Raw genomic sequence first — 55,385 nt, 5'->3', positions numbered from 1 at the left:
CCTCCGCACGCACCACCAGCTTCCGCACATCATCCAACGACACCCCCACCGCACGCTCCACCAGCACCCGCTCACCCTCCACGGTCCGCTCCGGCCCTGCCGCCACCCGACACCGGTCCAACACCGCAATGATCAGGCCCGCGGCTGCGACCCCGAGTACTCCGGAGGCCAGCGCGTCACGCACCGCCGGGTATCTCGCCGGTACCGGCGCCCCGACCAGATCCGTGCGCGGTGCGGTCGCCTCCCCCACCGCCACCAGACGAGCAGCATCACCCGCGGAACCTCCCGTCGTCGCGGCGATCAACGTCGCCGGATTCCGGAACCCCTGCTGCTTCGCAAGACTCCCCGCCCCGAGCTCCGGCCGCGACTCGCGAGCGATCCCAGCCGCAACAGCAACTTGCACCGCATCCACACGCCGCTGCAACACACCGATCGCCGCATTCACCGCGATCAACTGACCCCGGGACAACTCGGTCGCATCGTCGGCATCCGCCCACGCCGCATCGAGGCGAGCCACCGCCTCATGCACCCCGACCAGCTTCCCCATAGCCCCATTTTATCCCGACCACCACCGAGTTTCGAAGCTATGTTCGAATCATATTCCGGCATACCGGCATACCGGCATCCTGCAGATCGCAGACGAAAGACATGCCGGTTCACCGCGCGGACAGGGAATCCTGCGAGCATCCGACACGTTCCCTCCTTCGGACCCTCTCGAAAGGACCCGAATGCCCCCGTCACCCCGCCGCTCGGCGTGGCCTCCCCTGCTGCTCGCGATCGCGCTCGAGGTGATGGCGACGCTGTCTCTGCGCGCCGCCGAGGGCTTCACGTACCCGCTGTGGCTCATCCCCGTCGCGATCGGGTACACGTCGTCGCTCTTGCTGCTGTCGATCGTGCTGGACAGAGGGATGCCGGTGGGCGTCGCCTACGGCATCTGGTCCGCCATCGGCGTGGTGCTCACCGCGGTGCTCGGCACCGTGCTGTTCGGCGAACTGCTCGGACCCGTGCAGATCGTCGGCGTCGGCGTCATCGTCGTCGGCGTACTGCTGGTCGAGTTGGGCTCGCACGCGCGAGACACAACAGCACCGGCGGAGGTCGCCTCGTGACCTGGCTGCTGCTCGCGCTCGCGATCGCGAGCGAGGTCACCGCGACGCTCAGCCTCCGCGCATCAGAGGGACTGCGCCGCCGGCGCTGGATCCCCGTGATCGTCGTCGGCTACCTCGCTGCCTTCGTCCTACTCGGCACGATCCTCGCGATGGGAATGCCGGTGGGCGTCGCCTACGGCATCTGGGCCGCCGCCGGGGTCGCCGTGACCGCCGTCCTCGGCCGCGTCATCTTCAAAGACCACTTCTCACTGCTGATGGGCATCGGCGTCGCCCTCATCGCGGTCGGCGTCGCGCTCATCGAGTTCGGGCACTGACCCCGCCGCACGGAGCCGGCGATCACCAGCACCGCCCCCCTCAGAACTGCGCCGAGAACGCCCCATCGCTCTTGAGCAGCTGGCCCGAGATCCAGCGCCCCTCGTCCGAGACGAGGAACTCGACCACTGCGGCGACGTCGGCCGGGCGACCGAGGCGTCGGAGCGGAGTCATCGCGCCGAGCTCGGCGCGCGTCTCGTCGTCCATCCAGCCGGTGTCGACCGGACCGGGGTTCAACACGTTGGCGGAGATGCCCTTGGGTCCGAGTTCGCGCGCCGCCGAGATGACGAGCCGGTCGAGCGCGCCCTTCGAGGCGCCGTACGGGAGGTTGCCGGTCACGTGATCGCTCGTGAGCGCGAGGATCACGCCGCCGTCGTCACCGATCTGGCGCGCGAAGGCGGCGATCAGCAGCAGGCTCGCTCTGGCGTTCACGGCCACGTGCAGGTCGAAGCTCGCGGCGGTCGTGTCGAGGATGCCGGATTCCACATCGTGCGCGTGGCTCAGGATCAGCGCCGAGATCGGGCCGTGCTCGCGCGTCACGTCGGCGATCAGCTGCTCAGGACCGTCGTGGGTGGAGAGGTCTGCAGGATGGTCGGCGTCGTGGAGGTCGCTGGTGACGACCGTCCAGCCGGCCGAACGAAGGCGGGGGACGATGCCGGCTGCGATGCTGTTCGCGCGTGCGGCACCGGTGATCAGGGCGAGGGGCATCCGGCCACGCTACCGGAGCCCCCGCGTCAGTGCGCCGCCCACATGGCGATCACACCGACGGTCATCGACCACGATTCGACCGCGAGGAGCCGTGACCCGACGCCGCGCACGTGCGGACGGATCCGGTCGGCGATCGTCCACGCCACGAGCAGCGCCACCCCCACGGTCGCGAGCCCGCCAACGGCATCCGACGCGAGATGCGCCCCATGCCCCGGCTCGATGATCATGCCGCCGTGCGTGATGCTCGCGAACGCGCAGAGCGCCATGACGAGCGATCCGAGCGCCCGGTGGCAGCAGGCGCGCACGGTCGGCCGCCCCCGCAGCCCCGCGGTGCCGAGCATCGCCGAGACGAGCAGGGTGAGCCCGGCGAGCAGCAGCACGCGAGCGTCACCGGCCGCCGCGACCATGCCGATCATCGCCGCGGCCATCACGATCACCGACTGCCGCCCCTGCCATGGCACCGTGCGCCTCGCGCCGAGGCAGCACGCGACAGCGACGATCGCGCTCGCGATCATCAGCGCCATCGCTGCGGGTGCACCCATGGATCGGATTATATTGATCAATCGCTCAAAATAGCCAGACCTCGATCGGATGCGACAAGATGGGCTCATGCCCCGCATCGTCGACCATGATGAGCGCCGCCGCCAGATCGCCGAGGCGCTGCTGACGGTCGCCGCTCGCGACGGTCACGAGCGCGTGTCATCCCGCGCCGTCGCGACCGAGCTCGGCGTCGCCACCGGAGCACTCTGGCACTACTTCGACGGATTCGACGACGTCGTGCGCGCCGCAGCCGCCGAGGTCACCCGTCGCACCGACGAGCGCATCGCCGCCGCGACGAACGGCCTCCGCGGACTCCCCCGCCTGCACGCCCTCATGCGCGAAGTCCTCCCGGTCGACGATCTGACCCGCTCCGAAGCCCGCGTCGTGGTCGGCTTCTGGGGACGCGTCGCAACCCTCGCCGAGACGCCCGACGCCGGGGCACCGACCCTCGCGACCTGGCAGGACAGCATCCGCTCCGCCCTCGAGGAGGCCGTCGCCGACGGCGAACTGCATCGGGACACCCCGCAGGATGCCGTGATGGCGCTGCTGCGATCGGTCACCTACGGGCAGCAGGTCGTCGAGGTCACGGAGCCGCAGCCGTCGAGCGCCCACCTCGCGGTGCTCGACAGCATCCTGGCCCCCTGGCGCGCCTGAGCCTCGCGCGCACGATCCGGGTCTTGTGACCCGGGGCGTTCCGTCGTACCATCGTGCCAACCCGTTTATTGAGCGTTCGCTCGAAATCAGTGAGGTCGACGATGTCCCACCACTCCCCGCAGCCGATCACCCTCGAGAAGCGTGCGACTCCGCATCCGCACGACCCGCTCACCGCAGCCGAGATCGCCGCCGCCCGCGTCGTGCTCGACACGGCAGGGCTGCTCACCGACACCGTGCGTGTGCCGATGCTGCTCCCGGACGAGCCGACCAGAGACGAGCTCGCTGCCTGGACACCGGGTGCGCCGATCGACCGCCGCATCGATGCGACACTCCTCGACACCGCGACCGGCATCGCTACCGAGGTCGTCGTCTCGATCACCCGTGGCGAGGTGATCCGCAGTGCGCGCGTGCCCAACGACGCCCCGCCCTACGGACAGCCGCAGTACCTGTTCGAGGAGTACGAGCGCGCCGAGGCGATCGCGAAGGCCTCCCCCGAATGGCAGGAGGCGATGCACCGCCGAGGACTCGAGGACCACATGGCCCTGGCGTTCTGCGGCCCCCTCGCCCCCGGCTACACGGGGCGTGCCGATGAGGTCGGGCGCCGCGTCATCCGATCGCTCACCTTCCTGAAGTACGACGAGGACGACTCACCGTGGGCGCACCCGGTCGAGGGGCTGATCGTGCACATCGACCTCACCTCGAACAGCGTGATCCGCGTCGAGGACCACGGCGACGTCCCGGTCCCGGCCGGCCACGGCAACTACTCCCCGGAGGTGCAGGGCGAGGCCAGGACGTCGCTCAAGCCGATCGAGATCACGCAGCCGGAGGGTCCGAGCTTCGCGATCACCGGATCGCTCGTGGAGTGGGAGGGCTGGTCGATGCGGGTGGACTTCAACGCGCGCGAGGGCCTGGTGCTGCACGACGTGGCGTTCCAGGGGCGCTCGGTCCTGAGCCGGGCCAGCGTGCCCGAGATGGTGGTGCCCTACGGCGACACCGCGCCCGGTCGATTCTGGATCAGCTACTTCGACGCCGGGGAATACCTGCTCGGCAAGAACGCCAACCACCTCGAGCTCGGCTGCGACTGTCTCGGCGTCATCCACTACCTCGACGGCTACGTCGCGGACGACCACGGCAACCCAGTGCGCATCCCGAACGTGATCTGCATGCACGAGGAGGACGACGGCATCCTCTGGAAGCACACCGATCTCGCAGGCCGCGCCGCGGTGCGCCGCTCCCGCCGCTTCGTGGTGTCGTACTTCTCGACGATCGGCAACTACGACTACGGCTTCTACTGGTACTTCTCGCTCGACGGATCGATCGAGGTCGTCGCGAAGGCCACCGGCATCGTGTTCGCTGCGGCCGGAGTCCCAGGCGTGCGGCAGAAGCACGCCACCGAGCTCGCCCCTGGTGTCTTCGCCCCGGTGCACCAGCACCTGTTCTGCGCTCGGCTCGACGTGGCGATCGACGGCGACGACAACCGTCTCGTCGAGGTCGACGCGCAACGCGTGCCGATGGGACCGGAGAACCCCTTCGGGAATGCGTTCACCTGGTCGGAGACGACGCTGGCGACCGAGTCGGCGGCGCAGCGCGAGGCCGACGCCTCCGTGGCCCGCGTCTGGGAGGTGCAGAGCGCCTCGCGCACCAACCGCGTGGGCCGACCGACCGCGTATCACCTGGTGCCGGAGCCGACCGCGCTGCTGATGGCAGACCCCGCGTCGTCGGTCGCGGCACGAGCGGCGTTCGCCACGAAGCACCTCTGGGCCACGAAGTACGAGCACGGACAGATCTGGCCGGCCGGCCGCTACCCCAACGCGCATCAGGGTGGCGCCGGTCTGCCGGAGTACACCGCCGGCGACCGCTCGATCGACGGCGAGGACATCGTGCTGTGGCACACCTTCGGCCTCACGCACTTCCCTCGCCCGGAGGACTGGCCGATCATGCCGGTCGACACCGCCGGATTCCGCTTCAGGCCGAACGGCTTCCTCGACGAGAACCCGGCGATGGATGTGCCCGAGTCGTCGCAGGCGCACGGCGGCGCCTCGTCGGCCGGGTCATGCTGCGGCGGAGGCGATGCCTGCACCTGCGGCCGCTGACCGGTCTCAGGACAGCGCGGCGATCGCGTCGCGCAGGATGCCGTCGGCGTCGGCGAGAGCGGATGCCGCGGCATCCGGGGTCGCGCCGGTCGTGACCGTGAGCAGCGCGAGCTTCACGGATCCAGACGCCCCCTCGAGCGCGGCAGCGGCTTCTTCGACCCCGACCCCGGCCAACTGCGACACCGTGCGGATCGAGCGAGCGTGCAGCTTCTCGTTCGTGGCGAGCAGGTCGACCATCACGCCGCGGTAGGTCTTGCCGAGCTTGATCATCGAGAGCGTCGTGAGCATGTTCACCACGAGCTTCTGCGCGGTGCCCGACTTGAGCCTGGTGGAGCCGGAGATGAACTCCGGACCGGTCACGATCTCGATCGCGATCTCGGCGACCGCACCGATCGCCGACGCCGTGTTGGATGCGATCGCGACGGTGAACGCACCGATGCCGCCGGCGTACTCGAGGCCGCCGACCACATAGGGCGTGCGGCCGGAGGCCGAGATGCCGACGACCGTGTCGTCGGCGGTGAGTGCGAGCCCTCGGAGCTCGGCCGCCGCGGCCTGATCGTCGTCCTCGGCGTTCTCGACCGCGGAGCGGATGGCGGTCTCGCCACCCGCGATCAGACCGACGACCATCGACGGATCGGTGCCGAAGGTGGGCGGGCATTCGCTCGCATCGAGCACGCCGATGCGGCCGGCCGTGCCTGCGCCGATGTAGATGAGGCGGCCGCCGCGGCGGAAGCGCTCGGTGATGCCGTCGACCGCAGCCGCGATCTCGGCGGCCCGCTCGGCGACCGCGACCGGCACCCTGGCGTCTTCCGCGTTCATGCGGCGCACGAGCTCGGCGGTGTCGAGCAGGTCGAGGTCGCCGCGCTCGGTGGTCGACGCCTCGGTGTCGAGACTCGCGAGCACGGTGAGCAGATCGTTCAGTCGAGTGTCATTCGGCACGGTGCACGAACCTTTCATGGGGAAGATCGGGGCGGCCGGCGAGCAGCAGTGCGCCGTCGAGCGCGGTCCCTGCCGCCGGGATGCCGGTGCGTCCGGCTGCCTGCAGCGATGAGACGAGGGCGGCGCGGAACCAGTCATGGTCGGTGAGCCCACCATGGATCACGACATCGAGGCTGCGTGACGAGGCGGCGGCAGCGGATGCCGTCAGGAGCCGGACCGCCTCGGCAGCGATCTCAGCGGCGATGCGGTCACCGGCCGCTGCGGCGTCGAGCACGAGGGGTGCGAGCGTCGCGAGTCGGCGAGCGAGGGGCTCGGGTCGGGCGAGCCATGCGGCGATGTCGGATGCTGCGCCGATGCGCTCTCGGATCCCGGTGGTGAGCGTCGTGTCCGGCGACAGATCGACGGAGCCGCGCAGCACAGCCCGCAGCGCCTCCCGTCCGAGCCAGGATCCGCTGCCGAAGTCGCCGAGCTCAGGGCCCCAGCCGTCGACGAGTCGCACGCCGTCGGCGTCGACGCCGAGAGCCGCGGCTCCGGTACCGGCGATCAGCAGCACACCTTCGCCGCCGCCGAGCGCGCCCGCGTGCGCTGTCACGACATCGGATGCCACGGCGACCCGCGCTCCGGTCTCGGCGGCGAGGGCTTCGGCGAGCTGTCGTGCAGCATCGGGGGCCGCCCAGGCGCCAGCCGCGCCGACGCCGAGGAGGTCGATCGGCGGATCGTCGCGCGGCAGCAGCGGCAGGATCGACGCCAGCGCCGCCGCCACACCGTCACGCGCGGCGAGCCCGGGGGCCCCGACGCCGTCGCTCGCGACGTCGGCTGCGACCACGCGGCATCGGGACTTGCCGAGGTCGACGGCGACGGCACGAGCGGGGGAAGACATGAAAATAGTCTACGCATTCATAGAGACCCATGAAACAATTGTTCACGCGCGTCCGTCGATCCGATGCGCCGCGTGGACGAGGGAGAGTCATGAGCATCCAGACGACGATCGCGACGGCTGCCGAGACGCTCCCGCCGTCGCTCGCCCGCATCGCGCGCGTGATCAGCGAGAACCCGAACACCGCCGTGGAGAGCACGATCTCGGAGCTCGCCGCCCTCTGCGAGACCTCCGTCGCCTCCGTCGTGCGGTTCTGCCGCGTGATCGGCCTGCGCGGCTACGCCGCCCTCCGCATGTCGCTGGCCGCTGAGCTCGGCCGCGAGTCCGTGCAGTTCAGCGCTCCGACCGGCTTCGGTTCGGAGATCGCCGTCGGCGACTCCCTGCGCGACGCCGCAGGCAAGATCGCGGCACTCGAGTTGCTGGCGATCGAGGAGACGGTCGGCAACCTCGACTACGACGTGCTCGCCGACGCCGTCGAGGCGATCGACCAGGCGCACCGCATCCTGCTCTTCGGCGTCGGGGCGAGCCGCCTCGTCGCCGACGATCTCGGCCACAAACTCCTGCGCATCGGCCGCACCGCGATCGTGCTCTCCGACGCCCACGAGGCAAGTGCCGCCGCCGCGCTCAGCGCACCGAAGGCCGTCGCGATCGGGTTCTCGAACTCCGGCACGACCGCCGAGACGGTCCGGTTCCTGCAGACCGCCAGAGCTGCGGGAAGCGCCACGATCGGCGTCACGAGCGCAGCGGACTCCCCCCTCGCCGAGACCGCGGACCACGCCCTGTTCACGCACGCCAGGGAATCACGGTTCCGCGCCGGCGCGATGGTCAGCCGCATCGCGCAGCTGGCGCTCGTCGACTGCATCTTCGTCGGCGTCGCCCAGCGTCGCCATGCGCACACCGTGCACGCGCTGCAGCGTACGGCGGATGCAGCCCAGGCGCTCCGCGGCGACTGAGCGCCGCCGCTTCAGACGGCTCGGCGCTCAGTCCGCGACCGACGCTGCCGGCTGCGCTCCAGCCGAGGGCTGTCCTGCGACCGATCCGGCGGTGCGGAGGAACACGATGATCCAGCTGAAGATCAGCACCGCCGCGATCAGCTCGACGGCCGTCAGGTTGTAGTACCCCACGGCGAAGAACGCGGCGAGCAGCACGATCACCAGCACGTACGCCCAGCCGAACACCACGAACACGCGCGGGATCGTGCGCAGGAACCACGGCAGCCCCACGACGACGACTGCGAACACCACTGCCATCCCCGTGGCGACGGTGTTGTGCACGATGAAGAACTCGTCGACGGGGAAGATGCCGACGCAGGCGAGGAAGATCCCCATCAGGATCAGCCCGCCGCGCACGATGAAGCGTCCCCGCCGGTCGATCGGATCCGCGGCAGGCAGACCGGCGGTCGCATATCGCGAGATCGTGGTGATCATGATCCCGGCGATGATGAGGGTCACGTTGAACGCGAGCGATGCGCTGTTCGAACTCATGCCGAGCGCCGAGAGGTTGTCGCGCCACCAATGCGGGTCGCTCGACGCGAGCATGCTCGCGAAGGCGCCGACCACGAGGAACACGGCGAGCACCAGCGACAGCACCATGGGCGTGAGCGCGACGCTGCTCAGGAACGACACGTACGCGGTGAGCGCGAAGGCCACGGCGACGAGCACCGCGCCGGGGAACGGGAACACCGGAGCATCCGTGAAACTGCGCTCCAGCAGCTTGGCGACCCCGAGCCAGCCGAGCGCGGCGATGGCCGCATGGGCGAAGGCGATCGCCAGGAGGTCGTACCAGCGGAGGCGATCCCCCGGCACGCTGAAGCCGTCGCGCACGGCGTCGGGGGCGAGTTCTTCGAGGCGGACGGCGAGACGCCCGAGCATGAACGCGATGGCCGCGGTCAGTGCGCCGCCGTATGCCGCGAACGCGCCGATCGACCCGGGACCGCTGATCGACAGCTGGCGGCCCCAGAAGACCGGGAGGCCGATCGTGAAGCCGATCACGAGGAAGAGCGCCCCGACGATCAGGGCGGTCGCCTCGAACACGGCATCCGAGGTCTGCGGCCCGCGCAGCTGCCGAAGCACCCGCATGACCCGGTCGGCGAAAGCTCTCATGGGTGCACCCTTCCGATCCACATCCGAGAAGTCGTGCCGGTTCCGCGCCGCCGGTGATAGCATCGCCCCACGGATCGTATACAACGTCGTCGTTCCACCATCCCGAGGTGATCATTCATGAACGGTGCACCCGCTGCCCCTGCCGAATCGGTGTCCACGCTCATCGCGCGCAACATCAGCGAGTTCCGAGCTGCCGTCAGCGAGTCCTTCGTGCCGCTGCAGGTGTCCAGCGGCGGGCCCGACCACTTCCGCGGTGTGATCCGCGGCGCCTCGGTCGACGAGGTGCACGTGACCGAGGTCAGGGCCACCTCGCACGTCGTCGAACGCACCCCCGAGCTCATCGCCCGCAGCGACCGCTCGTACTTCAAGGTCAGTCTGATGCTCGCCGGCACCGGCCTGCTGATCCAGGACGACCGCGAGGCGGTGCTGCAGGCCGGCGACCTCGCCGTGTACGACACCGACCGCCCGTACTCGCTCGTGTTCGACCAGGACTTCCGCACCATGGTCGTGATGTTCCCGAAGCACCTCATCAGCCTGCCCTCCGACATGATCGGACAGCTCACCGCCGTCCGCATCTCCGGCCAGGAGGGGCTCGGTGGCATGGTCGTCCCCTACCTGACGCAGCTGGCGGGCAACCTCGACCAGCTCGCCGGCACCACCGGCGCACGGCTTGCACACAGCGCCCTCGATCTCGTCACGACCGTCTTCACGCGCGAGCTCGGGCTCGACGAGGTCTCGGCCGATCCACATCGCGCACTCGTGCAGCGCATCCGCTCGTACATCGATCGCAATCTCGCCTCGACCGACCTCGGTCCGGCGACGATCGCCTCGGCGCACTTCATCTCGACCAGGCACCTGCACGGCCTGTTCCAGGAGCAGGGCGTGACCGTCTCGACCTGGATCCGCACCCGCCGCCTCGAGCAGTGCCGCCGTGATCTGCTCGACCCGATGCTCGCTGACCGGCCGGTCGCGGCGATCGCCGCGCGCTGGGGCTTCGTCGACGCGGCGCACTTCAGCCGCGCGTTCAAGTCGGCCTTCGGGGTCTCCCCCAGCGAGTACCGCGCGGCGCGCTGACCGCCCGGATCAGGGGACGTATACGGGCGGCTCGAACATCGAGCCTCCGCTGAGCACCTGCACCACGACGAAGCCAGGCAGCGACGCGGCCACGAGGATGCCCAGCGCGATGAGGAGGCTGAGACCGACGCCGCGCCGACCACCGCGGATCGCCAGGAACAGGCCGATCAGCACCAGTGCGTGCAGGACCAGTACGGGGATCAGGCCGAACTGCAGCCCCCACCCCGCCATCGTCGTGCCGGCCGCCTGCGCCTTGCCCTCCTCCGAGAACTCCTCCTCGAAACCCAGCCAGCACCACGCCCAGGCGACGGCGAACAGGATGACGGACAGCAGCAGAGCGAGCGTCCAGGCTGCAACGCGAAGCGCGATCGGACGGGCAGGACGGGATTCGGTGCGCACGCCTCATCCTGGCATCGGCACACGCACCTGGGCGGGATGCCGAGCGCACTCACAGCCTCGCTCTTGCCCGGGAGGGCACGCCGGTTGACTCTCGGCGCGCGATGGACGCCGCGACCTTGAGGGGATGACCGGCCCGGATCCAGCATGAGGCAAGCGCACCGCGACGACGCGATGCCCGGAGCGAGGATGCTCCGCCGAGTGCGACGTCTGGACCTCCATGACCGACATCTCCACCGACCCGACGCTCGATGAGTGGCGCACATACGACGAGTTCGCCGCGGGCATCGACACGTACCGGCTGCCGAACACGCTGCTCGCCGGCACCGCGCTGACGCTCAGCCTCGATGACGGCACGACGCTCGCCCTCCGCTTCGACGCTGACGCCGTGACCTGGACCGGATTCGACGCCTCAGGGACCGACCCGTATGACGCGGTCAGGGTGCGCGACGACATCGTGTTCGTCAACATCCCGCTCGAGAGCCGCGAGCGCGAGGCGATCACGGTCGTCTTCTCGACCACGACGCATCGCGCCACGGTCGTCCGCTCCCGCATCGCGGCCGAGGCCGTCGAGGGCACCCCGCAGGTCGGACAGGACTTCTGGGCAGCGACCACCGACGCCGGCCCTGCGAGCGGTGCGGTGCCGGGGCCGAGCCGCGACCTGATCGGCAAGCGCAACATCTACCGCTACAGCCCGCAGCACCTGTACGAGCACGTCTACGTGTCGAGCCAGCGCTACGCATGGCAGTGCCTCGAAGGCGTGCAGCGGGGCCACGGCGACATGGACCTCTCGACCGTGTGGAAGTTCGCCGACGGACTCTACCTGTTCTGCTTCCGCGAATTCCGCATCGCGGTCGCGAGCGTCTGGCTGCACGACCTGGGCTACCAGCTCATGACGACCGGGATCTTCCTCGGACTCAACGGCGAAGGCCAGGCCGAGCACTCGCGCGGCGGCGGTCACATCTACCCGCTCGGCTCCGTCGCCTACCCCGACGCGCAGCCGGTCTGACCCTCTTCGACAGGCACAGCCCTTCGACAGGCTCAGGGACCCAGGAACGGATCGAGGAGAGCACACATGAGCAATGCAGACATCATCCGCGAGCACTACGCCGCGAACGACCGCGGGGACCTCGACGGGATGCTGGCGCCATTCGCATCCGACGTGCGATGGACCGAGGCCGCCGGCTTCCCGTACGCCGGCACCTACATCGGGCCCGACGCGGTCGCCGCGAACGTGTTCGCACGCATCCAGGAGGACTGGGACGACTACACGGTCGCGATCGACGAGGTCGTCGACGGCGGCGACACGGTGATCGGCATCGGCACCTACTCCGGCACCAACACGCGCACGGGGCGGTTCTTCGCGGCTCGCGTCGCGCACGTCTGGCGGCTCGCCGGCGGCAAGGTCGTCGCGTTCGAGCAGTTCACCGACACCGAGATGGTCAACCGCGCGCTGCGCGACCCTTCGACAGGCTCAGGGACCCAAGAAGGGACGAGCGCGTCAGGGACCCAGAACGGGGCGACCGCGGCAGGGACCCATGCCTGAACGGCAGCACCACACAGCACGACCCGAACACACGAGAGGCAGGACGCACATGAACACACGAGTATCCGGCACCGCGGCGCTCATCGCCGTGGCAGCCCTCACCCTCGCCGGCTGTGCCGGCGGAGACGGCGGATCAGGAGGCGAAGGCGCCCCGATCGTGGTCGGCTCCGTCAACACGATCAGCGGACCGGCCACCTTCCCCGAAGCATCCCAGGCCGCGGCTGCGGTCTTCGATGACTTCAACAAGGCCGGCGGCCTGAACGGCCAGATGATCGACTACAAGACCCTCGACGACAAGGGCGACCCGGCGACGGCCACCGCATCCGCCCGCGAACTCGTCGGCAGCGACGGCGCTGTCGCACTGGTCGGCTCCGCGAGCCTCATCGAGTGCGAGATCAACGCGAAGTACTACGAGCAGGAGGGCATCCTCTCGATGCCGGGCATCGGCGTCGACACCGGATGCTTCTCGAGCGAGAACATCTCACCGGCCAACGTCGGACCGTTCAACGACATGACCCTCACGCTGCAGTACGGCTCCGAGGTGCTCGGTCTCGATGACATCTGCATCCTGCTCGAGATCGCCGGCTCCACGCGTCCGACCTACCAGGCCGCGATCGACAAGTGGACCGAGATCACCGGTAAGGAGCCGAAGTACGTCGACGACACCGTGCCGTACGGAGCATCCGACTACACGCCCTACATCGTCAAGGCACGCGACCAGGGGTGCAAGGCCCTCGCGATCAACCCGGTCGAGCCCGATGCGATCGGTCAGGTCAAGGCCGCGAACGCCCAGGGCTGGGACGACGTGACCTGGCTGTACCTGACGAGCGTGTACAGCGAGAACTTCGCCGAGGCGATCGACAACGCGGGTGCGGGCATCTACGTGCCGGCCGAGTTCTACCCGTTCACCGACGACAACGAGATCAACAGCGACTGGCGTGACCTGATGACGGCGAACGACATCCCGCTCACCTCGTTCAGCCAGGGCGGATACCTCGCCGCGAAGTACTTCATCGAGGTGCTGCAGGGCATCGACGGCGACATCACGCGCGAGAGCGTCTCGGCGGCCCTGAAGAACATGGACCCGATCGAGAACCCGATGGTCGGAACGCCGTACGTCTTCGGCACGCAGAACACCGCTGGGTGGCCGATCATCCTGAAGTCCGACACCAACGCCTGGGAGAAGGTCGCGGACGACTGGCTCCGCATCGGCAAGTAAGCACCATCCGCGCTTCGACAGGCTCAGCGACCCAACCGGTCACCGCTTCGACAGGCTCAGCGACCCACTCCCGGCTCCCGGTGACGTTGGGTCCCTGAGCCTGTCGAAGGGCCCACCCCCTCGTCTCAGAAAGGACGCCTCATGCTGCAAGGCGCCATCGCCGGTCTCGCCGCCGGCGGACTCTACGCCGTCCTCGGCGTGTGCCTGACCCTGATGTCGCGGCTCGTCCGCGTCGTCAACTTCGCCCAGGCCGCAACCGGGATGTTCGGTGCCTTCACCGCGGTGTGGTTCGTCCGCGAGCTCGGCCTGCCGATCTGGCTCGGATCGGTGCTCGGCGTGCTGGTCGCCGGACTCCTGGCCGCCGCGATCGGCTTCATCGCCGCGACCTGGCTCTCCGAGGCATCCACCACCACCCGCTCGGCGATGACCGTCGGACCGCTGCTGCTGCTGATCTCGATGTCGTTCATCCTGTTCGGCAACAAGCCGCAGCCGTTCACCCCGATCATCGCCGGTCCCGCCTTCTCGTTCGGCGGCGTGGTGATCAGCCAGGTCACCGTCGCGACCGTCGCGATGGCGATCGTGACCGCGATCGTGGTGCGCATCGTGCTTCGTCGCACTCGCGTCGGCACGCAGCTGCGGGCGCTGTCGGAGCGTCCGACCACGGCCGAACTGCTCGGCATCCGCTCCCGACCGCTGTCGATCGCCGTGTGGTTCGTGACCGGGGTGATCAGTGCGATGGCGATCATGATCGTGGCCCCCTCGCAGTCGAACGACGCGACCAGCTTGTCGATGTTGATCGTGCCGGCCGCCGCCGCCGCCCTGCTCGGCGGGTTCCGTCGCCTCGACCTCGCGGTCATCGGCGGCATCGTGCTCGGCGTGCTCGGTGGACTCGTCGCGCAGATCGACGAGGTCGCGCTCGTCCGCAACTTCCTCCCGTTCCTGTTCATCGTCGTCCTGCTCCTGTGGACGCAACGCAAGGAGGTGTGGGATGCCGCTCGCTGACCGCCCACGTTTCACCGAGAGCCGTACCTTCCGGATCTCCTGGCCCTTCGCCGTCGCGATCGCCTCGATCGGGGTCGGCGCCATCCTCAGCGCCGCCCTGCCGGGCTACTTCGTCTTCCTCGCGATCAGCGCCGTCATCGCTGCGATCGCGATCCTCGGGCTCGGCATCGTGACCGGCTCGGCCGGGATGATCGCCCTCTGCCAGCTCACGTTCGCCGCGGTCGGCGCGTGGATCGTGTCGCTGCTGAACGTCATGCAGGCACCGGGCGGCTTCGTGCTCTGGCTGCTGCTCGGCGGCATCGCGGCAGGCCTCGTCGGCGTGCTGGTCGGGCTGCCGGCACTCCGACTGCGAGGCGTGAACCTCGCGGTGGTGACCCTCGGATTCGCGGCAGCGGCCGACGTCACGCTCGTGCAGATCCAGTTCCCCGGCTCCGCAGACGGCACCGCGATCGAGCGTCCGTCGATGTTCGCGAACGACCGGCAGTTCTTCTTCCTCTCGATCGTCGTGCTCGCCCTGTGCGCACTCGCGGTGTTCTTCCTGCAGCGCAGCCGCTGGGGCTCCAGCTGGAAGGCCGTCGCGTTCTCCGAGCGCGGCACCGCCGCGGCAGGGCAGAGCGTGCAGGTCGCCAAGCTCACCGCCTTCGCGGTCTCGGCTGCACTCGGCGGCATCGCCGGCGGACTCCTCGCCGGACAGGTGCAGCTGCCGTTCGCGTCGAGCTTCACGCCGTTGCAGTCGCTCGCGCTCTACGTGCTCGCGATCATGTCAGGGGCGCACCTGATCGACATGGCGATCTTCGGCGGCATCCTGTGGGTTCTGGTGCCAGAGCTGCTGAAGCGCTGGGGCATCCCGCAGGACTGGGGCTTCGTGGTGTTCGGCGTGCTCGGCGTGCAGGCGCTCACGAGCGGCACGAACCTCGGGCAGGGCATCCGCAACCTCTTCTACCGACGGGCGGATCGCCGGGCCGCGACCGCCGCGACGGCCGCGTTGACCGCGCTGCCCGCGGATGCGGACCCGGATGCCGCGGCCATCACCACGACCACCACGGCGACCATCGATGACGCGGCGCTCGACGGGGCACCCGTGCTGACCGTCGAGGGATTGACGGTGCAGTTCGGTGCGCTGAAGGCGCTCGACGACGTGACGTTCCAGGTGCCGGCCGCGTCGATCATGGGTCTGATCGGCCCGAACGGCGCCGGCAAGTCGACCTTCGTCGATGCGATCAGCGGCTTCCTGCCCAAGCACGGCGGCCGGGTGCTGCTGGGCGACCGCGACCTGGCAGGGCTCTCGCCGACACGGCGTGCGCGGCTCGGGCTGCGGCGCACCTTCCAGCAGGACCGGGTGCCGCCGGCGCTGACGATCGGCGCCTACGTGCGATTCGTCGCGCGGCGCCGCCTGGCGACCGCCGACATCGAGGAGGTGCTCGCGTTCTTCGGCTGCCCGCCCGCCAGGGCACGGCTGTCGAGCGTCGACGTCGGCACTCGACGCCTGGTCGAGGTCGCCGCGAACGTCGTGGCCCGGCCGCGGCTGCTGATCCTCGACGAGCCGGCCGCTGGCCTCTCGCACGAGGAGCACCTGGCACTCGCCGCGCGTCTGCGTGAGCTGCCGGGGCGCTACGGCATCGCACTGATCATCATCGAGCACGACCTCGACCTCGTCCGCTCGGTGTGCCCGACGCTGACGGTCCTCGACTTCGGTCGGGTGCTGGCCAGCGGGCCGCAGGCCGAGGTCCTCGCGAACCCCGACGTCGTGAAGGCGTACATGGGAGAGACGGAGCTGCTGCAATGAGCGAACTCGTACTGGATGCCGTGACAGTCAGCCGCGGCGCCGGCCCGGTGATCTCCGACGTCTCGTTGCGGGTGTCCGGCGGCGAGGTGCTGGCGCTGGTCGGACCGAACGGTGCAGGCAAGACGAGCTTGATCGAATCGGTGTCGGGCGTGACGCCGCACTCGGCCGGGACGATCACGCTCGACGGCGAGCCGATCGACAAGCTCTCGCGCGTGGCGAGGGCACGGCGTGGCATCGTGCACATCGAACAGGGCAGGGCGGTGTTCCCCTCGCTCACGGTGCGGGAGAACATCTCGCTGACCGCTCGCACCACGGCGGAACTGGATGCCGCACTCGCGCAGTTCCCCGAGCTCGAGAAGCGCATCGACTCGCCGACCGCGCTGCTCTCCGGCGGCGAGCAGCAGATGGTGGTGCTCGCACGCGCGTTCGCCGCCAAGCCGCGCATCCTGCTGATCGACGAGATGTCGCTCGGGCTCGCGCCGGTCGTCTTCCTGCGACTCATGCCGATCGTGCAGTCGATCGCGGAGTCCGGTGTGGGGGTGCTGCTGGTCGAGCAGTTCACGCAGCTCGCGCTCGGACTCGCGAGGGAGGCCGTGGTCGTCGCGGGCGGCCAGGTATCGTTCCAGGGCACGTCGGAGCACCTGCAGTCCGACCCCGAACTGCTGCATCGGGCGTACCTCGGCGGCTGAGCATCCGCTCCCCTCCCCTCTCCCCCTCCCCCTTCCGCCGAGCGGCCCCTTTGCCGCCGACCCGGCCCGTTGTGCGCGTTCGCAACGGGCCCGGTCGCGCGCAAAGGGGCCGCTCGGCACGGGGTGGACAGGTTCGCCGGTTAGCCTGAAGGGGTGACCCAGACCATCCACGCCCGCGCCGTCCTCCTCGACATGGACGGCACCCTCGTCGACTCGACCGCCGTCGTGGAACGGCTCTGGCTCGCCTGGGCCGAACCGCGCGGGATCGACCCGGAGACCGTGCTCAGCGTGATCCACGGACGCCAGGGTCACCAGAGCATGGCGATCATGCTGCCGGAGCGCGACCACGCCATCAACCTGCACGAGAACGACATCATGCTGGCGAATGAGGCGAGCGACGTCGACGGCGTCGTGACCATCCCCGGTGCCGGCGCGGTGCTCGAGGCACTGCTCCCCCACCCGCACGCGATCGTCACCTCGGCGAACGTCGCACTGATGACGGCACGGATGCAGGCTGCCGGACTCACGGTTCCCGCCATCGCCGTCACCGCCGAGAACGTGTCGGCGTCGAAGCCCGACCCCGAGGGATTCCTGCTCGGCGCGAAGCTGCTCGGTGTGGACCCGGCCGACTGCATCGTGTTCGAGGACTCGGGAGCAGGCATCCAGGCCGGCCTCGCCGCCGGCATGCGGGTGCTCGGCGTCGGACAGCACGCCGCAGCGCACTCCCCCACCTACCGCGTCGACGACCTGACGCAGGTCGCAGTGGCGCCCACCGCCGACGGCTTCACGCTCACGATCAGCTGACCGCGCGGCGGCAGGCGCGGGTTCCGGTCGCAGTTCGCGCCGCCGGGTCACCCTCGAAGCGGCAGCAACTGCGACCGGAACCAGCCCGGTGGACGACCCGCCTACATCCCCGCGCGGTCGAACGCGATCGTCGGCACGTCGACCACGTGCGATCCACCATCGGCCACGATCACGGCGCCGGTGATGTACGACGACTCGCCTGAGCCGAGGAAGCGCACGACCGAGGCGATCTCCGCCGGTCGAGCAGGGCGCCGCAGCGGCACGTCGGCCGTGACCGTCGCATAGGCCTCCTCACGTGATCCGAGGCCCGCATGCGTGGCGAACTCGTCCATCTCCTCATCGGCCATCGGCGTCTGCACCCACCCGGGGCAGATCGCGTTCACGCGCACGCCGTGTCGTCCGTAGTCGCGGGCGAGCGTGCGGGTGAGGCCGACCAGTGCGTGCTTGCCGACCGTGTACCCGGCGACCGACGGCCCGGCGAAGAGACCGGCCAGCGATGACACGATCACGATCTGCCCCTTCGACTCGATCAGCGCAGGCAACGATTCCCTGGCCATCACGAACGCCGTGGTGAGGTTGGCACGGATCGAAGCCTCCCAGCTCTCGTCGTCCGTGTCGGCGACGGGCGAGAATCCGTGACCTCCCGCATTCGCGACGAGCACGTCGATGCGCCCGAACGTCGCGAGCACCTCGGCGACAGCGGCTTTCGCGGATGCCGTGTCTGCGGCATCCGCCACCACGGGATGCGCGCCGACCGCGCGCTCGACCGCCTGCAGCGGTTCTGGTCGTCGGCCGACGACGACCACGTGGGCGCCCTCGGCCGCGTACCGCTCGGCGATGGCAGCGCCGATGCCGGTGCCGCCCCCGGTGATGACGACGACGCGTCCGGAGACCGTCGATCCGACTGCGATTCCCATGTGTGCTCCTCTGTGATCCGTGTGGTCCGGTGGGGTGTGGTGACGGGTGGCGGAGCCCGCTATGCCGGGAAACCCGAGCGGGCGCTGAACCCGAAGTCGCTGAGCAGGGTGGTGCCGTTGACGGCGCGGCTGCGCGGAGAGACCAGGTAGGCGACGTGCGCTGCGACCTCCGCCGCCGACTGCACGGGGAACGCGGGGGCCGCGAAGGCCTCCGCGCCGAGGTCTCCCCTGCTCATCGGGGTGTCGACGATCGAGGGGGCGACGGTGTTCACCCGGATGCCGGTGCCGGCGAGGTCGACCGACACCGCGCGGGCGAACTGCACGAGCGCCGCCTTCGACGCCGCGTACGGCGCCATACCCGGTGACGCGACGAACGCGGAGTCGCTGGAGAGCAGGACGACGGATGCCGCATCGGCGGCGCGCAGCGCGGGCAGCGCGTGACGCAGCACCAGGAACGCACCCGTCACGTTCACCGCGAACACGGCGTTCCAGTCGTCGAGCGAGGTGTCTTCGATGCCACGGCCGACCGGCCCGGAGATCCCGGCGCAGTGCACCACGGCATCCAGGCGTCCGAGCTCGGCGACCGCGCTGCCGACCGCGACGCGCACCTGCTGCTCGTCGGTGAGATCCGCGACGGACTGCAAAGCGCCACGGCATCCGTCCGCCGTCTCGCGGAGCGCCGCGGCATCCCGATCCAGCAGGGCCACGCGAACCCCTTCTGCGGCGAGCGCGAGTGCGGTCGCACGGCCGATGCCGCTGGCCGCCCCGGTGACGAGGGCGGTCGTGCCGGTGAGCTGGAGGTCCATCGTGTCCTTCGGCCGCCATCCGAGCGCCGGCGGCGCGCGGGGAGGACGGCGGCGTCCTCCCCGTCATCCTGCTCCTCGACGCAGGGCCCGCGAGTGGACTGATACCGGCTGTGCACGCTGACACCATCGTCTTTCGCTCAGGGTCAAGCGCCCTCGCCGCCGCGCGAGCAGACTCGCTCTATCGACGAACCCCTCGTCGTCGATGCCGTGCACGCACGGCCGCTACCGAGCAAAGGAGCCGACGTGGCAGACCAGACATCTGCGGCCACGACGCAGACCCACACCGCCCTCCGCCACGGTGCCCTCGGCGTCGCCGGCATCGTCTTCCTGGTGCTCGCGGCGGTCGCGCCACTCACCGGCATCGTCGTCGTGGCATCCCTCGCCATCGCGCTGGGCAACGGCGGCGGCACGCCGATGTCGTTCTTCCTCGTCGCGGGAATCCTGCTGCTGTTCGCGGTCGGCTATGCGCAGATGTCGAAGCAGCTCGTGAACGCCGGCGGCTTCTACGCGTTCGTCGTGAAGGGGCTGGGCCGCACGGGCGGTCTCGTCGCCGGCCTGATCGCGACGCTCGGCTACAACTTCTTCGTCGTCGGCACGATCGGCACGAGCGGCTTCTTCATGCAGACGATCATCCGCGACCTCACCGGTCTCGACGTGCACTGGCTCATCTGGGGACTGCTCTCGATCGTGGTGTGCTTCGTGCTCGCCAGGATCGGCGTCGACTTCAGCTCGAAGGTGCTCGGCGTCTGCCTCGTGCTCGAGGTGCTCATGCTCGTCGTGTTCGACGTCTCGGTGCTCGTGCAGACCGGCTACGACGTCGGCGCGTTCAGCCCTGAGGCGGTATTCTCCGGCTCGCTCCCGATCGGTCTGCTGCTCGCCGCGACCGGCTTCCTCGGCTTCGAGGCGACGTCGCTGTTCAGCGAAGAGGCCAAGAACCCGTTACGCACCATCCCCCGGGCCACCTACACCTCGATCATCGCGATCGGTGTCATCCTCGGCGTCACGACCTGGGCGGTGGTGAGCTCGATCGGCGTCGCCCAGGCGCAGGCCACCGCACTCGAGCACCTTCCCACCGGCGACCTCATCTTCACGCTCTCGCAGCAGTACCTCGGCGGCACGCTCACGACGGTCATGATGATCCTGCTCCTGGTCAGCCTCTTCGCGGCGATGCTGGCCTTCCACAACTCGGCGACGCGCTATCTGTACTCGCTGGGACGCGCGCGCATCCTGCCCCGTGCCCTCGCCCGCACCCGGGCGAACGGCGCCCCGCAGCTCGCCGGCATCGTGCAGGCGACGTTCGCCGGACTCGCCGCCATCGTGTTCGCGATCGCCGGCGCCGATCCGATCGTCACCGTCGTTCCGGCCATGCTCGGCTTCGGCACCCTCAGCGTGCTGATCCTGCAGGGCCTCGCCGCGATCTCGATCGTCGTCTACTTCCGCCGGGCCGGCGACGCGCGGTGGTGGAGCACGTTCATCGCGCCAGGCATCGGATTCCTCGGCATCGCCGCGATCTCGGTGCTCGCGATCGTCAACTTCAACATCGTCGCCGGCTCCGAGGAGCTCGCGATCCGACTGATGCCGCTGCTGCTCGTGCTCGCCCTGATCGGCGGCATCGTCTACGCGGCCTACCTCAAGCGCGCGAAGCCCGCCGTCTACGACGGACTCGCCACCGACCTGGAGCAGGTCAGCACGCGCTGACGCCGCTGTCTCCACCCCGACCCACGTCGTCCAGAGAGAAGGAACCCATGACCACGCTGAACCCCGCCGACACCTCCACCTGGCTGCCCCTGGAGGGGCTGGCGCCCGGCTTCGACGCCAACAAGGCACCGCACACGACCGCGCTGAGCGGGCGCGAGATCGCGGTCGTCGACGCGCGCGGCACCCGCATCGTGCACCGCTTCGACGACACCACGGTGTCGTGGGACTACCAGCCCGGCGCTGATGACCCCACCGCTGCTGCGTCCGACACCGACGACTACGAGGCGTTCGAGGTCGACGACGACCTCTACTTCGTGCAATTCCACCACCGCTACCTGCCGAACGAGGCCGTGTCGCTCGTGCTCGATCTGCGCCAGGGTCGCGCCCTCGCGGTGATCTCGATCATCCTGCCTGCACCCGAGCAGGGCCGCACCCGCGTGCAGCACGTCTTCGCACCGAGCGTGATCGAGGGAGCCGAGGCGACCGGCCGCGAGGCAGCGCCGACCACGACCCTGATCGGCCGTCGCGTCGAGTGGGTGTACAGCGAGGAGCACGCCTACGAGCACGTGTACCTGTCGTCGCGGTGGTACTCCTGGCAGTGCCTGGCCGGTCCAGAGCGCGGTCTCGCCGACACCGACGAGAACAGCGTGTGGGAGGTCCGCCCCGGCATCTACATCTTCGCGTGGCGCGAGAAGGTCATCCCGTGCGCGTCCGTGACGATCGCCGATCATCGCGACGTGAACGCGATCCGCTCGCACGGCGTGCTGTTCGGTCTCGACGAGTCGGGCGAGGTGCCGACGCACTTCACGTTCGGCGCGCACGGCCGACTGCTGTCGACCACGCTGCACGCACCGGAGCTCGAACCGGCCTCCTTCGGGGACGCCTGAGATGACGGCCGTCGCCGACCTCATCGTCACCGCATCCGTGATCCGCACGGCGGATCGTGCGAATCCGATCGTCGAGGCGTTCGCCGTGGGTGACGGCAGACTCCTCGCGGTCGGCTCGCTCACCGACGTCGAGCGGTTCCGCGGACGCCGGACGCGGATGCTGGAGGTCGGCGACGCCGCCGTGTACCCCGGTTTCGTCGACGTGCACAATCACCATGCGCTCGCCGGGCGGACCGACCTGTTCGAACTCTCGCTGCCGCAGTCGCTGACCCTCGACGAGATCCTCGACCTGGTGCGCGCGAAGGCTGCCACGCTGCCCACCGACGCCTGGATCGTCGGCGGCGCGGTGCCGACGACGTTGCTGCCGCAGCTGGCCGACACCGCATCGCGCCTGCGGCTGGACGAGGCCGCCGGCGGCCGCCCGGTCGTGCTGGTCGAGGACTCACGGCACAACCGGTGGGCGAACACGCGAGCGCTCGAACTCGCCGGCATCACCGCCGACTGCATCCCTGCCTCCGGAGTCACGCTGCTCGATCCGCACGACGGCACTCCGACGGGTGTGCTGCTCGAGGCGGCCGGCATCCCGGTGCAGGAAGCGTACGACCGCAGCGGCGGACTCACCGCCGAGCAGCACATCGCGGCATCCCGCCGGGGTGTCGAGCTGCTGAACTCCTTCGGCATCACGACCTTCCAGGACGCGGGTGTCTCGATCGAGATCCTGCAGGCGCTGGCCGAGCTCGATCGGACCGGCGAGCTGCACGCGTGGGTGGTGTCGTCGCTGCTCATCAACGACGAGATCTTCGGCTTCGATCCGATCGGCACGCCGCTGATCGAGCGCGGCGAGGAGTTCCGTACCGCGCACCACCGTCCCGACTTCGTGAAGATCTTCCTCGACGGCGTGCCACCCGCGAGGACCGCGTCGTTCCTCGACCCGTATCCGGCGGATGCCGCGCACGGCGCGCACTTCCACGGCGAGACGACCATGACCTTCGACGAGCTCGCGAACTGGCTGCGCTCGGTGGCCGCCAGAGGCCTCGGCGCCAAGGTGCACTGCACGGGCGACGGCTCAGCGCGACTCGTGCTCGACGTCGCGGAGCAGCTGCGCGCCGAGGGCATCACGACGCCGATCCAGATCGCGCACGGACAGTTCCTCGCCGAAGCCGACATCCCCCGGCTGCAGGCGCTCGACGTCTCGGCCGACATCTCCCCCTTCATCTGGTACCCCGGCGTGATTCCGCAGGCACTGGCCGACGTGCTCGGCGAGCGCGCGGAGCACTCGCAGCCGAACCGGGCTCTGATCGACTCCGGCGCACTCGTGGCCGGCGGTTCCGACTGGCCGGTGAGCGAGTCGCCCAACACGCTCGAGGGACTGCAGGGGCTCGTGACCAGGGCTGACCCGCTCGGTCGCGCCCCCGGCACGCTCTGGCCGGAACAGGCGATCACCGCAGAGGAGGCGCTCGAGGTCTTCACGATCAACGCCGCCACCGCGATGGGACTCGCTGCCGAGACCGGTTCGCTGACGGTCGGGAAGTCGGCGGACTTCGTGGTGCTCGAGCGCGACGCGATCGCCGGCCCCGCTGCGCAGATCGTGCACACGGACGTCGTCTCGACCTGGTTCGCCGGCCGCGAGGTCTTCTCGCGCTGAGCGCCGCCCGGTCACACACCGGCGCAACGCCTGCAGCAGCTCCGGTTCGTTGCCGGATCGCTGGGTTCGCCGTCACTCGCGCGACGGGGAGCGAACCGACGAGCTACTTGCTTCGGCGGCGGCGCTTGAGCTCGGTGACGGCGACACCGATCGTCAGGCCTATCGCGGCGCCGGTCGTCTCACGGCGTACTCGCTGAACATGCCGATGGCGACGCGCGTGAGACGCAGAAAATCAGTCAACGACGAGGAGCGCCCCTCCCAGCCGCGCGGCTGGGAGGGGCGCTGTTCGCGTGATCGGACGAGGTCGTGTTGCGACGGCTCCTGGAATTCGCACGCAGCAGGCGGGAGCTTCTCTCGTCGGTGTGCGGCGGTGCCGCTGTCAGTCCTGCAACACGAACCGTGCGCCGCGCTCGCCGATCATCGCTGCCGGCGCGTTGGTGTTGCCACTCGGCACGGTCGGGATGACGGAAGCGTCGATCACCCTGAGGCCCAGGATGCCGCGGACGCGCAGCTGCGGGTCGACCACGGCATCCGCATCCGTTCCCATCCGGCAGGTGCCGACCTGGTGGTGGTACGTGATCGCGGTGCGTCGCACCCAGTCCTCGACGTCGGCGTCGGCGACGTCCGGTCCCGGGTAGGCCTCGACGGCTCCCCACGCGTCGGCGAGCGCCGGCTGCGCGCCGATTCGACGGCACTGACGCACGGATGCCGCGAGCGATGCCACGTCGCGGTCGTCGGCGAGCGCGGCCAGGTCGATGTTCGGCGCATCGGCGAGATCCGGGCCCGACAGCGTGAGGGTGCCCCGACTGTGCGGCGTGATCATGCCGGCCATGAGCGTGAATCCATCGTCGCCCTTCGGCTCGAGCTCGCCCCACATGGGCACCGAGAAGTTGATCGGCTGCGTGTCCGGCACGTCGAGGTCGTCGCGGCTGCGCCAGAAGAGGTGCGTCTGCGTGACCGACACCCCTGGCTGCGGGGGCCCGACCGGGCGGTCCGTCGTCGTGAAGATCACGGGAGACAACAGGTGGTCGTGCAGATTCTTCCCGACACCGGGCAGATCCTGGACGACCGGGATCCCGAGCGCCTCGAGCTCTGCCGCCGGGCCGATGCCGGAACGCAGCAGGATGACCGGCGAGCCGATCGCGCCGGCCGAGAGGATGACCTCGTCGGCGCGCACCTCCTCCACGGCTCCCTGGGCCTGTTCCCCGCTGGTTCCCTGCGCCTGTTCCCCGCTGGGTCCCTGAGCCTGTTCCTTGCTGGTTCCCTGTGCCTGTTCCTTGCTGGGTCCCTGAGCCTGTCGAAGGGCACCCCCGCCGAGTCGCACACCGACCGCCCTGCCGTCCTCGATGATCACCGAGTGCACCTCACGTCCGGTGATGATCGTGAGCCGGTCGGCGATGGGCTGCGCATATGTGGTCCAGGTGTTCACCCGGCGTCCGTCGCGGATCGTCACCTGCTCCTGCGAGACGCCGTCGAGCGTTCCCCCGTTGTAGTTCGGGTTGTGCGGCAGTCCCTCCTGCACTGCGGCGCCGATGATCGACGCCTGAATGGGTGACAGCGTGTAGTCGTCGCTGACGTACAGCAGATCGTGCTCGATCGCGTCGTACACGGGCTCGACCTCGGACCAGCCCCATCCGGTCGCACCGTCGCGTTCCCAGCCGTCGTAGTCGGATGCCGCTCCGCGCACCCAGATCATGGCGTTCAACGCGTGCGATCCGCCGGTGACCTTGCCCCGTGGGAGGTGCAGCCGGCGGCCGGCCGCATGCTCCTGCGGCACCGTGAAGAAGTCCCAGTCATCGGCGGAGTGCCAGAGCTCGCCCGCACGCGAGGGGTCGTGGATCGCGGGGTTCGTGTCGTAGCCGCCCGCCTCGATGAGCGTGACCGCGACGCCGGCATCCGCCAGTCGTCGCGCGACGATCGCGCCCGAGGTGCCGGCGCCGACGATGATCGCTGTGCGCATGCGTCAGGCCTTCCGACCGGGGCCGGAGACGACCTGTGTGACGGCGACGGACTTGAGCCCCTCGACGCCGAATTCGAGCCCGTAGCCGGAGCTCTTGACGCCGCCGAACGGCACCATCGGGTGCAGCCCGCCGTGCGAGTTGATCCACACCGTGCCCGACTGCATCTGCGAGGCCGCCGCGCGGGCGGCTTCCGGGTCGCTCGACCAGACGGAGGCGCCGAGGCCCACATCGACCGCGTTCGCGAGCGCGAAGGCTTCGTCGACGTCGCTGTAGCGGATCACGGGAAGCGCGGGTCCGAACTGCTCCTCCTGCACGAGTGCGGCGTCGTTGTCGATGTCGGCGACGATGGTCGGACGGTAGAACAGCTCGCCGAGTTCGGTGGCGGCTTCCCCTCCGGTGACGATGCGCGCGCCGCGGCTCCTGGCCTCGTCGACCAGGCGGCTCACGATGTCGAACTGCGCCCGGTTCTGCAGCGGACCGAGGACGTTGTTCTCGTCGAGACCGTTGCCGATCGGCACGGATGCCGCGATCCCGGCCAGCGCGTCGACGACCTGCTCGTAGACCGAGTCGTGCACGTACAGGCGCTTGAGTGCGGCACAGGTCTGGCCGGTGTTGATGAACGCGCCCCAGAACAGGTCTTCGGCGATTGCGGCGACGTCGGTGTCCGGCAACACGATGCCCGCGTCGTTGCCGCCGAGTTCGAGGGTGAGGCGGGCGAGATTGCCGGCGGAGCTCTCGATGATGCGACGCCCTGTCGCGGTCGAACCGGTGAACATGATCTTGGCGATGTCGGGGTGCGATGCCAGGCGGGCGCCGACCTCGCGGTCACCGGAGATGCCGATCAGCACGTCGGCGGGAAGCACCTCGTTCATGATCGCGAGCATCGCGAGCACGCTGAGCGGCGTGTACTCGCTCGGCTTCGCGACGACCGTGTTGCCCATCCGCAGGGAGGGGCCGATCTGCCAGATGGTGATCATGAGCGGCCAGTTCCACGGGCCGATCGCGCCGACGACGCCTGCCGCCTTGTAGACCAGCTCGGCGTGCAGCGTCTCGTCATCGACGAGCACCTGGGGTTCGAGCACGGTGGCGGCGTTGGTGCGCAGCCACGCGGTGCAGGCGCCGAGTTCGAAGCGGGCGTTGGGGCCGTTCAAGGGCTTGCCCTGTTCGCGCGACAGGAGGTGGGCGAGTGCTTCCGCGTTGGCGTCGATCGCATCGGCTGCGGCGAGGAGCAGCTCGCTCCGCTTCTCGTGCCCGAGCGCTTCCCATGCCGGTTGCGCGGCCTTCGCCCTGGCGATCGCGTCATCGAGCTCGGCGACTGCATGGACGGGTGCGCGGCCGATGATCTCTCGTGTCGCGGCATCCGGGATGTCGCGGCCGGCGCCCTGCGGCGCCTGGATGCGGTCGAGCAGCGCAGCGGCTGCGGAGGCGGCGGATTCGGACATCGGAACTCTCCTTCGAGCGGGATGCGCCAGCGTGGACTGGTCGCCTCTTCATTGTCGATCGCGGCCGAACGCTGCACTTGTCGAGGAGCGCGCCGGAGATGCCCCAGCGCGAATGGATGTGCTGGCGAGACCAGGCGCTCGGTGGGCACGGATGCTTCGACGCGTACGGGCGCTTCGGCGTGTGGGGTGCTCGGGCATCTGGGCGCGGTGAGGCGCGCGGTCATCCGGTGAGGCGCGGTCATCCGGTGAGGCGTGGTCATCCGGTGAGGCGTGTGGTCATCCGGTGAGTGCGTGGGTGAGGGCGGGTTGTGGGGTGCGCCATCGCCGGGCGGGGTCCCACCAGGCGGGCCCGCGGACCTGCGGGGTGCCGTTGCCCATGCGGATCTCCCACCCGCTCGTGTCGAGGGTGCGGTGATGATGCCAACACAACGCGACACCATTGTCCGTATGTGTCGGTCCGCCTCTGGCGTGTTCGTGCACGTGGTGGATCTCGCACCACGACGCGCGCACGTGGCACCCGGGGATGAGGCATTCCTTATCCCGCAGGGTGATCGCCCTGCGTTGGTGGGTGGTGAAGATGCGGTCGGTGGTCCCGATGCCGATGATGCGTCCTTCGGGGTCGAACAGCACCCGTTGGATCGTTCCCCCACACGCGGTGTGCCGGGCGGTGGCGACGGAGACGGGGGTGTCGATGCCGTCGACATACGCCCATCCGCGGCCGGTCGCATAGTCGTCCGCGGTGACGGACACGAGCAACGTCGGCGCCGCCCCACCGAGTTTCGGTGTCTCGTCGTGTTTCGCGGCGATGCCGAGGATCGCCGCGAACGCATCGTGCTGTTTCTGTGGGCGGGTGCGGGTGTCGACCATCCCGCCCGGATCAGCCGACGGCAACACGTCATCATCACCCCGCTCGTCACTGGCCTGCACATACCCGCCACTGTCGGCACCAGCGCGAGCCCCAGCACCAGCACCAGCACCAGCACCAGCGGCATCACCGCGAGCACCCGCACCCGCTGTGGTGGCGTCCGCAGTATCGGCGGTGTCAGCGGATGGCACGAACCGCACCCCCGGGAGCGGTGGCCCGTCGACCTTCGGGTTCAAGTACGCGTCGAACTGCCGCTGCAACGCCCCCGCGGTCTCCGGGAGCAGGTCACCGTGGATCGGGACCAGCCCATGCTTGGCACGCCCGAACCGGATCCCCCGCCCACGCATCGCAAGCTCCTCCGCCGGCTCCGCCCCGTCGGGGTCGAGGTACGCCATGATCACCCGCGCATAGGTCCGCAGATCCTCCGGCGTCGCCGGCGGCCCGCCCTGCGCAACACCCGGATCAGCAGCACCCGGATCTGCAGAAGCATCCTCCTCGTCGACTGCGACCATCCCCCGTGCGAGCGCGGCGAGCTGCGCATCCGCCCGCCACCGCAACGCCTCACTCACCCGACGCTGCGCCGCATCCACCGGCCCAACCGCCGCCAACAACCCCGACACCCCGATCGTCCCGTCCAGCAACGCCTCCCGCAGGCGCGGCCACCTGGCCGCCTGCCATCCGCCCGATGAGAGGTCCGCCTCCCGGAACACCGACGACGCGGCCTTCACCACCCGCGCGGCCCCGGACGCGTCCACCCGCAGCACCCGCTGCAACAACTCGCTCATCGTCCGACATCCGAACAGCCCACAGAACGCCGGATCGCCCGATCCCGAAGGCCTGGCGGGCACCGATGCGACCGTCTCGACGATCACCGCGTCCACCCGCCGCTGCGCCGCACCAGCGAGCCGCAACACCCGCATCTTCGCCTCATCCGACAAGAGACCGAACGCGTCATCACGCAGCACCCGATCCAAGCAGGCGACCGCCTGCTCGAGCTCCTTCTCAGTGCTGTTCATACCTCCGATTCAACCCGGGACCACCGACATTCAGACCCCGAAAACCCCAGACCAAACCAATATTCCGGAATACAATCCACACCCTCGACCCGCGCCCGAAACCCGCCCCCGCAACCACCCCCGCAACCGCCCTCATTCCAAGGTGAAGTCCTCGAAGATCAGAATCGTGCGGGTCGAACGGATCGACGGGATCGCCTGGATGTCCTCCAGCACGATGCGCCGAAGATCGCGGGCATCGCTCGCGCGCACCAGCAGGATCACGTCGTAGTCCCCACCGACCAGCGCCATGTGCTCGATCTCGGGAATCGCCCGCAGCCGCGCGCTCACGTCCTGCCAGGTCGCCTGCTCGATCGCGAGCGTCACATATGCGCTCGCATGGTGACCGAGCAGCACCGGGTCCGTGCGAACGCTGTAGCCCGTGATGACACCGGCATCCGTCAACCGTCTGATGCGGGCGTGGGCGCCGGCGCGCGAGATGTGCACTGCCTCGGCGATCGCCGTCATCGAAGACCGGGCGTCGCGCCGCAGCTCCCCCAGGATCGCGTGGTCGATCTCGTCGAGCGTCGTCATGTCCACTGTCCACCTCTTCGTCATACCCGTCTTCGGGTGGTCGAATTCTGACACTTCGATCACGTCAGAGGCAATTCTCGACTGATCGTTCAGTATTCCGTGGCATCCATTGGACGACTGCCCGAAGCGAGGGATGATCTCCACATCGAGTTCGGCAAGGAGGGCGGACGGATGCTGCACACGGACATGCTCCCGCGAGACACCGCGGTACGTCTGATCGACGAGGACGGCACGGTCGTCGCCGACGAGCACTACGCGCTGCCGGACACCCCGACGCTGCTGCGTGCATATCGCGGACTCGTCGAGGGGCGACGCATCAACGATCAGGCCGGCGCGCTCGTGCGGCAGGGGCGCCTCGCGGTCTACCCGTCTTCGCACGGCCAGGAGGCATGCCAGGTCGCTGCGTCCCTGGCGATCGCCGATACGGACTGGCTCTTCCCGACCTACCGCGACTCGGTCGCCGTGATCGCGCGCGGCGTCGATCCGGCCGACGCACTCGTGCTCCTCAAAGGCGACTGGCACTCGGGCTACGACGTGCGCGAGCACCGCGTCGCACCGCAGGCCACCCCACTCGCCACCCAGCTGCTGCACGCGGTCGGCTTCGCGCAGGCAGCGAAGCATCGCGGCGAGGACACCGTGGTGCTCGCGCTCTGCGGCGACGGAGCCACGAGCGAAGGCGACTTCCACGAGGCCATGAACTTCGCGGCCGTGTTCCACGTGCCCGTCGTGTTCTTCGTGCAGAACAACGAGTTCGCGATCTCGGTGCCGCTCTCGCGCCAGACCGCCGCGCCATCACTCGCGCACAAGGCGATCGGCTACGGGATGCCAGGACAGCGTGTCGACGGCAACGACGTCGCAGCCGTCCTGGCTGTGCTCGGCGAGGCCGTCGAGCGTGCGCGAGCAGGCGGCGGCCCCAGCCTCGTCGAGGCGCACACCTATCGGATGCAGGCGCACACCAACGCCGACGACGACACCCGCTATCGCGAACGGACCGAGGTGCAGGCGTGGGCAGCGCGCGATCCGCTGCTCCGGCTGCGCGCGCACCTGACCGACGCCGGCGCGCTCGACAACGAGACCGAGGCGCAGTTCGCGGCCGGCGCCGAGCAGATCGCAACGGCCATGCGCGATGCACTGAACACCGACACCGAGCTCGACCCGGAGGACCTGTTCCGCTTCGTCACCACCACCCGGTCGTCGCAGCTCGACGAGCAATGGGCACTGCTCCGAGGCGAGATCGAGCGGTCGGAATCCGCCGCCACGCACACCGGAGGTGCCGCATGACCCTGACCCACGACACTGACACGGACACCCACGACACCGACATGCACGAGACGGCGACCCCTGAGCCGTCAGCCGCACCGCGCGACGTCGCGACCATGAGCATGGCCGCAGCCTTGAACCTGGCGCTCGCGGATGCGATCGAGGCGGACCGGGACGTCGTGGTGTTCGGCGAGGACGTCGGGGCGCTCGGCGGTGTCTTCCGCATCACCGACGGCCTGACGGCGCGCTTGGGCGAGGACCGCTGCTTCGACACCCCGCTCGCTGAGGCCGGCATCGTCGGCACAGCGGTCGGCATGGCCATGAACGGGATGCGCCCGGTCGTCGAGCTGCAGTTCGACGCCTTCGCGCTGCCCGCATTCGAGCAGATCGTGAGCCACGTGGCCAAGCTCGGCAACCGCACGCGCGGCCGGGTGCGGATGCCGCTGGTGATCCGCATCCCCTTCGGTGGCGGCATCGGTGGCGTCGAGCACCACTGCGACTCGTCCGAGGCGTACTACGCCCACACCCCTGGACTCACCGTGATCAGCCCGTCGACCCCGCAGGATGCGTACTCGCTGCTGCGGGCGGCGATCGCGTCGCCCGATCCCGTGATCTTCCTCGAACCGAAGAAGCTGTATTGGACGAAGGGCGAGGTCGACACCTCGGTCACGGCCGAGATCGGCACCGCCCGGATCGCGAGAGACGGCACCGACGTCACCCTGCTCGCGTACGGCGCCTCGATGCCGCTCGCGCTCGAGGTCGCCGACGCTGCCGCCGCAGAAGGACGCAGCGTGCAGGTCGTCGACGTGCGCTCGCTGTCGCCCTTCGACGATGCGACCGTGACCGCAGCGGTGCGCTCGACCGGTCGCGCAGTGGTGATCGCCGAGGCGCCCGGCTACGCGTCCGTGGCATCCGAGATCCAGGCGCGGGTGTTCGAGCGCTGCTTCGAGTTCCTCGCGGCTCCCGTGCGCCGGGTGACCGGTTTCGACGTGCCGTATGCGCCGCCCAAGCTCGAGCACTGGTATCTGCCCGACGTCGATCGTGTGCTCGACGCGATCGACACGCTGCACTGGGGCGACGACGCATGAGCGCCGACCTGGCGCGTGCCACCGTGCGGATCTTCCGCCTGCCCGACCTCGGCGAGGGACTCACCGAGGCCGGACTCGTGCAGTGGCTCGTCGCGGTCGGCGACACCATCACGACCGACCAGCCGATCGCCGAGGTCGAGACCGCCAAGAGCATCGTGGAGCTCCCGTCGCCGTTCGCCGGCGTCGTCACGGCGCTGCACGGTGAAGCCGGCGACACGATCGACGTCGGTGCGCCGGTGCTCGAGGTGTCGGATGCCGCATCGCAGGATGCCGCAGCAGCGGGTGCCGTCGAGCACGAGGCCTACCGCGCTGAAGAGCGTGCAGGCTCTGGGAACGTCCTGATCGGCTACGGCACGAAGGAGCGCTCCTCGACCGGACGTCGCCGTCGACCGGCGGCATCCGCTGCGGTGTCGTTCGCCCCGGCTCAGGCGCCGACGACTCCGACCACGGCAGCCGCACCACCAACCGCACCGGCAGCAGCCGTGCGACGCCCGGTCGCCGTCCGCTCGCCGCTCGTTCGACGGCTCGCCCGCGATCTCGGCCTCGACGTGCACACGATCGCTCCGACCGGGCCGGACGGCGCGATCACCCGATCAGACGTTCTCAGAGCAGCCGTCGACAACGCGGTCGACGGTGCCGCCGCGCACCAGGACCGGACTGCGAGCACGACCGCCACCACGGACACACGCGCCACCACCACCGACGCACTCGACGGGCTCACCGTGCGCAGCCGAGAGCGGCTGTCGCCACTGCGACGGGCTGTCTCTGCGAAGCTCAGCCGCAGTCGCGCCGACATCCCCGAGGCGACCGTCTGGGTCGATGTCGACGCGACCGAACTCTGGGAGCTGCGGTCGCGGATGGCACCGGAGGGCACGAAGGCGGCGTCTGTGACCGCGCTGCTCGCCCGGTTCGTGCTGCTCGCCCTCGAGGAGCATCCGGTGCTCGCCTCGCGACTCAGTGACGACGGCGAGGAGCTCATCTCCTTCGACGGCGTGAACCTCGGCGTGGCGGCAGACACGGAGCGCGGTCTGCTCGTGCCGGTGATCCCGCGGGCCGACACCCTCAGCGTCGACCAGCTCGACTCGGCGCTGCGCGAACTCGCCGGCGCAGCGCGTGCTGGAACGCTGCCGCCGGATCGGCTGCGCGGATCGACCTTCACGCTGAACAACTACGGCGGACTCGGCGTCGACGGCTCGGCGGCGATCATCAATCATCCCGATGTCGCGATCCTCGGCATCGGCCGCATCATCGAGCGCCCCTGGGTCGTCGACGGGGCGATCGTCGCGCGCCGGATCGTGCAGCTCTCGCTCGTCTTCGATCACCGCGTCTGCGACGGCGGCCTTGCCGCGAGCTTCCTGCGCCGCGTCACGGAGCTCATCGAGCATCCGCTTCGCGCCTTCGGGCGGCTGTGAGGCCGACGCAGCAGCGCTCGAACCTCACACGGCTCAGAAGGAACCGAGCGTGCGCTTCGTGACGTCCTGCACCGTGATCCCGACGATCAGGGCACCCGGTTCGACCACGTCGCGGTCAGCGTGGAAGCGGAACAGCCGTCCCTCACGCGTCGCGACGTCGTACCAGTCGTCACCCGATGAGACGACCGTCACGGTCGTGCCGCCGGGGAACGCGGCGATCGCATCGGCGACCGGAGCACCCACGCGGACGCCGCCCCTGGCCGGCAGCGCCGCGCCGTCCTGGGAGACCTCCTCCATGGATCGGTCATTGCCGACCGTGACCGATACGACAGCCGAGTCGTCGTCGGTGGCCGTGAGCAGCAGAGACGCCGTGCCATCGGAATTCACGAGCTTCCACGGCGCACCCGCGTATTCGGGCTCCACGACCTGCGCGGCCTGACCGGCGGTCACCGCGACATCGATCGGATCCCCGATGTTGATCGGACCCACACCATCGTCCGCGATCTCCCACTCGCCCCACGGCGCCGACGCATGGACCTCGGGGACGGGCTCAGCCGTCGGTGGATTCGCAGTCAGCTCATCGACGAGCGACGCCTTCGCCTCGGTGGCGCGGTCCTGGAGCAGGGTCGCGACCGCTTCGGCATCCGGTCGAGCATCGCCCTCGACCGACTGCGACACCTGCACGAGCACATTGCCGACAGCGGCATACGCGGAGAACGTCGACCACCCGCCCTCGACATCGGGCAGGGTGAGCGTGCCGGCGAGCGCCCGCACGCCGTCGGACTCCGCCGGGATCACCGATTCGAACGTGGCTGTGCCGTTGTAGTCGAAGGTCGAGCACTGCGCCGCCGTCTCCACGAGCTGATCCATGCGCCCCTGCGCCTGTGCTTCGTCGGCGAACTGCAGCGCCAGCATCTGTCCGAAGCGATAATCGGCGTCGCTCGTCGTCGTCCAGGTCACATTGCGCGAGCCGACGCTCCACAGCGACTGCTCGAGGAACAGGGTGCTGCAGATCTCCGGCCCCGGCTGCGGTCCTCCTCCATCGGAGATCTGCTCGAGCACCGATGTCGGCTCACCGATCTCGGTGGATCCCGGCAGTGCCGAGGCAATCTCGTCCGACGACAGCAGGAACCAGTTCAGCTCGTCGCCGACGAAGAGCGCCGGCCCCGAATACGCAACCGGCGCCGTCGTCTCCGGCGCGGGGTCGGCCGTGGGTTCGGGGTCCGTCTCGGGCGCGCAGGCAGTCAGGGCGAGCAGCGCGCCGACCGCGACGATGCCGCTGCCGAACCGGAAGCGGGTGGACGTTGAACGTGGCATGAGACCCTCCGTCATGTCGTGCAGCACCGCGATGGCGCCCCCTCCGTCGAGCGTATGGGCACGACGCGAGGGAGACAGCGCGCAGAGGCATGTCGAGACGAGACCGAGATGAATCGCATACCCGAGCGCGCATATATCCGCGTGCACTGCCCGTCAGGCCGGGTGACCATCCAGCAGCACGGCGGATGCCGCGTCACGAGCCTCGTGCGCAGTCGCCGCACCGCACGCCGCTCGCGCGGCCGCCACGCACTCCTCCATGCTCGCCGTCCGGAGCGCCGCAGCCACTCTGCCCAGCGACCTCGATGTCATGGACACCGTCGTCACGCCGAGCCCGACGAGGACCGGAGCCAGCGCGGGATCGCCACCGGCCTCACCACAGACGCCGACCGGTTTCCGCGCAGCCCGCCCCGCCTCACCGACCATGCCGATGAGCCGCAGCACCGCCGGCTGCCACGGATCGTTCAGGTCGCCGAGTTCGCTGAGCAGTCGGTCGGCGGCCAGGGTGTACTGCGCGAGGTCGTTGGTGCCGAGACTGACGAAGTCGACGATCTCGAACAGTTCGGCGGCCAGCAGCGCGGCCGACGGGGTCTCGATCATGATGCCGACGCGGTCGATTCCGGCAGCGTGGGCGCGGGCGGCGAAGTCGCCGGCTTCTTCCACCGTCGCGACCATCGGCGCCATGACCTCGACCTGAGCGGATTCCGCCGCCGCGGCGAGCGCCAGCGCGCGCAGCTGATCGTCGAGCAACTGCGGGGAGCGGCGCGCGATGCGCAGGCCGCGCACGCCGAGGGCGGGGTTGTCCTCGGCGTCGGAGTTCGCGAACGGCAGCGGCTTGTCGCTGCCGGCGTCGAGCGTGCGCACGACGACCTTGCGGCCGGCGAAGGCGGCGAGCACGCCTCGGTACGCGGCGACCTGCTCGTCGACCGTCGGCGCATCCACACGGTCGAGGAAGCAGAATTCGGTGCGGAACAGACCGACACCCTCGGCACCCGCCGCGGCGGCGGTCTCGGCATCCGCTGCACCGCCGACGTTCGCGAGGAGCGGCACGCGGTGCCCGTCGGCGAGTTCACCCACGCCGTCGAAGGGAACGACGACCGCGTCGGCTCTGGCCTCGGCGATGCGCGACTCCGGCGGATCGACCTCGACCGTGCCTCGATCTCCGTCGACGAGCAGCATGGCCGCATCATCGATGCCGGATGCCCCGATGGCGCCGACGACAGCGGGCAGACCGAGCGAGCGGGCGATGATCGCGGTGTGCGAGGTGGGGCCGCCCTGTTCGGTCACGAGCGCGACGCATGCACCGCCCTCGAGCGCCGCGGTGTCGGCCGGCGCGAGATCCGTCGCGACGAGCACGAACGGCTCGTCGCTCTCGGGGAGACCCGGCAGATCGACCTGGAGGATCTCGGCGATGATCCGGTCGCGCACATCACGGATGTCGGCGGCACGCTCGGCCATCCGACCACCGAGCGCGGTGAGTCCGCGCTCGTGTGCGCCCGCGGTCTCCCAGACGGCGCGGGCGGCGCTCCGACCCTTCGAACGCACGAGCGCAGTCGCCTCAGACACCAGCTCGGGATCAGAGGCCAGTAGTCGCGAGGCGTCGAGGATCGCCCGCGTCTCACCCGTGGCCTGGACCGTGCGCGAGCGGAGCTGGTCAGCGACCGCCACCGATGCCCATTCGATCGCCGAGGCCTCGGCCGCGCGTTCCGCCGTCGGGATGACCTCGGTCGGATCCGGCTCGGGCAGCGCGGGTGCGAGATGCCGGACCGGCGCGACGGCGCGGCCCGGACTCACGCCGCGACCGCGGAGCACCGCGCCCGAGGGGATCGGAGCGGATGCCGCCGGCACGTCGTCGGCGGCATCCGCGACCGAGCCCTCGACCACAGCGCCCACGGGGACCTCCACCGCAGCAGTCCCCTCACCGAAACCGTCGTCGAACAGCGCCGCGAGCCTGTCGAGCGCGGCATCCGCGTCCGCTCCGTGCGCCGACAGTTCGATCTCATCGCCCTGACGAGCGCCGAGCACGAGCAGCCGCGACAGGCTCGCAGCCGATGCTTCGGGGCCGTCCGGCAGTCGGCGAAGCCGCACCTCGGCCCCGGCCGACGCCTCTGCGATCAGCGCGGCCGGTCGCGCGTGGATGCCGAGCGGGTTGCGCACCAGCACGCGGCGGCTGTGCGCCTCGGTGCCGTCGTGCGACACCGGGTCAACATCTGCCGCAGCCGGTTCCGCTCCGAGCTGTCCGGTCTTCGCGCCCAGCGCGGCGGCGGCCTCGGCCCCGACAGCATCGAGCGTTCCACCGGCCGCCGCCGAGACGACGGCGGCCAGCAGCCCCTCGACGAACGGCGCAGGCGCCAGACGCACCGGCACGTCGCTCATGCGCAGCTCGAGCGCGAGTTCGGCGCTCAGCACCGCGGAACCGAGGTCCATCAGCACCAGCACGCCATCGCAGTCGGCGGCGAGGTCGTCGATCGCCGCAGCCACGGCGACCGCATCGGTGCCCAGGATCGGCGTGCCGTCCGGTTCGGTCCCGGCCCCCGCCGCCACCTGCACCCTGACCCCGCCGCCCTGCACCATCTGCAGGGCGAGCTCGAGCGCCGCCTCCCCGAGTCGTGCGCTGTGGGAGACGGCCACGATCCCGATCATCAGGAACTGCCGGCGATGGCGGCCGCGAGTGCGTCGAAGAGCAGTGCGGTCGATGCCGCTCCCGGATCGAGGTGCCCTGCGCTTCGCTCCCCCAAGTAGCTCGCCCGGCCCTTGCGGGCCACCAGCGGCACCGTCGCGTCACGACCGGCCTCGGCGGCATCCGCAGCGCTGCGTGCTGCAGCCGTGAGGTCGGCTCCCCCGGCGATCGCCGCATCGAACGCGTCGACCCCCGGCGCCATCGCGTCGAACATCGTCTTGTCGCCTGCCTCGGCCTTGCCGCGCGCGACGATGCCGTCGAGTCCGGCCCGCAAGGCTGCGGCGAGCCCTGGGGCGTCGAGCTCGGTCACTGCGCCGGCTGTCATCCCCATGCGCAGGAAGAGCGTGCCGTAGAGCGGACCGCTCGCACCGCCGACCGAGCTGACCAGCGTCATGCCGACGCTCTTCAGCAGCTCGTCGACGGTCGCCGGCGCCCCGGCACCCAGCTTCTCCACGACGGCGGTCATGCCGCGAGACATGTTCGAGCCATGGTCGGCGTCGCCGATCGCCGAGTCGAGTTCGGTGAGCCAGTCGCGCTTCTCGGTCACCGCATCGCGGAACCGCGTGATCCAGTCGAGCAGGGTGGTGGTGTCGATCGTCGTCGTCATCGGATCACACGCCCCAACGCAGGCCGGGGGTGTTCACTGGCGCGTCCCACAGGCGCAGCAGCTCGTCATCCACCTTCAGCACCGTGACCGAGCATCCGGCCATGTCGAGGGAGGTGATGTAGTTGCCGACCAGGTTTCGGGCGATCTGCACCCCGGCCGCCTCGAGGAGCGCAGCGACCTCTGCGTACATGAGGTACAGCTCGATCTGCGGCGTCGCGCCCATGCCGTTCAGCATCACGATCGCGGGACCGGCGAAGTCCAGGTCGGCGAGGATCGGCTCGACGAGCTGCCTGGCGATCTCGGACGCCGGGGCCAGCGGCTCGCGGTGACGACCGGGTTCTCCGTGGATGCCGATGCCGATCTCCATCTGGTCGTCCGGGAGGTCGAAGGTGGGCTTGCCCGCCGCCGGCACGGTGCAGCTCGTGAGCGCCATGCCCATCGAGCGGCCCTGACCGTTGACGCGCTTCGCGAGAGCGACGACCGACGCGAGGTCCTGGCCCTCTTCGGCGGCGGCGCCGACGAGCTTCTCCAGCAGCACGGTGAGGCCGACGCCGCGGCGGCCTGCGGTGTAGAGCGAGTCCTGCACGGCGACGTCGTCGTCGACCACGACCGTGCCGACCTCGATACCGTCCATCTCGGCGAGTTCTGCGGCCATCTCGAAGTTGAGCACGTCGCCCGTGTAGTTCTTCACGATGTGCAGCACGCCGGCTCCGCGGTCGACCGCCTTCGTCGCGGCCTGCACGCGGTCGGGCGTCGGCGAGGTGAAGACCTCACCGGCGACGGCCGCGTCGAGCATGCCGGTGCCGACGAACCCGCCGTGCAGCGGCTCGTGGCCGGAGCCACCACCGGAGACGATGGCGACCTTGCCCTGATCCTTGGGCGTGGTGCGCGTGATCACGTGCGTCTCGAGGTCCACCGAGAGTTCTGGATGAGCGAGTGCGACACCGCGCAGCGACTCGACCAGCACGTCTTCCGGGGCATTGATGAGCTTCTTCACCGTGCGATCTCCTTTGACCATCGTTCGCAGAAATCCGAAAGGAATTCGTTAATGTCGAATATGCTCGGACGCAGTCGGGTTGTCAAGGTGCACCTGAGACGCGACGCGATACCGGCTCGACGACGAACCGGAAGAGAGGACGGCCGGATGATCCAGGCCATCGACCGCGCCGCGAAGGTGCTCGAACTGCTGCAGGGTGCGCGCCACCTCGGCATCACCGATCTCGCCTCTGCGCTGAGCCTTCCGCCCTCGACCGTGCACGGCATCGTGAAGTCGCTGCGCGCCCACGGCCTCGTCGCGAAGGAGCGCGGCGGCCAGCGCTACATGCTCGGCCCCACGCTGCTTCGACTCAGCAACGTCTACCTCGACACGCTCGATGTCAGAGCTCGGGCGATGCGCTGGACGCAGGAGCTCGCGCGCCGCACCAGCCTGCCGGTGCGCCTCGGCGCCCCGCACTTCCACGAGGTGCTGGTGATCAACCACGACCTGCGCCCTGACGACAGTCAGCAGATGCTCGAGACGGGCGTCGCGATCCCCGCCCACGCCTCCGCCATGGGCAAGGTACTGCTCGCCTACGACCTGGGTTTCCAGCGCACCGTGTTCGAGCAGCCGCTGCGCAGCCTCACCGGCGACACGATCACGGACATCGCGCGGTTGACGCTCGAGCTCCCTGCGATCGCCGAACGCGGCAGCGCGAGCGAGACGGATGAGGCCGTGCTGGGCGAGTCGTCGATCGCCGCACCGGTCGCGGACGCCTCGAACGACATCGTCGCCGCCGTCGCGGTGGTGATGCCGACGTCGCAGGCTCCGGCGTCCGATGTCGTCCTCAACGCCCTCCGGGAGACCGCACGCAACATCTCACGCGAGCTCGGGGCGACGACGTGGCCCCCGCGCATTGCGTCGGCAGAGGACTGAGCCGGATTTGCTGAATTCTGAACCTGCGACCGGCGGTCAGCGCGACTGCAGCCCGTCGAGGCTCACGCGGAGGATGTCCTCGCCGAGCTCGTCGGGATCGACAGGACCGCCTGGGCGGTACCACTCCACGACGGAGTTGATCATGCCGAAGATCAGCCTGGTCGCGACCGCCGCATCGACGTCGTCACGGATCAGACCCTCGGCCTGGGCCTCGGTGACGATCGCCGTCACCCGCTGATCGAACGCGCGCCGACGGACGAGCGCCGACGCCTCGACGTCGCCGTTGCCCCGCACGCGGAGCAGCAGCGTGACCGACGGCAGCTTCTCGGTGAGCACCCGGACCGCGCCTCGGATGATCGACCGCAGGCGGTCGGCGGCGAGCGGATGCTGCTCGATCGCGTCGTCGACCACGGCCTCGAGCGCGTCCAGCGCGTCGTTCAGCGCGAGTTCGAGGATCGCCGACTTGGACTCGAAGTGGTGATACAGCGCCGACTTGGTGAGTCCGAGGGTCGCGCTCAGGTCGGCGACGCTGGTCGCGTCGTACCCCTGCTCGTTGAACACCTTCACGGCGACCGCGAGCACCTGCTCACGGTCGTAACCGGGCCGACCGCGCTTGGGGGTCGGCGCCTCGAATCCGGGCTGCACCATAGGGGTCAGTCTGTCATTCCCGATGAGTTGCCATTCGCGCGGCGATCTGCAATCGTATTCCTGACCGATCGGTCTGAAATTATCGCCGGCGTTGGCGATCGAGAGGATGACGATGTCCGAGGCCTATCTCGTCGATGGCGTCCGCACCCCCGTCGGCCGCTACGGCGGCGCACTCGCGAGCATCCGCCCCGACGATCTCGCCGCCCTCGTGGTCGGCGCGACCGTCACCAGATCCGCGATCCCGGTCGAGGCGATCGACGAGGTCATCCTCGGCGCGGCGAACCAGGCCGGCGAGGACAACCGCAACGTCGCCCGCATGGCTGTGCTGCTCGCCGGGCTCCCCGACACCGTCCCAGGGCTGACCGTGAACCGTCTCTGCGCCTCCGGCATGTCGGCCATCGCGATCGCCGCGAGCGCAGTGCGCGGCGGCGATGCCGACCTCATCGTCGCCGGCGGTGTCGAATCCATGACGCGCGCGCCCTGGGTGCAGGCGAAGCCCGAGCGGGCCTGGGCCAGACCGGGTGCGGCGTTCGACACGTCGATCGGCTGGCGCTTCACCAACCCCCGGCTGAGCGCTCGCGACAAGGCCACCTTCTCGATGCCGGAGACCGCGGAGGAGGTCGCCCGCCTCGACGGGATCAGCCGCGCTGATGCCGATGCCTTCGCGCTCTCGAGCCATCAGCGCGCCGTGGCTGCGATCGAGGCGGGACGCTTCGCCGCCGAGATCGTCGGCGTCGAGACCGGCCGCGGCATCGTCGACACCGACGAGGGGCCACGGCGGGAGACCTCGCTCGATGCCCTCTCCGCACTGCGCCCCGTCGTCGCCGGCGGCTCGGTCGTCACGGCCGGCAACTCCAGCTCGCTGAACGACGGAGCATCAGCCATCGTCGTCGCGAGCGCCGAGGCGGTCGAGCAGTACGGGCTTCGCCCTCGCGCGCGCATCGTGGCCTCCGCGACCGCCGCCCTCGCCCCGGAGATCATGGGGCTCGGGCCGGTCCCGGCGACGCAGAAGGCCCTCGCGAAGGCCGGACTGCAGATCGGTGACATCAGTGCCGTCGAGCTGAACGAGGCCTTCGCATCGCAGTCGCTCGCCTGCATCCGCCGGCTCGAGCTCGACCCGGCGATCGTGAATGCCGACGGCGGGGCGATCGCCCTGGGCCATCCGCTCGGCTCCAGCGGATCGCGGCTGATCGTCACCCTGCTCGGACGACTGGAGCGTGAAGGCGCGCGATACGGGCTCGCGACCATGTGCGTCGGCGTCGGACAGGGAACCGCGATGATCGTGGAGCGGCTCGGATGACGCTGCGCATCGAGGAGCGCGACGATCGGGTCATCGCCACCCTCGACCGCCCCGAGAAGCGCAATGCGATCGATCAGGACACGATCGACGCCCTGCACGAGCTGTGCACCGAGCTCGAAGCCACCCCGCGCACCCTGATCCTCACCGGCTCCGACGGCGTCTTCGCTGCCGGCGCCGACATCGCCCAGCTCCGCGATCGCACAGCCGACGACGCGAGGAAGGGCATCAACGCGATGGCCTTCATCCGCATCGCCGACCTTCCGATGCCGGTGATCGCGGGGATCGACGGCTACGCACTCGGCGGTGGCGCCGAACTCGCCTATGCGGCCGACATCCGCATCGCAACGCCGTCGCTGCGCATCGGCAACCCCGAGACCGGGCTCGGCATCATGGCTGCGGCCGGCGCGACCTGGCGACTCCCCGAGATCGTCGGCGATGCGCGGGCGAGCGAACTGCTCCTCACCGGGCGGACGCTGGATGCCGACGAGGCACTGCACTGGGGGGTGGTCTCGGCGCTGCATCCGGCCGAGGAACTGCTCGCGGCCGCGCACGGGATCGCCGATCGCATCGCAGCCAACGACCCGCTGGCGACGCAGCACACCAAACGCGCGCTCCGCGCCCCGCGGACTGCGCATCCGGCGATCGAGCTCGAGCTGCAGGCCGAGCTGTTCGAATCACCGGAGAAGCATCGCCGCATGACCGCGTTCCTGGAACGGAAGAGCCGATGAGCGTCGACACCACGAGCACGGGCACCGCGCCAGGTCGCGTCGGCGTGCTCGGCGGTGGGCGCATGGGTGCCGGCATCGCGCACGCCTTCCTGCTGGCGGGGTCGAGCGTCAGCGTCGTCGAGCGCGACGACGCCAGCGCGGATGCCGCATCGCAGCGCGTCGGAGACAGCCTCCGCCGCTCCGTCGAGCGGGATCCAGCCCTCGACGCGACGGAGCTGCACGGCCGCCTCTCGACCGGCACCGACATCGCCGCGTTCGAGCGGTGCGACCTCGTGATCGAGGCAGTGCCGGAGGATCGCGAGCTCAAGGAGCAGGCGCTCGCCCGCGCCGAGGCGGCGATGCCCACGCACGCGACGCTCGCCAGCAACACCTCCTCGATCTCCATCGACGACCTGGCCGCGAACCGGCTGCGCCCCGCCCGGTTCCTCGGGCTGCACTTCTTCAACCCGGTGCCCGCATCGGCGCTGGTCGAGATCGTGCGCGGCACTGCGACCGACTCCGATGTCGTCGCGCGGGCCGGCGGCTGGGTGGCGGCCCTGGGCAAGACGCCGATCGTCGTCAGCGACTCCCCCGGGTTCGCATCGTCGCGGCTCGGGGTCGTGCTCGGCCTGGAGGCGATCCGGATGCTCGAGGAAGGCGTCGCGTCGGCCGCTGACATCGACGCCGCGATGACGCTCGGGTATCGACACCCGATGGGTCCGCTGCGCACCACCGACATCGTCGGCCTCGACGTGCGTCTCGGCATCGCCGAGGAACTGGAGCGCGCCTTCGGCGAGCGCTTCGCACCGCCGGCACTGCTGCGTCGCATGGTCGCCGAGGGAAAGCTGGGCCGCAAGAGCGGCGAAGGGTTCTACACATGGAACGAGGAGCGATGACCGACTACCTGCCGAGCTACGTCCGGGGTGCATGGTGGACGCCCGCCCTTCGACAGGCTCAGGGACCCAACGACGAGAGCCCGTCGAAGGGACCCAACGACGAGAACCTGTCGAAGGGACCCAAGAACGAGAGCCCGAAGGGCACCGCGGTGCGCGATGCCTCCACCGGCGAGATCGTCACGACGGTCTCGACCGAGGGACTCGATCTCGCCGGCGCCCTCGAGTACGCCCGCACGACCGGGCACGCCAGCCTCGCCGCGCTCACCTTCCACCAGCGCGCCGTGCTGCTCAAGCAGTTCGCGCTCGCGCTGACCGAGCGCAAGGACGAGCTCTACGTGCTGTCCGCGCGCACCGGTGCGACGAAGGGCGACTCCTGGGTCGACATCGACGGCGGCATCGGGGTGCTGTTCTCGTACTCCGGCAAGGGCCGGCGAGAGCTGCCGAACAGCACGGTGCACGTCGAGGGTCCGGTCGAGCCGCTGTCGAAGGACGGCTCGTTCCTCGGCCGCCACGTCTACACGACGCTTCCCGGCGTCGCTGTGCAGATCAACGCCTTCAACTTCCCGGTCTGGGGCTCGCTGGAGAAGCTCGCCCCCGCGTTCCTCGCCGGCATGCCGACGCTCGTGAAGCCGGCGACACCGACGGGGTACCTCGCCGAGGCGATGGTGCGCATCCTCGTGGAATCCGGGCTGCTCCCGGAGGGGTCGCTGCAGCTCGTGAGCGGCAGCGTGCCGCACCTGCTCGACCATCTGCGGCTCGGCGACATCGTCGGCTTCACCGGCAGCGCATCGACCGCCGAGAGCCTAAAGGCGCACCCGTCAGTGCAGACCGGCGGCGTACGGTTCACCGCCGAGACCGACTCGATCAACGCCTCGGTGCTCGGCACCGATGCGGTCGAGGGCACGCCCGAGTTCGACGCGTATGTGCGCCAGCTCGTCACCGAGATGACGACGAAGGCCGGCCAGAAGTGCACCGCGATCCGTCGCGCCATCGTCCCCGGCGCCTCGGCGGACGCAGTGATCGCGGCGGTGCAGGCCCGGATCGCCGAGAAGACCGTGCTCGGTGACCCGCGCGCCGACGGCGTGACGATGGGTCCGCTCGCGTCGATCGCGCAGCGCGACGAGGTGCTGCGGCAGGTGCAGAAGCTGCAGGACGCCGGCGGCAGGGTCGTCGTCGGCACGACGGATGCTCCGGACGTGCGCCGCGCTGATGGCACGACCGGCCCGTCCTCCGACGGCGCGTTCGTCTCGCCCGTGCTGCTGCGGTTCGACGACGCACAGGCCGATGCCGCCCACACCGTGGAGGCGTTCGGTCCCGTCTCGTCGCTGCTCACGTACGACACCACGGCAGAGGCGGTCGCGCTCGTCGCTCGTGGCGGCGGTTCACTCGTCACCAGCATCGCGACGCACGATGCGGCGCAGGCTGTGGAGCTCGCCACCGGCATCGCCGCCTTCAACGGCCGGATGCTGCTGCTCGACCGCGACGACGCCCGCTCCTCGACCGGCCACGGCTCGCCGCTGCCGAACCTCGTGCACGGCGGTCCCGGGCGCGCTGGCGGCGGCGAAGAGCTCGGCGGCATCCGCGCGGTGCTTCATCACATGCAGCGCACCGCCGTGCAGGGCTCCCCCGAGATGCTCACAGCGCTGACCGGCGTGTGGCACACGGGGTCCGCAGCGAACAGCGGCGGACGGCATCCGTTCCGCAAGTCGCTCGCGGAGCTGCGGATCGGCGACCAGATCGCCTCGGCGTCGCGCGAGGTCACGCTCGCCGACATCGAGACCTTCGCGCACTTCACCGGCGACACCTTCTACGCGCACATGGACGAGACGGCGGCTGCGGCGAACCCGTTCTTCCCCGGACGCGTGGCACACGGCTACCTGCTCGTCTCGTGGGCGGCCGGCCTCTTCGTCGATCCCGAGCCCGGCCCCGTGCTCGCGAACTCCGGTCTGGAGAACCTGCGATTCATCACCCCGGTCTCCCCCGGCGATGCGATCCGGGTCGAGCTCACCGCGAAGCAGATCACCCCGCGCGAGACCGACGAGTACGGCGAGGTGCGCTGGGACGCCGTGATCCGCAATCAGGACGACGAGCTGGTCGCGACCTATGACGTGCTCACACTGGTGAGCAAGCAGGCGGATGCCGCATGAGGCCGATGATGCAGCGCGACGCAGCCGCGGCGATGCTCGGCCTGCAGGTCGAGGTCGACGCACCGGGCGAGGCGGTCGTCTCGATGACCGTGCGGGAGGACATGCTGAACGGCTTCCTGATCACTCACGGCGGCCTCGTGTTCGCACTCGCCGACACCGCCTTCGCGATCGCCTGCAACGAGGACGAGCGGGTCACGGTCGCCGCCGGCGCCGATATCACCTTCCTGAAGTCGACGAAGGCAGGGCAGACGCTGCGGGCATCCGCCCTCCGGAGGGTCGTGAGCGGTCGCACCGGCCTCTACGACGTGACCGTCACGGACGAGACCGGCGATGTCGTCGCCGAGTTCCGCGGGCGATCGATCACCACCAACCGCACCACGGACTGACCGCATGACGCAGGCACGCACTGCGCGAAGAGGAGAAGCGATGACGACGATGTCCGATGCCCTCGATCCGGAGGAGCGCCTCAGCAGGGACGAGATCGAAGCCCTGCAGCTGGAACGGCTGCAGTGGACCGTGCGCCACGCCTATGCGAACGTGCCGCATTACACTCGCACGCTCGACGACGCCGGAGTCTCGCCCGATGACATCCGCACGCTCGAGGATGTGCAGCGGCTGCCGTTCACGACCAAGGAGGATCTCCGCCGCACCTACCCGTTCGGCATGTTCGCGGTGCCGATGGCGGAGGTCCGCCGCATCCATGCGTCGTCCGGCACGACCGGGCGCCCCACGGTCGTCGGGTACACGCAGACCGACCTCGACAACTGGGCCACGCTCGTGGCGCGGTCGCTGCGCGCCTCCGGCATCCGACCGGGGATGAAGGTGCACAACGCCTACGGCTATGGGCTGTTCACCGGCGGACTCGGCGCGCATGCCGGTATCGAGAAGCTCGGCGCGACCGTCATCCCGATGTCAGGCGGCCAGACCGCCAGGCAGGTGCAGCTGATCCGCGACTTCGAGCCGGACGCGATCCTCTGCACCCCGAGCTACCTGCTGACGATCGCGGATGCGATGGCGGATGCCGGTATCGACCCGACATCCACGTCGCTGAAGGTCGCCGTGCTCGGCGCCGAGCCGTGGACGAATGAGATGCGTGCCGAGCTGGAGCAGCGCCTCGGCATCGACGCGGTCGACATCTACGGACTCAGCGAGGTGATGGGTCCCGGCGTCGGCAACGAGTGCGTCGAGACCAAGGACGGCCCGCACATCTGGGAAGACCACTTCCTGCCCGAGATCGTGGATGCCGATGGCGCCCCGCTGCCCGACGGCGAGACCGGTGAGCTCGTCTTCACCTCGCTCACGAAGCAGGCGTTCCCGGTCATCCGGTATCGCACCAGAGACCTCACGAGGCTGCTGCCGGGGACGGCACGGCCGGGGATGCGTCGGATGGAGAAGATCACCGGGCGCAACGACGACATGATCATCCTCCGCGGCGTGAACATCTTCCCGACCCAGATCGAGGAGCTCGCGCTCGGCATCGAGCAGCTCACGCCCCACTTCGTCATCGAACTGCGCCACGAGGCCCATCTCGATGTCATGACCGTCCGGATCGAGCGGCACCCGCTGCTCGAGCGCGAGGTGTGCGAGGCTGCCGCCCAGGTGCTCGCCCAGCGGATCAAGACGCACATCGGATCGAGCGTCCGGGTGCAGCTCGAGGAACCGGGCGCGCTGCCCCGCAGCGAGGGCAAGTACAAGCGGGTCTACGACCTGCGGTGAGGCCGTGCCCGGTCAGTCGTGGTGCGCTGAGCGTGCGGACGTCGGCGGCGCACCGATCTCTTCGATCCGATGGCCCGTGCACGGTCGGCGGGTGACCGTCGCGACCTGGATCCTGCTGAGGGCGAACCAGCGGATGCCGTCACGGAGCCTGCACCAGGCGACGAGGTACCACTGTCCGCCGGTGAACGCGAAGATCATCGGCTCGACCTCGCGGCGCGTCGACCGGCCCTCTGCGTCGGTGTACGCGAGGTTGACGGTGCGCTGGTCGATGGTGGCCTGCTCGAGCGCGGACATCACTCGTCGTCCGGCAGACGGCGCCACGTCGACCCAGACGCGGTTGGAGAGCTCGGCGGCCTTCCGGCGGGTCACGGGGTCGAGCACATCGAGGACGGTGCGGATCGATGCGCGTGCCGAATCGGCGAACGGAGCCTGCGCAGCCGCGGCGACAGCAGCGTTGAGCGCGACGGCCTGGGCGGCGGTGAGACTCACCGGTGGAAGACGGTGCAGCTCCGTGAGCCCGTAGCCTCCGCCGGGGCCGGTGCGCCCCCACACCGGGAGGCCACCTGCCTCGAGCGCGGAGATGTCGCGTTTGATCGTGCGGATCGTCACCTCGAACTCAGCAGCGAGCTGCTGCGCGGTGCGACCGCGTGTGCCCGCCCGCCGCAACGATTCGGTCATGGCCTGCAATCGCGCAGTTCGATTCACGCTCCCATATTAGTGACGAATATAGTGACATGCCGTTGCCGCCCGTCCACCTGATGATGGACGCATGACGAACGACACAGCCACAGACATCGCCTTCGTCCTCGCGCCCGGCCACTGGCTCGGCGCCTGGGCATGGGACGAGGTCGCCGCCCACCTCCACGATCGCGGTCACCGCGCCTTCCCGGTGACGTTGTCCGGTCTCGATCCGGACGACGTCCAGCGCACGGAGCGGACGCTGGCCGATCAGGTGGAGACGCTCCGCGCAGCCGTGCGCACCGCCCGCGCCGAGGCGTCGACCGTCGCCCTCGTCGTCCACAGCGGTGCGGGGTATCCGTCATCCGTGCTGCTGGACCAAGACCCGACCGTGGTCGATCGCATCATCTACGTCGACAGCGGCCCCACATCGGACGGCTCCGCGTTCGATGCCGCGGTGGCGCCCGAGGTGCAGGAGGTGGCGCTCCCGCCGTTCGATCAGCTGGCGGCGAGTCTCGATGGACTCAGCGCGCAGGCACTCGAACGGCTCCGTCGACGCGCAGTGCCGATGCCTGCGCGCGTGATGCGCGAACAGGTCCGGTTGCGGAATGATGCTCGCCGCGACGTGCCGACGACGATCATCGCCTGCTCGTTCCCCGCGGCCCTGGTGCTGCAGCTGGCGCAGGACGGTGATCCGATGATGGCCGAGGTCGCTCATCTCCGCGAGCTGGAACTCGTGGATCTGCCGACCGGGCACTGGCCGATGTGGAGCCGTCCGGAAGACCTCGCCGCTGCGATCGCTGCAGCTGTCGAGGTCAGCCCCGCACCGCGAGCGTGAACGGCAGCACGTCGCTCGCGCCAGCGCGCCGGATCACGCGCGCCGCGACGGTCAGCGTCCAGCGGCTGTCGGCCAGGTCGTCGACGAGCAGGACAGGCCCGTCGGGAACGTCGAGGTGCTCGGCCGTCAGACGACCCCACAGCCCGGCGAGCCGGAAGACGCTGTTGCCGCCGGGCTGACCGCTCGGGCCGCCGTCGACGGGCGCGAGCGCGCCGAGGTACGGCAGCCGCCCGACCTCGGCGAGCCCACGCGCGAGCGAGTCGACCAGCAGCGGATGCGACCGTGACGGCATCGCGATCACGGCCACCGGCCGCTGATCCCACTTCCATCCGGCGAGCACACGGATGCACGCGCCGAGCAGCTGCGGCGACACGGGAGCATCCGCAGCGCCGGCGGCGAAGATCTCACGCAGCGCGCCACCCCACCCGAGGTCGGTGAGCCGCGCGAGCGCTCTGCCCTCGCTCGCCTGCTCCTCAGCAGCGATGCGACCCCGCACCGGCACGTCGAGCCGATCGGCCCCGGTCGGCCACGCGCGACGCGGCTCGATCGGGACTCCGACACGGTCGAGCGACTCCGATGCCTGGGTGGTCGCAGCCTCGCCGATCTCACGGGGGAACCAGCCGCCCGCGCAGTTGTCGCAGCGACCGCACGGGGCCGCCGTCTCGTCGTCGAGGGAACGCTGCAGGAACTCCATCCGGCATCCCTCGGTCTGCTCGTAGTCGAGCATGTGCTGCTGCTCGGCGACCCGCTCGGCCGCGATGCGCTCATAGCGCTCGGCATCGTAGATCCAGGGGTCGCCGGTCGCGACCCAGCCGCCCTGCACGCGCCGAACGGCGCCGTCGACGTCAAGCACCTTCAGCAGCAGTTCGAGCGGCGTGCGGCGGATGTCGACCATCGCCTCGAGCGCGGGAGTCGAGATCGGCGCATCGCCCAGCGCCGCGATCACCCGTTCGGCACGATCGCGGTCGGGCATCGACGCGGTCGCGAAGTAGTGCCAGATGTCGCGATCCTCGACGCCGGGAAGCAGGAGCACGTCGGCGCTCTCGCTCGCACGGCCGGCGCGGCCGACCTGCTGGTAGTAGGCGACGGGAGACGAAGGAGCCCCGAGGTGCAGCACGAAGCCGAGGTCGGGTTTGTCGAATCCCATGCCGAGCGCACTGGTCGCGACGAGCGCCTTCACCTCGTTGCGCTTCAGCATCCCCTCGGACTCTTCGCGCTCATCGGTGTCGGTCTGCCCCGTGTACGCACGCACGTCGTGACCGTGCTCGCGCAGCAGCCGTGCGGTGTCGACGGCGGCAGCGACCGTGAGGGTGTAGATGATGCCGGAACCGGGCAGATCGTCGATGTGGCTGAGCAACCAGGCCAGACGGCTCGCCGAATCACGCAGCCGCAGCACCCCCATGCGCAGCGAGGTGCGGGCGAGGGGCCCGCGGATGGTGAGCACCGGAGCGACATCGTCACCCGCATTCTCGGTGAGACTGCCCAGCTGCTCTGCGACGTCGGCGACGACTCGACTGTTCGCGGTCGCCGTGGTCGCGAGGACCGGCACATCGGCCGGCATCTGCGCGATGAGGTCGCGCAGTCGTCGGTAGTCGGGGCGGAAGTCGTGCCCCCAGTCGCTGATGCAGTGCGCCTCGTCGACGACCAGCATGCCGATGCGGCGGACCAGCGTCGGCAGCTGCGCTTCGCGGAACGAGGGGTTGTTCAGCCGCTCCGGCGAGACCAGGAGCACATCGACCTCGTCACGATCCAGCTTCGCGAGCACATCGGACCACTCGTGCGCATTCGTGGAGTTGATCGCCACCGCACGGACACCGGCGCGCTCGGCCGCGGCGATCTGATCGCGCATGAGCGCCAGCAGCGGTGAGACGAGCACGGTCGGTCCTGCGCCCTGGCGACGCAGCAGCAGCGTGGCGACGAAGTACACCGCCGACTTGCCCCATCCGGTGCGCTGCACGACGAGCGCCCTGCGCCGCCCGGCGACCAGCGCCTCGATCGCCTCGTACTGCCCGTCGTGGAAATCGACGTCTGGACGGCCGACGAGTTCGCGCAGCGCCGAGAGCGCGGCCTCACGGGTGTCGGTGGATGCGATGGAGGCCATGTCCCCACTCTGCCTCACACCGCCGACATGCGCGTGCGGTCGTCTAGCGTGGAGACGTGATCACCCGAGAACTGGCCGTGTCCCTGCGCGATGCCGGTCTGGTGTGGCACCCGGCCGAGGGCGACCGCTTCCAACTCGATCTGCCGGACGACGTCGAGCTCGAAGCCGAGGCCGACGTCTTCACGGTCAGCGAGATGACCATCGAGGCGCGGCAGACCCCGAGCGGCACCGATCTCGCCTTCAACGGGACGACCGAGTGGGCACTCGACGCGGTCACGCTCGCCGACGCCGTGTGGCTCCCGCGGGAGGATCAGCTCCGCGAGCTCCTGCGGGGCACGTTCCGCAGCCTGGTCCGGTTGCCCGACGCGTTCCTCGTGGAGATCGAACTCGCCGGCGAGACGCTGCGATTCGAGCATCCCGATCCCTCCGAGGCTTACGGGCAGGCGCTGCTCGAGCTGGTCTCGCGCTCGCGCTGAGCCGCCCGCCTTGCGTGCTGCGGATCGTCGTGTCAGAATTACCTAACGACCGGTCAGTAAAGATCGGATGACGAGGAGTCGATGATGACCAGCCCCGCAGACCTCAGCCTCGTGGAGGGCGAGATCTCCGAAGACGAGCGCATGTTCGACGAGCTCATCGCGAACGAACAGCGCATCGAGCCCCGCGATTGGATGCCCGACGCCTACCGCAAGACGCTGATCCGCCAGATCTCGCAGCACGCGCACTCCGAGATCATCGGGATGCAGCCGGAGGGCAACTGGATCACGCGGGCACCCAGCCTCAAGCGCAAGGCGATCCTGATGGCGAAGGTGCAGGACGAGGCCGGCCACGGGCTCTACCTCTACTCCGCTGCGCAGACGCTCGGGATCACTCGCGACGAGATGATGGACCAGCTCATCAGCGGCAAGGCCAAGTACTCGTCGATCTTCAACTACCCCACCCCGACCTGGGCGGACATGGGCGCGATCGGCTGGCTCGTCGACGGCGCGGCGATCGTCAACCAGGTGCCGCTGTGCCGGGCGTCGTACGGGCCGTACGGCCGCGCCATGGTGCGGGTCTGCAAAGAGGAATCGTTCCATCAGCGTCAGGGGTTCGAGATCCTGCTCAGCCTCATGCAGGGCTCCGATGAGCAGCGGCAGATGGCGCAGGATGCGGTGAACCGCTGGTACTGGCCGAGCCTGGCGATGTTCGGGCCACCGGACGAGCAGTCGCCGAACTCGGCACAGTCGATGAAGTGGAAGATCAAGCGGTTCTCGAACGACGACCTGCGCCAGCGCTTCGTCGGCATGCTGGTACCCCAGGCCGAGATCCTCGGGGTCACGTTGCCCGACCCCGACCTGCGACTCGACGAGGAGACCGACCGGTACGTGATCGGCGAGATCGACTGGGACGAGTTCTTCGAGGTGCTGCGCGGGAACGGGCCGTGCAACGCCGAACGCCTGGAGCGCCGCCGCACGGCACACGAGAACGGCGCCTGGGTGCGCGAGGCCGCGGCCGAGTACGCCCGTAAGCAGGCGCGCGCCTGGGACCCTGAGCCTGCCGAGACCGCTGGGTCCCTGAGCCTGTCGAAGGGCGCGTGATGGCGACGCCAGGAGCCAGCGAGCGCGAACCATGGCCGCTGTGGGAGGTCTTCGTCCGAGCGAACCGCGGACTCAGCCACGTGCATGTCGGCTCCCTGCACGCGCCGGATGCCGAGATGGCGATCCGCAACGCCCGCGATCTCTACACACGCCGCGGCGAAGGCGTCTCGATCTGGGTCGCGCCGGCCGAGGCGATCACCACGAGCGACCCCGATGCGAAGGGCGCGTACTTCGAGAGCCCTGCGGGCAAGAACTACCGGCACGCCGTGTACTACACGGCATCCGAGGGGGTGCCGCACCTGTGACCCTTCGACAGGCTCAGGGACCCAAGGATGGAGCCATGGAGGGAGCCGACGTCCACGGCGATGTCTCGGTCGACGCCCTCACCCTCGCGCAGGAGCTGTCCGGCACCGGTGCCGTCGCGGCATCCGCTGACATCGCCGAGTACGCCCTCCGCCTCGGCGACGACGCGCTCATCCTCTCGCAGCAGCTGGGGGCCTGGATCTCGAACGCTCCCGAGCTGGAGGAAGACGTCGCGCTCGGCAACATCGCCCTCGACCTGCTCGGCCACGCCCGGTCGTTCCTGCACTACGCGGGATCGTTCGACGGGCGCAGCGAAGACGACCTCGCCTTCTTCCGCGACGAACCGGAGTTCCGGTGCGCCTGGATCGTGCAGCAGCCCAACGGCGATTTCGCGCAGACGATCGCCCGGCAGTTCGTCGTCGCAACCTTCATGTTCGAGCTGTACTCCGCGCTGCGGACGAGCAGCGATGAGACCTTCGCCGCGATCGCCGAGAAGTCGTTGAAAGAGGTCGACTACCACCGGGATCACGCGGTCCAGTGGATGCTGCGCCTCGCCGGCGGCACGGAGGAGTCGCGCACCCGGATCATCCGAGCCATCGGCGATGTCTGGCCGTACGTCGACGAGCTGTTCCGCGACGACGACCTGATCGAGCGGCTCGGGGATGCCGCAGCGCGCCCGTCGACGCTGCGCCCCGGATTCGACGCAGTGGTCGAGACGGTGTTCGCGCAGGCTGAGCTGGACGACGTGCTCGGGTCCCTGATTCTGGCGAAGGGCGCCGCGTCGTCGGCCGGCGGACGACAGGGGAAGCACGCGACCCCGCTCGGCCACATCCTCGCCGAGATGCAGGTGCTCGCGAGACGGCATCCGGGGGCATCATGGTGACCCTCCGACACGCGCAGGAACGCATCGACGCCGATGCCTGGCGCATCGCCGCCGCCGTGCCCGACCCTGAGGTGCCGGTGCTCACGATCGAGGATCTGGGGGTGCTCCGAGCAGTCGACGTCGACGGCTCGCGGGTGCGCGTCGACATCACGCCGACCTACAGCGGCTGCCCGGCGATGGATGCGATCCGTGACGACGTGATCCTCGCGCTCACGGCGGCGGGCTACGACGAGGTCGAGGTGCGCCTGGTCCTCTCCCCCGCGTGGACGACGGACTGGATGACGGATGCCGGCAGGACCAAGCTCGAGGAGTACGGCATCGCGCCGCCGTCCGGCCGGGCCGCGCTCGGGTCCGGGCCCATCCGACTGACGTTGAGCGTGCGCTGCCCGCGCTGCGGATCGCTCGACACCCACGAGGTCTCGCACTTCGGCTCCACCTCGTGCAAGGCGCTGTTCGAGTGCCGCGCGTGCCTCGAGCCCTTCGACCACTTCAAGGTGCATTGACATGTCGCTGTTCACGTCTGCTCCGGCATCCGCCCCGATCGCTCCGTCCCGCCGGGTTCCGGCACCCCGCGCACGCGCGCGGTTCCACACGCTCACGGTCGAGGACGTGCGCCCGCTGACCGATGACGCGGTCGAGGTCACGTTCACCGTGCCGGCATCCCTCGCCGACGAATACGACCACCTCCCAGGGCAGTACGTGGCACTGCGGATGACACTCGGCGGCGTCGAGGTCCGTCGCTCCTACTCGCTGTGCCGCGCGCCGGAGCATCGGGACGAAGGGCAGGACACCAGGCTGAGCGTCGCCGTGAAACGCGATGAGGGCGGGCTGTTCTCGACGTGGGCGCAGACCGGCCTGCATCCGGGATTCGAGATCGACGTGATGAGCCCGCAGGGCACGTTCACCTCCGGGCTCGACGACCTCGACCACCGGCACGTCGTCGGCATCGCGGCAGGCTCCGGCATCACTCCGCTGATGTCGCTCGCCCACACCGTGCTGACCGGGTCTGACACCTCGCGGTTCACGCTGCTCTACACGAATCGCGCGACGCTCGACGTGATGTTCCTCGAAGACCTCGCAGACCTGAAGGACCGCTATCCGACGCGGCTCGTGCTGCACCATGTGCTCTCGCGCGAGCAGCGTGCGGCACCCGTGCTCTCCGGACGCATCGACGAGCAGAAGCTGCGCACGATCCTCGGCTCACTCATCCCGCCGCAGACGGTCGACGAGTGGTTCCTGTGCGGACCGCTCGCGCTCGTCGACCTGTGCCGCGAGGTGCTCGCCGACCTGGGCGTCGACCGTTCGCATATCCGCTTCGAGCTGTTCACGACCGGCGACGAGCCAGCTCGCGCCGCACGTCCGGTGCAGGTACGCGCCGGGCAGAAGACCGTGCGCATCGAGGTCACGCTCGACGGCGTCTCCTCGACCGTGGAGAGCCCGGTCGACGCGCACGAATCGGTGCTCAACGCCGCGCTGCGCGTGCGCCCCGACGCACCGTTCGCCTGTGCCGGCGGCGTCTGCGGCACCTGCCGAGCGCGGGTGCTGGAGGGCAGCGTGACGATGACCGAGAACTACGCCCTGGAGCCGGATGAGTTGGAACGCGGCTTCGTGCTCACCTGCCAGTCCCACCCGACGAGCGACCGTGTGGTCCCTTATACACATCC

General features: G+C 69.8%; 52 protein-coding genes and 2 pseudogenes. 33 read left to right on the top strand and 21 right to left on the bottom strand.

Annotated features, from left to right (window positions below):
- Nucleotides 1-547 (bottom strand): annotated as a pseudogene (locus tag RS83_RS01140) (DUF222 domain-containing protein); the annotation flags it as partial.
- Nucleotides 548-728: 181 nt separating this feature from the next.
- Between RS83_RS01140 and RS83_RS01135 the strand changes: the two are divergent.
- Nucleotides 729-1,106 carry a DMT family transporter gene (locus RS83_RS01135; RefSeq protein WP_045277662.1) on the top strand — a complete coding sequence of 126 codons (378 nt, stop codon included), beginning with the start codon at nt 729-731 and terminating at the stop codon, nt 1,104-1,106.
- Nucleotides 1,103-1,420 (top strand): DMT family transporter, encoded by a 318-nt coding sequence (locus RS83_RS01130; RefSeq protein WP_045277661.1) that lies wholly within the window; start codon nt 1,103-1,105, stop codon nt 1,418-1,420. The genes RS83_RS01135 and RS83_RS01130 overlap by 4 nt, the downstream gene beginning before the upstream one ends.
- 40 nt (nt 1,421-1,460) lie before the next feature.
- Here RS83_RS01130 and RS83_RS01125 read toward each other — a convergent pair whose 3' ends face one another.
- Nucleotides 1,461-2,126, bottom strand: a complete 666-nt coding sequence (locus RS83_RS01125) for an SDR family oxidoreductase (RefSeq protein ID WP_045277660.1) — start codon at nt 2,124-2,126, stop codon at nt 1,461-1,463.
- Nucleotides 2,127-2,152: 26 nt separating this feature from the next.
- The gene (locus RS83_RS01120) at nt 2,153-2,668 is read right to left on the bottom strand and encodes a hypothetical protein (RefSeq protein WP_045277659.1); all 516 of its coding nucleotides are present in this window, start codon (nt 2,666-2,668) and stop codon (nt 2,153-2,155) included.
- Nucleotides 2,669-2,735: 67 nt separating this feature from the next.
- Between RS83_RS01120 and RS83_RS01115 the strand changes: the two genes are divergently transcribed.
- A complete protein-coding gene (locus RS83_RS01115; RefSeq protein ID WP_045277658.1) occupies nt 2,736-3,320 on the top strand; it encodes a TetR/AcrR family transcriptional regulator in 585 nt (194 codons plus the stop codon).
- Nucleotides 3,321-3,421: 101 nt separating this feature from the next.
- Complete coding sequence (locus RS83_RS01110) at nt 3,422-5,413, top strand: primary-amine oxidase (protein ID WP_045277657.1); 1,992 nt, start codon at nt 3,422-3,424, stop codon at nt 5,411-5,413.
- A 6-nt stretch (nt 5,414-5,419) separates the two neighbouring features.
- Here RS83_RS01110 and murQ read toward each other — a convergent pair whose 3' ends face one another.
- Nucleotides 5,420-6,352 (bottom strand): N-acetylmuramic acid 6-phosphate etherase, encoded by a 933-nt coding sequence (gene murQ / locus RS83_RS01105; protein ID WP_045277656.1) that lies wholly within the window; start codon nt 6,350-6,352, stop codon nt 5,420-5,422.
- Entirely contained in the window at nt 6,342-7,232 is an 891-nt protein-coding gene (locus RS83_RS01100; protein ID WP_045277655.1) for a BadF/BadG/BcrA/BcrD ATPase family protein, read from the bottom strand. Before RS83_RS01100 ends, murQ begins: the two co-directional genes overlap by 11 nt.
- Nucleotides 7,233-7,321: 89 nt before the next feature.
- On the opposite strand from RS83_RS01100, the gene RS83_RS01095 reads away from it, so the two are divergent.
- The gene (locus tag RS83_RS01095) at nt 7,322-8,182 is read left to right on the top strand and encodes a MurR/RpiR family transcriptional regulator (RefSeq protein WP_045277654.1); all 861 of its coding nucleotides are present in this window, start codon (nt 7,322-7,324) and stop codon (nt 8,180-8,182) included.
- Nucleotides 8,183-8,209: 27 nt separating this feature from the next.
- Here RS83_RS01095 and RS83_RS01090 read toward each other — a convergent pair whose 3' ends face one another.
- Nucleotides 8,210-9,331, bottom strand: coding sequence for a DUF998 domain-containing protein (locus tag RS83_RS01090; RefSeq protein ID WP_045277653.1), 1,122 nt, complete (start codon nt 9,329-9,331; stop codon nt 8,210-8,212).
- Between the two features lie 117 nt (nt 9,332-9,448).
- On the opposite strand from RS83_RS01090, the gene RS83_RS01085 reads away from it, so the two are divergent.
- Nucleotides 9,449-10,405, top strand: coding sequence for a helix-turn-helix domain-containing protein (locus RS83_RS01085; RefSeq protein ID WP_045277652.1), 957 nt, complete (start codon nt 9,449-9,451; stop codon nt 10,403-10,405).
- A gap of 9 nt (nt 10,406-10,414) precedes the next feature.
- Here RS83_RS01085 and RS83_RS01080 read toward each other — a convergent pair whose 3' ends face one another.
- Nucleotides 10,415-10,804, bottom strand: coding sequence for a hypothetical protein (locus tag RS83_RS01080; protein ID WP_052678736.1), 390 nt, complete (start codon nt 10,802-10,804; stop codon nt 10,415-10,417).
- 217 nt (nt 10,805-11,021) lie between these two features.
- Here RS83_RS01080 and RS83_RS01075 point away from each other — a divergent pair, with 217 nt between their 5' ends.
- The 7 genes from RS83_RS01075 (at nt 11,022) to RS83_RS01045 (ending at nt 17,847) form a co-directional block, all read left to right on the top strand.
- Nucleotides 11,022-11,810, top strand: coding sequence for a MoaF C-terminal domain-containing protein (locus tag RS83_RS01075; RefSeq protein ID WP_045277651.1), 789 nt, complete (start codon nt 11,022-11,024; stop codon nt 11,808-11,810).
- A gap of 66 nt (nt 11,811-11,876) precedes the next feature.
- Complete coding sequence (locus tag RS83_RS01070) at nt 11,877-12,347, top strand: nuclear transport factor 2 family protein (RefSeq protein WP_045277650.1); 471 nt, start codon at nt 11,877-11,879, stop codon at nt 12,345-12,347.
- A 49-nt stretch (nt 12,348-12,396) separates the two neighbouring features.
- Entirely contained in the window at nt 12,397-13,566 is a 1,170-nt protein-coding gene (locus tag RS83_RS01065) for an ABC transporter substrate-binding protein (protein WP_045277649.1), read from the top strand.
- 141 nt (nt 13,567-13,707) lie between these two features.
- Nucleotides 13,708-14,568 (top strand): branched-chain amino acid ABC transporter permease, encoded by an 861-nt coding sequence (locus RS83_RS01060; RefSeq protein WP_045277648.1) that lies wholly within the window; start codon nt 13,708-13,710, stop codon nt 14,566-14,568.
- Nucleotides 14,555-16,354, top strand: coding sequence for an ABC transporter permease subunit (locus RS83_RS01055; RefSeq protein WP_045277647.1), 1,800 nt, complete (start codon nt 14,555-14,557; stop codon nt 16,352-16,354). The genes RS83_RS01060 and RS83_RS01055 overlap by 14 nt, the downstream gene beginning before the upstream one ends.
- Nucleotides 16,351-17,043: an ABC transporter ATP-binding protein gene (locus RS83_RS01050; protein WP_045277646.1), complete on the top strand. Its 693-nt coding sequence runs from the start codon at nt 16,351-16,353 to the stop codon at nt 17,041-17,043. Before RS83_RS01055 ends, RS83_RS01050 begins: the two co-directional genes overlap by 4 nt.
- Nucleotides 17,044-17,196: 153 nt before the next feature.
- Nucleotides 17,197-17,847: an HAD-IA family hydrolase gene (locus RS83_RS01045; protein ID WP_045277645.1), complete on the top strand. Its 651-nt coding sequence runs from the start codon at nt 17,197-17,199 to the stop codon at nt 17,845-17,847.
- A gap of 101 nt (nt 17,848-17,948) precedes the next feature.
- Here the strand turns inward: RS83_RS01045 and RS83_RS01040 are convergent, their stop codons facing one another.
- Complete coding sequence (locus tag RS83_RS01040; RefSeq protein WP_045277644.1) at nt 17,949-18,764, bottom strand: SDR family NAD(P)-dependent oxidoreductase; 816 nt, start codon at nt 18,762-18,764, stop codon at nt 17,949-17,951.
- A 59-nt stretch (nt 18,765-18,823) separates the two neighbouring features.
- Nucleotides 18,824-19,570, bottom strand: coding sequence for an SDR family NAD(P)-dependent oxidoreductase (locus RS83_RS01035; protein WP_045277643.1), 747 nt, complete (start codon nt 19,568-19,570; stop codon nt 18,824-18,826).
- A gap of 243 nt (nt 19,571-19,813) precedes the next feature.
- Here RS83_RS01035 and RS83_RS01030 point away from each other — a divergent pair, with 243 nt between their 5' ends.
- Genes RS83_RS01030 through RS83_RS01020 form a run of 3 tightly spaced genes read left to right on the top strand, consistent with a single transcriptional unit; the run spans nt 19,814 to nt 23,800 of the window.
- The gene (locus RS83_RS01030) at nt 19,814-21,268 is read left to right on the top strand and encodes an APC family permease (RefSeq protein WP_045277642.1); all 1,455 of its coding nucleotides are present in this window, start codon (nt 19,814-19,816) and stop codon (nt 21,266-21,268) included.
- Between the two features lie 47 nt (nt 21,269-21,315).
- Nucleotides 21,316-22,155, top strand: a complete 840-nt coding sequence (locus tag RS83_RS01025; RefSeq protein ID WP_045277641.1) for a molybdenum cofactor biosynthesis F family protein — start codon at nt 21,316-21,318, stop codon at nt 22,153-22,155.
- 1 nt (nt 22,156) lies between these two features.
- On the top strand, nt 22,157-23,800 hold the full coding sequence (locus RS83_RS01020) for an amidohydrolase (RefSeq protein WP_045277640.1): 1,644 nt from the start codon (nt 22,157-22,159) through the stop codon (nt 23,798-23,800).
- Between the two features lie 379 nt (nt 23,801-24,179).
- On the opposite strand, the gene RS83_RS01015 is transcribed toward RS83_RS01020, so the two are convergent.
- The 4 genes from RS83_RS01015 to RS83_RS01000 form a co-directional block, all read right to left on the bottom strand.
- Entirely contained in the window at nt 24,180-25,760 is a 1,581-nt protein-coding gene (locus RS83_RS01015) for a GMC family oxidoreductase (protein WP_045277639.1), read from the bottom strand.
- A gap of 3 nt (nt 25,761-25,763) precedes the next feature.
- Entirely contained in the window at nt 25,764-27,203 is a 1,440-nt protein-coding gene (locus RS83_RS01010) for an aldehyde dehydrogenase family protein (protein ID WP_045277638.1), read from the bottom strand.
- A gap of 276 nt (nt 27,204-27,479) precedes the next feature.
- Nucleotides 27,480-29,084 carry an HNH endonuclease signature motif containing protein gene (locus tag RS83_RS01005; RefSeq protein WP_045277637.1) on the bottom strand — a complete coding sequence of 535 codons (1,605 nt, stop codon included), beginning with the start codon at nt 29,082-29,084 and terminating at the stop codon, nt 27,480-27,482.
- Nucleotides 29,085-29,216: 132 nt separating this feature from the next.
- A complete protein-coding gene (locus RS83_RS01000; RefSeq protein WP_045277669.1) occupies nt 29,217-29,654 on the bottom strand; it encodes an Lrp/AsnC family transcriptional regulator in 438 nt (145 codons plus the stop codon).
- Between the two features lie 171 nt (nt 29,655-29,825).
- Between RS83_RS01000 and pdhA the strand changes: the two genes are divergently transcribed.
- From pdhA to RS83_RS00985, 3 genes are read left to right on the top strand one after another with little or no spacing between them, the layout of a single operon-like run.
- The gene (gene pdhA, locus RS83_RS00995) at nt 29,826-30,935 is read left to right on the top strand and encodes a pyruvate dehydrogenase (acetyl-transferring) E1 component subunit alpha (RefSeq protein ID WP_045277668.1); all 1,110 of its coding nucleotides are present in this window, start codon (nt 29,826-29,828) and stop codon (nt 30,933-30,935) included.
- Between the two features lie 41 nt (nt 30,936-30,976).
- Nucleotides 30,977-32,002 carry an alpha-ketoacid dehydrogenase subunit beta gene (locus RS83_RS00990; RefSeq protein ID WP_045277667.1) on the top strand — a complete coding sequence of 342 codons (1,026 nt, stop codon included), beginning with the start codon at nt 30,977-30,979 and terminating at the stop codon, nt 32,000-32,002.
- The gene (locus RS83_RS00985) at nt 31,999-33,414 is read left to right on the top strand and encodes a dihydrolipoamide acetyltransferase family protein (protein ID WP_045277636.1); all 1,416 of its coding nucleotides are present in this window, start codon (nt 31,999-32,001) and stop codon (nt 33,412-33,414) included. The genes RS83_RS00990 and RS83_RS00985 overlap by 4 nt, the downstream gene beginning before the upstream one ends.
- 33 nt (nt 33,415-33,447) lie before the next feature.
- Here RS83_RS00985 and RS83_RS00980 read toward each other — a convergent pair whose 3' ends face one another.
- From RS83_RS00980 to dhaK, 5 genes and pseudogenes are all read right to left on the bottom strand, one after another.
- Nucleotides 33,448-34,731 (bottom strand): sensor domain-containing protein, encoded by a 1,284-nt coding sequence (locus RS83_RS00980; RefSeq protein WP_197072035.1) that lies wholly within the window; start codon nt 34,729-34,731, stop codon nt 33,448-33,450.
- A gap of 153 nt (nt 34,732-34,884) precedes the next feature.
- Nucleotides 34,885-36,540 carry a phosphoenolpyruvate--protein phosphotransferase gene (gene ptsP / locus RS83_RS00975; protein WP_419760962.1) on the bottom strand — a complete coding sequence of 552 codons (1,656 nt, stop codon included), beginning with the start codon at nt 36,538-36,540 and terminating at the stop codon, nt 34,885-34,887.
- Between the two features lie 132 nt (nt 36,541-36,672).
- Nucleotides 36,673-37,371: pseudogene (locus tag RS83_RS19230) on the bottom strand (HPr family phosphocarrier protein); the annotation flags it as partial.
- Nucleotides 37,371-38,015, bottom strand: a complete 645-nt coding sequence (gene dhaL, locus RS83_RS00970) for a dihydroxyacetone kinase subunit DhaL (protein WP_045277634.1) — start codon at nt 38,013-38,015, stop codon at nt 37,371-37,373. The pseudogene RS83_RS19230 and the gene dhaL, both read right to left, overlap by 1 nt.
- Before the next feature lie 4 nt (nt 38,016-38,019).
- Nucleotides 38,020-39,012 (bottom strand): dihydroxyacetone kinase subunit DhaK, encoded by a 993-nt coding sequence (dhaK, locus tag RS83_RS00965; RefSeq protein WP_045277665.1) that lies wholly within the window; start codon nt 39,010-39,012, stop codon nt 38,020-38,022.
- Nucleotides 39,013-39,159: 147 nt separating this feature from the next.
- On the opposite strand from dhaK, the gene RS83_RS00960 reads away from it, so the two are divergent.
- Nucleotides 39,160-39,927 carry an IclR family transcriptional regulator gene (locus tag RS83_RS00960; protein ID WP_045277633.1) on the top strand — a complete coding sequence of 256 codons (768 nt, stop codon included), beginning with the start codon at nt 39,160-39,162 and terminating at the stop codon, nt 39,925-39,927.
- A gap of 36 nt (nt 39,928-39,963) precedes the next feature.
- Here the strand turns inward: RS83_RS00960 and RS83_RS00955 are convergent, their stop codons facing one another.
- Nucleotides 39,964-40,575, bottom strand: a complete 612-nt coding sequence (locus RS83_RS00955) for a TetR/AcrR family transcriptional regulator (protein WP_045277632.1) — start codon at nt 40,573-40,575, stop codon at nt 39,964-39,966.
- Between the two features lie 112 nt (nt 40,576-40,687).
- On the opposite strand from RS83_RS00955, the gene RS83_RS00950 reads away from it, so the two are divergent.
- The 6 genes from RS83_RS00950 to paaK are packed head-to-tail and all read left to right on the top strand — an operon-like array spanning nt 40,688 to nt 47,341.
- Nucleotides 40,688-41,875 carry a thiolase family protein gene (locus tag RS83_RS00950; protein WP_156153074.1) on the top strand — a complete coding sequence of 396 codons (1,188 nt, stop codon included), beginning with the start codon at nt 40,688-40,690 and terminating at the stop codon, nt 41,873-41,875.
- Nucleotides 41,872-42,603 carry an enoyl-CoA hydratase/isomerase family protein gene (locus tag RS83_RS00945; RefSeq protein ID WP_045277630.1) on the top strand — a complete coding sequence of 244 codons (732 nt, stop codon included), beginning with the start codon at nt 41,872-41,874 and terminating at the stop codon, nt 42,601-42,603. Before RS83_RS00950 ends, RS83_RS00945 begins: the two co-directional genes overlap by 4 nt.
- Nucleotides 42,600-43,478 (top strand): 3-hydroxyacyl-CoA dehydrogenase family protein, encoded by an 879-nt coding sequence (locus RS83_RS00940; protein WP_045277629.1) that lies wholly within the window; start codon nt 42,600-42,602, stop codon nt 43,476-43,478. Before RS83_RS00945 ends, RS83_RS00940 begins: the two co-directional genes overlap by 4 nt.
- Complete coding sequence (paaZ, locus tag RS83_RS00935) at nt 43,475-45,625, top strand: phenylacetic acid degradation bifunctional protein PaaZ (protein ID WP_045277628.1); 2,151 nt, start codon at nt 43,475-43,477, stop codon at nt 45,623-45,625. Before RS83_RS00940 ends, paaZ begins: the two co-directional genes overlap by 4 nt.
- Nucleotides 45,622-46,011 (top strand): hydroxyphenylacetyl-CoA thioesterase PaaI, encoded by a 390-nt coding sequence (gene paaI / locus RS83_RS00930; RefSeq protein WP_045277627.1) that lies wholly within the window; start codon nt 45,622-45,624, stop codon nt 46,009-46,011. The genes paaZ and paaI overlap by 4 nt, the downstream gene beginning before the upstream one ends.
- 40 nt (nt 46,012-46,051) lie before the next feature.
- Nucleotides 46,052-47,341, top strand: a complete 1,290-nt coding sequence (gene paaK, locus RS83_RS00925) for a phenylacetate--CoA ligase PaaK (protein ID WP_230115581.1) — start codon at nt 46,052-46,054, stop codon at nt 47,339-47,341.
- Nucleotides 47,342-47,353: 12 nt separating this feature from the next.
- Here the strand turns inward: paaK and RS83_RS00920 are convergent, their stop codons facing one another.
- Nucleotides 47,354-48,046 (bottom strand): helix-turn-helix transcriptional regulator, encoded by a 693-nt coding sequence (locus RS83_RS00920; protein ID WP_045277625.1) that lies wholly within the window; start codon nt 48,044-48,046, stop codon nt 47,354-47,356.
- Nucleotides 48,047-48,110: 64 nt separating this feature from the next.
- Between RS83_RS00920 and RS83_RS00915 the strand changes: the two genes are divergently transcribed.
- Entirely contained in the window at nt 48,111-48,857 is a 747-nt protein-coding gene (locus tag RS83_RS00915) for an alpha/beta fold hydrolase (protein ID WP_045277624.1), read from the top strand.
- Here the strand turns inward: RS83_RS00915 and RS83_RS00910 are convergent.
- Nucleotides 48,835-50,958: a RecQ family ATP-dependent DNA helicase gene (locus RS83_RS00910; protein WP_045277623.1), complete on the bottom strand. Its 2,124-nt coding sequence runs from the start codon at nt 50,956-50,958 to the stop codon at nt 48,835-48,837. The two genes, RS83_RS00915 and RS83_RS00910, sit on opposite strands and share 23 nt — an antisense overlap.
- Before the next feature lie 56 nt (nt 50,959-51,014).
- Here RS83_RS00910 and RS83_RS00905 point away from each other — a divergent pair, with 56 nt between their 5' ends.
- From RS83_RS00905 to paaE, 6 genes are all read left to right on the top strand, one after another.
- The gene (locus tag RS83_RS00905) at nt 51,015-51,434 is read left to right on the top strand and encodes a pilus assembly protein CpaE (protein WP_045277622.1); all 420 of its coding nucleotides are present in this window, start codon (nt 51,015-51,017) and stop codon (nt 51,432-51,434) included.
- An 84-nt stretch (nt 51,435-51,518) separates the two neighbouring features.
- The gene (gene paaA, locus RS83_RS00900) at nt 51,519-52,535 is read left to right on the top strand and encodes a 1,2-phenylacetyl-CoA epoxidase subunit PaaA (RefSeq protein ID WP_045277664.1); all 1,017 of its coding nucleotides are present in this window, start codon (nt 51,519-51,521) and stop codon (nt 52,533-52,535) included.
- Nucleotides 52,535-52,840, top strand: a complete 306-nt coding sequence (paaB, locus tag RS83_RS00895) for a 1,2-phenylacetyl-CoA epoxidase subunit PaaB (protein ID WP_045277621.1) — start codon at nt 52,535-52,537, stop codon at nt 52,838-52,840. The genes paaA and paaB overlap by 1 nt, the downstream gene beginning before the upstream one ends.
- A 35-nt stretch (nt 52,841-52,875) precedes the next feature.
- Complete coding sequence (gene paaC / locus RS83_RS00890; protein ID WP_045277620.1) at nt 52,876-53,721, top strand: 1,2-phenylacetyl-CoA epoxidase subunit PaaC; 846 nt, start codon at nt 52,876-52,878, stop codon at nt 53,719-53,721.
- Nucleotides 53,715-54,224, top strand: a complete 510-nt coding sequence (paaD, locus tag RS83_RS00885) for a 1,2-phenylacetyl-CoA epoxidase subunit PaaD (protein WP_045277619.1) — start codon at nt 53,715-53,717, stop codon at nt 54,222-54,224. Before paaC ends, paaD begins: the two co-directional genes overlap by 7 nt.
- 1 nt (nt 54,225) lies before the next feature.
- Nucleotides 54,226-55,385 (top strand): 1,2-phenylacetyl-CoA epoxidase subunit PaaE (gene paaE, locus RS83_RS00880; protein WP_045277618.1); only part of this gene is annotated, 1,160 nt, incomplete at its 3' end.

Origin of the sequence: Microbacterium oxydans, assembly GCF_000956525.1 — a bacterium.
GTDB lineage: Bacteria > Actinomycetota > Actinomycetes > Actinomycetales > Microbacteriaceae > Microbacterium > Microbacterium oxydans_A.
This window is presented reverse-complemented; position numbering and strand designations above follow the sequence as displayed.

Bases quoted from the DNA above. Each gene is read 5' to 3' on its own strand.
- RS83_RS01135 (WP_045277662.1), top strand. From the start codon at position 729: ATGCCCCCGTCACCCCGCCGCTCGGCGTGGCCTCCCCTGCTGCTCGCG.
- RS83_RS01125 (WP_045277660.1), bottom strand. From the start codon at position 2,126: ATGCCCCTCGCCCTGATCACCGGTGCCGCACGCGCGAACAGCATCGCA.
- RS83_RS01120 (WP_045277659.1), bottom strand. From the start codon at position 2,668: ATGGGTGCACCCGCAGCGATGGCGCTGATGATCGCGAGCGCGATCGTC.
- RS83_RS01115 (WP_045277658.1), top strand. From the start codon at position 2,736: ATGCCCCGCATCGTCGACCATGATGAGCGCCGCCGCCAGATCGCCGAG.
- RS83_RS01110 (WP_045277657.1), top strand. From the start codon at position 3,422: ATGTCCCACCACTCCCCGCAGCCGATCACCCTCGAGAAGCGTGCGACT.
- RS83_RS01100 (WP_045277655.1), bottom strand. From the start codon at position 7,232: ATGTCTTCCCCCGCTCGTGCCGTCGCCGTCGACCTCGGCAAGTCCCGA.
- RS83_RS01095 (WP_045277654.1), top strand. From the start codon at position 7,322: ATGAGCATCCAGACGACGATCGCGACGGCTGCCGAGACGCTCCCGCCG.
- RS83_RS01090 (WP_045277653.1), bottom strand. From the start codon at position 9,331: ATGAGAGCTTTCGCCGACCGGGTCATGCGGGTGCTTCGGCAGCTGCGC.
- RS83_RS01085 (WP_045277652.1), top strand. From the start codon at position 9,449: ATGAACGGTGCACCCGCTGCCCCTGCCGAATCGGTGTCCACGCTCATC.
- RS83_RS01075 (WP_045277651.1), top strand. From the start codon at position 11,022: ATGACCGACATCTCCACCGACCCGACGCTCGATGAGTGGCGCACATAC.
- RS83_RS01070 (WP_045277650.1), top strand. From the start codon at position 11,877: ATGAGCAATGCAGACATCATCCGCGAGCACTACGCCGCGAACGACCGC.
- RS83_RS01065 (WP_045277649.1), top strand. From the start codon at position 12,397: ATGAACACACGAGTATCCGGCACCGCGGCGCTCATCGCCGTGGCAGCC.
- RS83_RS01060 (WP_045277648.1), top strand. From the start codon at position 13,708: ATGCTGCAAGGCGCCATCGCCGGTCTCGCCGCCGGCGGACTCTACGCC.
- RS83_RS01055 (WP_045277647.1), top strand. From the start codon at position 14,555: ATGCCGCTCGCTGACCGCCCACGTTTCACCGAGAGCCGTACCTTCCGG.
- RS83_RS01050 (WP_045277646.1), top strand. From the start codon at position 16,351: ATGAGCGAACTCGTACTGGATGCCGTGACAGTCAGCCGCGGCGCCGGC.
- RS83_RS01040 (WP_045277644.1), bottom strand. From the start codon at position 18,764: ATGGGAATCGCAGTCGGATCGACGGTCTCCGGACGCGTCGTCGTCATC.
- RS83_RS01035 (WP_045277643.1), bottom strand. From the start codon at position 19,570: ATGGACCTCCAGCTCACCGGCACGACCGCCCTCGTCACCGGGGCGGCC.
- RS83_RS01025 (WP_045277641.1), top strand. From the start codon at position 21,316: ATGACCACGCTGAACCCCGCCGACACCTCCACCTGGCTGCCCCTGGAG.
- RS83_RS01020 (WP_045277640.1), top strand. From the start codon at position 22,157: ATGACGGCCGTCGCCGACCTCATCGTCACCGCATCCGTGATCCGCACG.
- RS83_RS01015 (WP_045277639.1), bottom strand. From the start codon at position 25,760: ATGCGCACAGCGATCATCGTCGGCGCCGGCACCTCGGGCGCGATCGTC.
- RS83_RS01010 (WP_045277638.1), bottom strand. From the start codon at position 27,203: ATGTCCGAATCCGCCGCCTCCGCAGCCGCTGCGCTGCTCGACCGCATC.
- RS83_RS01005 (WP_045277637.1), bottom strand. From the start codon at position 29,084: ATGAACAGCACTGAGAAGGAGCTCGAGCAGGCGGTCGCCTGCTTGGAT.
- RS83_RS01000 (WP_045277669.1), bottom strand. From the start codon at position 29,654: ATGACGACGCTCGACGAGATCGACCACGCGATCCTGGGGGAGCTGCGG.
- pdhA (WP_045277668.1), top strand. From the start codon at position 29,826: ATGCTGCACACGGACATGCTCCCGCGAGACACCGCGGTACGTCTGATC.
- RS83_RS00990 (WP_045277667.1), top strand. From the start codon at position 30,977: ATGCACGAGACGGCGACCCCTGAGCCGTCAGCCGCACCGCGCGACGTC.
- RS83_RS00985 (WP_045277636.1), top strand. From the start codon at position 31,999: ATGAGCGCCGACCTGGCGCGTGCCACCGTGCGGATCTTCCGCCTGCCC.
- RS83_RS00980 (WP_197072035.1), bottom strand. From the start codon at position 34,731: ATGCCACGTTCAACGTCCACCCGCTTCCGGTTCGGCAGCGGCATCGTC.
- dhaL (WP_045277634.1), bottom strand. From the start codon at position 38,015: ATGACGACGACGATCGACACCACCACCCTGCTCGACTGGATCACGCGG.
- RS83_RS00960 (WP_045277633.1), top strand. From the start codon at position 39,160: ATGATCCAGGCCATCGACCGCGCCGCGAAGGTGCTCGAACTGCTGCAG.
- RS83_RS00955 (WP_045277632.1), bottom strand. From the start codon at position 40,575: ATGGTGCAGCCCGGATTCGAGGCGCCGACCCCCAAGCGCGGTCGGCCC.
- RS83_RS00950 (WP_156153074.1), top strand. From the start codon at position 40,688: ATGTCCGAGGCCTATCTCGTCGATGGCGTCCGCACCCCCGTCGGCCGC.
- RS83_RS00945 (WP_045277630.1), top strand. From the start codon at position 41,872: ATGACGCTGCGCATCGAGGAGCGCGACGATCGGGTCATCGCCACCCTC.
- RS83_RS00940 (WP_045277629.1), top strand. From the start codon at position 42,600: ATGAGCGTCGACACCACGAGCACGGGCACCGCGCCAGGTCGCGTCGGC.
- paaZ (WP_045277628.1), top strand. From the start codon at position 43,475: ATGACCGACTACCTGCCGAGCTACGTCCGGGGTGCATGGTGGACGCCC.
- paaI (WP_045277627.1), top strand. From the start codon at position 45,622: ATGAGGCCGATGATGCAGCGCGACGCAGCCGCGGCGATGCTCGGCCTG.
- paaK (WP_230115581.1), top strand. From the start codon at position 46,052: ATGACGACGATGTCCGATGCCCTCGATCCGGAGGAGCGCCTCAGCAGG.
- RS83_RS00915 (WP_045277624.1), top strand. From the start codon at position 48,111: ATGACGAACGACACAGCCACAGACATCGCCTTCGTCCTCGCGCCCGGC.
- RS83_RS00910 (WP_045277623.1), bottom strand. From the start codon at position 50,958: ATGGCCTCCATCGCATCCACCGACACCCGTGAGGCCGCGCTCTCGGCG.
- paaA (WP_045277664.1), top strand. From the start codon at position 51,519: ATGACCAGCCCCGCAGACCTCAGCCTCGTGGAGGGCGAGATCTCCGAA.
- paaB (WP_045277621.1), top strand. From the start codon at position 52,535: ATGGCGACGCCAGGAGCCAGCGAGCGCGAACCATGGCCGCTGTGGGAG.
- paaC (WP_045277620.1), top strand. From the start codon at position 52,876: ATGGAGGGAGCCGACGTCCACGGCGATGTCTCGGTCGACGCCCTCACC.
- paaD (WP_045277619.1), top strand. From the start codon at position 53,715: ATGGTGACCCTCCGACACGCGCAGGAACGCATCGACGCCGATGCCTGG.